This window comes from Paraburkholderia sp. J10-1, assembly GCF_905220165.1.
In the GTDB taxonomy this organism is placed as follows: Bacteria; Pseudomonadota; Gammaproteobacteria; order Burkholderiales; family Burkholderiaceae; genus Paraburkholderia.
This window is the reverse complement of sequence record NZ_CAJMYW010000024.1, coordinates 1-57,671: the sequence shown is the minus strand read 5'-3', so window position 1 is coordinate 57,671 and position 57,671 is coordinate 1. Positions and strand designations below refer to the sequence as shown.

At 60.8% G+C, this 57,671-nt stretch carries 35 protein-coding genes and 5 pseudogenes (1 of these 40 running past the window's edge); 17 read left to right on the top strand and 23 right to left on the bottom strand.

All coding sequences use genetic code 11. From position 1 onward, the window contains the following. The 4 genes and pseudogenes from U5A65_RS36985 to U5A65_RS36970 form a co-directional block, all read left to right on the top strand. A protein-coding gene (locus U5A65_RS36985; protein WP_321949337.1) for a hypothetical protein crosses the window boundary here: on the top strand, window positions 1–505 show its 3' portion. Its footprint begins 197 nt before the window's first position; the window shows 505 of its 702 coding nt (coding positions 198–702); its start codon lies beyond the left edge, outside the window; the stop codon is at window positions 503–505. Window positions 506–1,133: 628 nt separating this feature from the next. Next, a complete protein-coding gene (locus U5A65_RS36980) occupies window positions 1,134–2,876 on the top strand; it encodes a P-loop NTPase fold protein (RefSeq protein WP_321949336.1) in 1,743 nt (580 codons plus the stop codon). 664 nt (window positions 2,877–3,540) lie between these two features. Further along, window positions 3,541–4,701, top strand: coding sequence for a hypothetical protein (locus U5A65_RS36975; protein WP_321949335.1), 1,161 nt, complete (start codon window positions 3,541–3,543; stop codon window positions 4,699–4,701). A gap of 231 nt (window positions 4,702–4,932) precedes the next feature. Next, window positions 4,933–5,187 (top strand): annotated as a pseudogene (locus U5A65_RS36970) (transposase); the annotation flags it as partial. Here the strand turns inward: U5A65_RS36970 and U5A65_RS36965 are convergent. The 8 genes and pseudogenes from U5A65_RS36965 to U5A65_RS36930 all read right to left on the bottom strand — a co-directional run bounded on the left by U5A65_RS36965 (window position 5,153) and on the right by U5A65_RS36930 (window position 9,495). After that, window positions 5,153–5,539 carry a transglycosylase SLT domain-containing protein gene (locus tag U5A65_RS36965; RefSeq protein ID WP_321949334.1) on the bottom strand — a complete coding sequence of 129 codons (387 nt, stop codon included), beginning with the start codon at window positions 5,537–5,539 and terminating at the stop codon, window positions 5,153–5,155. The pseudogene U5A65_RS36970 and the gene U5A65_RS36965 overlap by 35 nt on opposite strands. A 175-nt stretch (window positions 5,540–5,714) precedes the next feature. Then, entirely contained in the window at window positions 5,715–6,086 is a 372-nt protein-coding gene (locus tag U5A65_RS36960; protein ID WP_321949333.1) for a hypothetical protein, read from the bottom strand. 91 nt (window positions 6,087–6,177) lie between these two features. After that, window positions 6,178–6,483 carry a hypothetical protein gene (locus U5A65_RS36955; RefSeq protein ID WP_321949332.1) on the bottom strand — a complete coding sequence of 102 codons (306 nt, stop codon included), beginning with the start codon at window positions 6,481–6,483 and terminating at the stop codon, window positions 6,178–6,180. A 446-nt stretch (window positions 6,484–6,929) separates the two neighbouring features. After that, window positions 6,930–7,346: a GNAT family N-acetyltransferase gene (locus U5A65_RS41050; RefSeq protein ID WP_415766297.1), complete on the bottom strand. Its 417-nt coding sequence runs from the start codon at window positions 7,344–7,346 to the stop codon at window positions 6,930–6,932. A gap of 618 nt (window positions 7,347–7,964) precedes the next feature. Continuing rightward, a pseudogene (locus U5A65_RS36945) lies at window positions 7,965–8,357 on the bottom strand (amino acid transporter); the annotation flags it as partial. Further along, a complete protein-coding gene (locus tag U5A65_RS36940) occupies window positions 8,358–8,699 on the bottom strand; it encodes a hypothetical protein (RefSeq protein ID WP_321949368.1) in 342 nt (113 codons plus the stop codon). Between the two features lie 71 nt (window positions 8,700–8,770). Then, window positions 8,771–9,133, bottom strand: a complete 363-nt coding sequence (locus U5A65_RS36935; protein ID WP_321949330.1) for a hypothetical protein — start codon at window positions 9,131–9,133, stop codon at window positions 8,771–8,773. A 92-nt stretch (window positions 9,134–9,225) separates the two neighbouring features. Next, the gene (locus tag U5A65_RS36930; protein ID WP_321949329.1) at window positions 9,226–9,495 is read right to left on the bottom strand and encodes a tyrosine-type recombinase/integrase; all 270 of its coding nucleotides are present in this window, start codon (window positions 9,493–9,495) and stop codon (window positions 9,226–9,228) included. A 223-nt stretch (window positions 9,496–9,718) separates the two neighbouring features. Here U5A65_RS36930 and U5A65_RS36925 point away from each other — a divergent pair, with 223 nt between their 5' ends. The 3 genes from U5A65_RS36925 to U5A65_RS36915 all read left to right on the top strand — a co-directional run bounded on the left by U5A65_RS36925 (window position 9,719) and on the right by U5A65_RS36915 (window position 24,085). Beyond that, a complete protein-coding gene (locus tag U5A65_RS36925) occupies window positions 9,719–17,077 on the top strand; it encodes a hypothetical protein (protein WP_321949328.1) in 7,359 nt (2,452 codons plus the stop codon). Window positions 17,078–17,147: 70 nt separating this feature from the next. Continuing rightward, entirely contained in the window at window positions 17,148–20,876 is a 3,729-nt protein-coding gene (locus tag U5A65_RS36920; RefSeq protein ID WP_321949327.1) for a hypothetical protein, read from the top strand. Continuing rightward, window positions 20,873–24,085: a hypothetical protein gene (locus U5A65_RS36915; protein ID WP_321949326.1), complete on the top strand. Its 3,213-nt coding sequence runs from the start codon at window positions 20,873–20,875 to the stop codon at window positions 24,083–24,085. The genes U5A65_RS36920 and U5A65_RS36915 overlap by 4 nt, the downstream gene beginning before the upstream one ends. Before the next feature lie 126 nt (window positions 24,086–24,211). On the opposite strand, the pseudogene U5A65_RS41045 reads toward U5A65_RS36915, so the two are convergent. Next, window positions 24,212–24,337 (bottom strand): annotated as a pseudogene (locus tag U5A65_RS41045) (IS30 family transposase); the annotation flags it as partial. A 429-nt stretch (window positions 24,338–24,766) separates the two neighbouring features. Here U5A65_RS41045 and U5A65_RS36910 point away from each other — a divergent pair. Beyond that, window positions 24,767–25,145, top strand: a pseudogene (locus U5A65_RS36910) (transposase); the annotation flags it as partial. A gap of 180 nt (window positions 25,146–25,325) precedes the next feature. Here U5A65_RS36910 and U5A65_RS36905 read toward each other — a convergent pair. From U5A65_RS36905 to U5A65_RS36870, 9 genes are all read right to left on the bottom strand, one after another. After that, entirely contained in the window at window positions 25,326–26,495 is a 1,170-nt protein-coding gene (locus tag U5A65_RS36905) for a hypothetical protein (RefSeq protein WP_321949325.1), read from the bottom strand. A 1,923-nt stretch (window positions 26,496–28,418) separates the two neighbouring features. Continuing rightward, window positions 28,419–28,538 (bottom strand): hypothetical protein, encoded by a 120-nt coding sequence (locus tag U5A65_RS41040; RefSeq protein ID WP_415766293.1) that lies wholly within the window; start codon window positions 28,536–28,538, stop codon window positions 28,419–28,421. Further along, window positions 28,514–28,639, bottom strand: a complete 126-nt coding sequence (locus U5A65_RS36900) for a hypothetical protein (RefSeq protein ID WP_321949324.1) — start codon at window positions 28,637–28,639, stop codon at window positions 28,514–28,516. Before U5A65_RS36900 ends, U5A65_RS41040 begins: the two co-directional genes overlap by 25 nt. Window positions 28,640–29,199: 560 nt before the next feature. Then, the gene (locus U5A65_RS36895) at window positions 29,200–30,186 is read right to left on the bottom strand and encodes a hypothetical protein (protein WP_321949323.1); all 987 of its coding nucleotides are present in this window, start codon (window positions 30,184–30,186) and stop codon (window positions 29,200–29,202) included. A 666-nt stretch (window positions 30,187–30,852) separates the two neighbouring features. After that, the gene (locus U5A65_RS36890) at window positions 30,853–31,701 is read right to left on the bottom strand and encodes a hypothetical protein (RefSeq protein ID WP_321949322.1); all 849 of its coding nucleotides are present in this window, start codon (window positions 31,699–31,701) and stop codon (window positions 30,853–30,855) included. Beyond that, the gene (locus U5A65_RS36885) at window positions 31,702–32,589 is read right to left on the bottom strand and encodes a hypothetical protein (RefSeq protein WP_321949321.1); all 888 of its coding nucleotides are present in this window, start codon (window positions 32,587–32,589) and stop codon (window positions 31,702–31,704) included. It abuts the gene before it with no gap. An 810-nt stretch (window positions 32,590–33,399) separates the two neighbouring features. Next, complete coding sequence (locus U5A65_RS36880; RefSeq protein WP_321949320.1) at window positions 33,400–34,071, bottom strand: hypothetical protein; 672 nt, start codon at window positions 34,069–34,071, stop codon at window positions 33,400–33,402. Between the two features lie 617 nt (window positions 34,072–34,688). Further along, window positions 34,689–35,420, bottom strand: a complete 732-nt coding sequence (locus tag U5A65_RS36875) for a hypothetical protein (RefSeq protein WP_321949319.1) — start codon at window positions 35,418–35,420, stop codon at window positions 34,689–34,691. A 695-nt stretch (window positions 35,421–36,115) separates the two neighbouring features. After that, window positions 36,116–37,498 (bottom strand): replication initiation protein, encoded by a 1,383-nt coding sequence (locus tag U5A65_RS36870; protein ID WP_321949318.1) that lies wholly within the window; start codon window positions 37,496–37,498, stop codon window positions 36,116–36,118. A gap of 802 nt (window positions 37,499–38,300) precedes the next feature. On the opposite strand from U5A65_RS36870, the gene U5A65_RS36865 reads away from it, so the two are divergent. The 3 genes from U5A65_RS36865 to U5A65_RS36855 all read left to right on the top strand — a co-directional run bounded on the left by U5A65_RS36865 (window position 38,301) and on the right by U5A65_RS36855 (window position 43,637). Next, a complete protein-coding gene (locus U5A65_RS36865; protein WP_321949317.1) occupies window positions 38,301–39,509 on the top strand; it encodes a ParA family protein in 1,209 nt (402 codons plus the stop codon). Then, window positions 39,506–40,477: a ParB/RepB/Spo0J family partition protein gene (locus tag U5A65_RS36860; protein WP_321949316.1), complete on the top strand. Its 972-nt coding sequence runs from the start codon at window positions 39,506–39,508 to the stop codon at window positions 40,475–40,477. Before U5A65_RS36865 ends, U5A65_RS36860 begins: the two co-directional genes overlap by 4 nt. Window positions 40,478–43,340: 2,863 nt before the next feature. Then, complete coding sequence (locus U5A65_RS36855) at window positions 43,341–43,637, top strand: hypothetical protein (RefSeq protein WP_321949315.1); 297 nt, start codon at window positions 43,341–43,343, stop codon at window positions 43,635–43,637. A 93-nt stretch (window positions 43,638–43,730) separates the two neighbouring features. On the opposite strand, the gene U5A65_RS36850 is transcribed toward U5A65_RS36855, so the two are convergent. From U5A65_RS36850 to U5A65_RS36840, 3 genes are all read right to left on the bottom strand, one after another. Beyond that, window positions 43,731–44,825, bottom strand: coding sequence for a porin (locus tag U5A65_RS36850; protein WP_321949314.1), 1,095 nt, complete (start codon window positions 44,823–44,825; stop codon window positions 43,731–43,733). Window positions 44,826–44,983: 158 nt separating this feature from the next. After that, window positions 44,984–45,847, bottom strand: a complete 864-nt coding sequence (locus U5A65_RS36845; protein WP_321949313.1) for an amidohydrolase family protein — start codon at window positions 45,845–45,847, stop codon at window positions 44,984–44,986. Window position 45,848: 1 nt separating this feature from the next. Continuing rightward, entirely contained in the window at window positions 45,849–47,861 is a 2,013-nt protein-coding gene (locus tag U5A65_RS36840) for an acetoacetate--CoA ligase (protein WP_321949312.1), read from the bottom strand. 235 nt (window positions 47,862–48,096) lie between these two features. Between U5A65_RS36840 and U5A65_RS36835 the strand changes: the two genes are divergently transcribed. The 5 genes from U5A65_RS36835 (at window position 48,097) to U5A65_RS36815 (ending at window position 53,460) form a co-directional block, all read left to right on the top strand. Continuing rightward, window positions 48,097–49,854, top strand: coding sequence for an FAD-dependent monooxygenase (locus U5A65_RS36835; RefSeq protein ID WP_321949311.1), 1,758 nt, complete (start codon window positions 48,097–48,099; stop codon window positions 49,852–49,854). A gap of 43 nt (window positions 49,855–49,897) precedes the next feature. After that, window positions 49,898–50,767, top strand: coding sequence for a fumarylacetoacetate hydrolase family protein (locus tag U5A65_RS36830; protein ID WP_321949310.1), 870 nt, complete (start codon window positions 49,898–49,900; stop codon window positions 50,765–50,767). 44 nt (window positions 50,768–50,811) lie between these two features. After that, entirely contained in the window at window positions 50,812–51,420 is a 609-nt protein-coding gene (locus U5A65_RS36825; protein WP_321949309.1) for a VOC family protein, read from the top strand. Window positions 51,421–51,514: 94 nt separating this feature from the next. After that, window positions 51,515–52,156 (top strand): TetR/AcrR family transcriptional regulator, encoded by a 642-nt coding sequence (locus U5A65_RS36820; protein ID WP_321949308.1) that lies wholly within the window; start codon window positions 51,515–51,517, stop codon window positions 52,154–52,156. 116 nt (window positions 52,157–52,272) lie between these two features. Further along, the gene (locus U5A65_RS36815; protein WP_321949307.1) at window positions 52,273–53,460 is read left to right on the top strand and encodes an MFS transporter; all 1,188 of its coding nucleotides are present in this window, start codon (window positions 52,273–52,275) and stop codon (window positions 53,458–53,460) included. Window positions 53,461–54,072: 612 nt separating this feature from the next. Here U5A65_RS36815 and U5A65_RS36810 read toward each other — a convergent pair. Then, the gene (locus U5A65_RS36810) at window positions 54,073–55,584 is read right to left on the bottom strand and encodes a CoA-acylating methylmalonate-semialdehyde dehydrogenase (RefSeq protein ID WP_321917244.1); all 1,512 of its coding nucleotides are present in this window, start codon (window positions 55,582–55,584) and stop codon (window positions 54,073–54,075) included. A gap of 661 nt (window positions 55,585–56,245) precedes the next feature. Further along, window positions 56,246–56,674, bottom strand: coding sequence for a DUF305 domain-containing protein (locus U5A65_RS36805; RefSeq protein WP_321917242.1), 429 nt, complete (start codon window positions 56,672–56,674; stop codon window positions 56,246–56,248). A 602-nt stretch (window positions 56,675–57,276) separates the two neighbouring features. On the opposite strand from U5A65_RS36805, the pseudogene U5A65_RS36800 reads away from it, so the two are divergent. After that, window positions 57,277–57,671 (top strand): annotated as a pseudogene (locus U5A65_RS36800) (hypothetical protein); the annotation flags it as partial.

Below are 57,671 nucleotides of genomic sequence, written 5' to 3'. Positions count from 1 at the left end.
ATCATGCGAGATGGGCGCGTATCGCCACCGAGAGGGCAGTCGAAGCGACCATCTTCCGAGACCAGCATGCATGCAAAAAAGCCAAAACGGCCAATGGATAGTCTGGGCTGTATTTCTTTACTATCTGATAACTATTGTGCCTGCCGCCGGTGGACTGCTCATCGTTTGGCACTCGGCGCCCTTTTCTGTGAACGCACGCACAGCCGTCGATTCATTAACAACGCTGGGCTGGACACTCTTCGGGCTGACGATGGCAGCGAAGCTGGGCGGCGCGATCGCATTGTTCAAACTATGGCGTATTGCGTTCCCTCTGTTTGTTGGAGGCATCGGCCTTACCATCCTTCAGTTGGCAATGCACCATCAGGAGAGCACGTATTCGGGACCCGACAACCACATAGTGGCACTTGGGCTGGCAATTCAACTTCTTGTATGTGCGTATGCTCTGACGCTTACGGTCGCGTTCTGTGCTCACTTGAATCTCAAGCTCCGCAAATGCCGAGGGTAAAAGTCCTGACCATCCGGAATCTCCGTTCTGGAGTAAATCAACTGGCTGCTCCGGGTCGGCTATGCCAGTTGCATGCGGGCGTGGGTCGGGGACGAGCGCCGCGTTCGGTCATGGGACGCAGTGCGGCCAGGAGCGGCCGTTCGACATACCGGGGTAAATCGCTGACAATTTGGCGGATTCACACTTTGGAAGCTGACCGATGAAATGCCGGATATGTGGGCGAGCACTCGATCAGCCCGACGACCCCTTGTCGATGAACTGTGGCGGTGACTGCTGGGGTTGCGTCGGCGAGATTGAGGCCGATCTAGGCAATGCGGAATCGATCGAGCAGGTACGAGAAGAACACGTTCGCGGACTTCGCCCGGGATGGATAGACCCGGCGAAGTAGTGACCACCAATCTCCTGTTCGATCACTTTCGGCCATTTGCTGCCGGTCGAGAACGGCAGCTTCGGAGCGGCCCATAAACTCGCGGTGGCCCGGTGCTGACTTAGAATTGCGATATGACGACGCGTTCTCCTCGAATCTCGAACAATCTTCACAGGAGCTGGCTGGTCGAGTGCGCCAGTGATGCAACCCAAACGTCGTACTGGCGGGACCGCCTGCTGGATTCAGCACCGAATAAAGCAAATGACGATCGAACAATCTAAAACGCAGTTGATCTCGCTCATCGACAACGCCGACCTAAAAGTCATCGCGCTGACAGGCGCATGGGGCACCGGCAAAACCCACCTCTGGAACGAGATTCGCAAAGAGTCGCAGGACCCGATTGTCGAAGGCGCGCGCTACGTGTCCCTCTTTGGCTTGAAAGATATCAATCAGCTCAAGCTCAAGGTGGTCCAAAGCGCGCTCCCAGTAGGCGGTGACAGCAGCTCGTTGACCGAAGGTCTGATGAAGACTTGGAAGGTCAGCGTCGACGCCTTGAAGAAGGTCCACGAGGGTTTTTCGGCGCTCGACGAGCTTGCGCTGGTAGCAGTTCCTGTCGCCTTGCGCAACCGATTCGTAGTCGTCGATGACATCGAACGCAAGCACGCCTCGTTGTCAGTTGACGAGGTCCTGGGCTTCGTCGACGAATACTCTCAGAATTTTGGTACGCGATTCCTCTTGATTCTCAACTCGGACCAGTTCTCCGCACCTACCGACAGCGCGCTCTGGGCGGCGTTCCGAGAGAAGGTGGTCGAAGAAGAACTTCGTTTCACGCCGTCACCTGGGGAGGCGTTTGACATCGCGGTTCCGAACTTGGATAGCCCTTACCGCGCGACGGCCAGGACTGCGGTGGACGCGTGCGGGATCACCAATATCCGGGTCATCCGTCAGGCTTACCGTCTTGTGGTTCGGCTCCTCGGTGCGACTGGGGACATGCCTCTCGCGATACAGGCACGAACTGTTCCCTCGATTGTGCTCATTTCTGCTCTTGCAAACAAAGCCATCAAGGACGGGCCGACTCTGGAGTATGTCGCAGGCTACAACCGAGGTTCTAGCGACTTTGTGAGGCGCTACCTCGGGCAGGAAGGCGATGCGTCAAAGGACAAAGCCGAGGACTCAACGCCGGCCGCATGGAAAGTTCTGCTGTCAAGGCTAGGGATCAATTCTTCGGACGAATTTGAAGAACTGGTTGTTGCCTTCGTTTGCGACGGAAAGCACGACGCAAAGGCGATTGAGGCCATCGTCCAAGGCTACCAACGCAATGAGAATCGCACCGAATCTAGAAATCTCGCGCACGCATTCTTTGAACGTTTCAATTGGGACGTCACAGACTGCGACGACGATCTCGTAGCTGATGCGGTCAAGCTCATCGCCAGAGTCGGCGACCTTGACGCCTACACTGTCACGGCGCTCGGAAAACAAATGGCCGATCTACCTGGCGGTGCCAAACTTGAAGAAGCTTTGATTGATGGTTGGTTGGTTCACTTCGCGACCATCGCCGACAAGGCCGAATTCGGGGAATTACCGTTCCGTCAGCCGCTACACCCAAAACTTAAGGCAGCAATCGACGATGCGCGCGATGCTCGAACTCACAGTGCGACCGTCGTCGATGCCATCAAGCACCTTCTTGAGAACGACGGATGGGGCCATCGGGAAGAAGCGGCGATGAGAGCGGCTACGATCGACGATTTCGAGACTGCGATGCGCACGTTGAAAGGTCGTGATTTCAAGCTTTTCGTACTCAAAAGTTTGGACATTCTCGAGCAGCACGAAATGTGCGAGAAACACTTCGGCCAGGCTGGGATGAATTTCTTGGAAGCATGCCGGCGCATCGTCAGAGCCGAGAAAGAGAACCGTTTCGGACGGTTGTTGCGAACGTTGTTCGCAGAGAGCAAAGTTCCAGCGCTTTTGGCCGAGGGCGGAATTGAAGCCTTGCCCCAGGGGTAGACAGCGGTCGACTGCAATGCAGCGGTACCAGGGCGACTGTCCCCGGCGCTCTAAGGGGCAGCAAACCTCCATCGGGAGCACGGGCCTGCGGCGACATCTCCTTCGTTGCTCGACTGTACGAGCGTCAGCTTCTGGGCGCCCAAACCCGTACTGCCGATGTCGGGTATGGGTCGATATGACTCGCTCGTTTCCCGCTGCGTTGCATAGCCCCACGGACTCGATCCATGCTGCCGCGTGCGGCCCGTTAGCTGCTGTGCCTTGTTAACTGCAATCGGATCTGTTGAAGCAGAAGCTCTGCCATGCAACCCGGCGTCTGCGCCGACCTGCATAGAAAGATGACTTCGGCCACTCATCCGAGGAGCCCTTGCCCAATAGATGACGGCGACGACCGTCGATGCAAGCTCTCGGAAAGCTGATCGCCAGACATACGTCCAACTATGTTTCTGTTGGCAACGAATCGCGCACCCAAGACATCATCACATCGACCGCTTGACGTAGATTCTCAAATCCTGTAGGGTCTCGCTCGAGCCTGTCCGGCTGAGTTTCGAGCGACTCGCACCGACAATCACGCTTCCCTTTTTGCAGCAGTGTTTCGCCAGTGCCTCCCTTTGTGTGCGGGGCCACAAAAACGCTCGAGTGGCTTACGCAGACCTACAAAGGACGCATGATGGTTGAACCCACAGTACCCAGTATTGCATTTGCGCTGCGCGCGTACAGTAAGAGAACCCCCACCAGTATTGGTAAAAATCACGGCCAGGAGATGATTGCGGCCGCATTGGGCTATACGTCGTTTTATGCATTCGCGAAGTCCGATTGCGAAGCAAGCAGCCTCGCGAAAGCGCAGCATTTTGTCCCAGACACCGAACTGTTTGCTGTGCGGTGCCGGCAACTGAATTACAACCCAGACGATGTATGGCCGCTCATGAAGGCAGCCTTTGCTGAGCGCCATGCGACTGCGATACTCCATACCTGCGAAGCAGGTCTCGATCACGCTGCGCAGGCTCTGACGCGCCAGCAAATACTGAATGCGCCGCACCTTCAGTGTGAACTGACGAAGCGTGGCGACCTGCAGATCACTGGTGTGGATTTCCCGTTTTCTGCCATACGCTTGGCCGCACTGCCCGCAGTGGGCGAAGTCATGGAAGAGCATGTCAATGGCTTCGTGAGTGCCGCGGGCGCGACGGAGACAGATACAACCGTCTATCGGATCGCCGTAACCGCACGCCGCGTCATAGCCCGTACGGGCAAAACTTGTATCGCCGCGCCCGCTACAGAAGTACTCCATCTGGAATTTGAGGAGCATCCACGTCGGCAACAAAAAACGCAAACTGTCGATAACGCATCGATCGCTAAGCAAAAAAAATCCCCCCGGTCCCCACAGAAAAGCGTTGCGTTTTGCGAAGAGCTTTTCAGTCGCGTGAGCGGGCGCGCACGCGTCCGGTACAACAACCTGATGCCGTGTTTCGATCCCAATGAAAAATCGCTATTTATCAGTGACATCACCGCGGAGAAGGATCCCTGGATGCCCGCGTCGGCGTTTTTGAAGAACCTCACTGATCAGGAAATTGAGGCGCTCGCGAATCTCCCTGCGTGGAATGGCAACAATGAAATCACATTGAGCGTGACGGTGCTAAATGCGCTCCATCGCGCGATCCTCAGGCACCGAAAGCGGAAAATCCAAGTTGATCACCACTGTACGGCAGTCGATAGCCGTAACGAGCATAACTTGTTGCCAAACTGGACCTGCTACCACGATTCCGATGCGCCATTTTTTACAGAATCTGTGGAAAATGGGGTGGCTATCCGCCGTTCGGCGTACGATTAGTCATCGCCAAAAACAAGGCCCTGAGCCTGACTCCCGGAGAAATCCCTTGCAAACGAAACAGGCCAGAAGCGGCTGTTCCGCGAGCAGGTGAACCTACCATTTGAACGGCCGCAGTCCTCAGGAAGCGGCCATCTCGTCCACCTTGGCTCGACCGTCCCTTGTGGGCCGAGGGTGTGTCAAAACCCGTGCGATCGCCTAGACTGAATCAACCTGTTAGCGCGAGAGGCGGAGATGGGGCGACTTGTCGAAGGTACAAACCGCAATCAGGCCACGTTGCTGCCGGAATGTCTCGGAGACTTTATCGCTGAAGACAATCCCGTCCGGATAGTCGACGCATTTGTGGACGAGCTCGATCTGGCTTCCATGGGATTTGAAGGCACCACGCCCGCGATCACGGGCCGACCGTCTTACCATCCGGCCGTTCTGCTCAAACTCTATATCTACGGTTATCTCAATCGCGCGCAGTCAAGCCGACGCCTGGAGCGGCACCCATGACGCTCACCGCAAAACGATTGAAATCAGATTCCACGGCGATAACCGCGAGCAGCAGGAATGGCGAGATCGTATCGCGCCTGGCGGCATTGATCACCGCCTCGCCAATCCTCAAGGCCTCACGCAGCCCGATATGAAAGCGCACGTTCAGCATGGTTGCAATATCTTCGGCTGTCGGGGTGCTCGCGGTTGCGGCTTCAGAGACGGCGTCGGGCGGCACGACGGTCGACTCCTCGGCGCTGCATGTCGTCACGTTGAGAGAACTCGCGACCAGGAGTGTCGCGAAAACAATAGCGCGAAGGCCGCACATACGAACGCCCGGCCGGTCACCGAAACTGTTGTTCATGTTCGTTTGCGTTGTGCCGGTGGAACAAGTGGACACACTACACGCGACGAACGAACAATCTTGAATAAAGATCGTCTCCGGGCAGAAAAATCGCATAAAAATGCAGGGTCCGTCGAGCGCCTGCTAACGGCGGTCGATCACCGCCGCTCATGCTTTGGACGTTGATGGACGCGCACTAGCAACGCTTCATCTTCAGTACGCGAGATACCTGACCGGGTGTGAACGCGGTGTTGCGCGCGTAAGGCGCGCAGTCCAGGCGTGCGGTCAAGGACTCGCTTACTGCAAACAGACCGACAAAGCGAAACGAGTCGACCTCCATCTTGATGAACACCGGAATGGCGTCCCGCTGGCCTGCGAGTGTCCTGCCAGCCGCTCGAGCCGAAGCGCTGCCGTCGCAAATGATGATGTCCGGCGCCTGCGGATTGAGATCCATCCGCAGGCACGCGGCCACGACCTTCCCGTTCCTGGCGGGAAGGAAGGCCTGTTTGCTGCCCCCACATGCCGAATGAATGAATTCGCGAGTGTAGTTCTTGTTAATTTCGAACATGGTAAAACTCCCATCGTTAACAGCATTAAATACAGTACTACTTATCAATTATCTTCAAAAAAGTGTGGGAAATTTCTCACCACCAGAAACGTTACTTTTTCCGTTGATGCACTACCGTCACGCCGGGTGGAGCAGGCCGACCGACGATGCCCTTCCGGGCAGTCCGCATACTCAGGACCCGCAACATCTCGATGCCCTCGCGCGTAATCGAGAACTCCTGTCTGCCCGGTTCGTGGTCAGTGCGTTGCGCGAGGCCGGCGTCGCGAAGGACGGTCATATCAGGATCCTCCACGTCTACCTCGACAGGTGCATAGTCGAGCAGCATCAACGCTGCCATTTCGTGTGCGCTCAGTCGCAGCAAACCGAGCTTTTGACGCTCTGCAATTGGCGTTTCCATATGCCATTCCCTCAACACGGATCATGCGCGGCGGAATTCTCCGCAGCCCCGTGCGCTACGATGACTGCGCCGGAGGCGCAACAATAACCAGACTTCCAGTCCGATTCCGGTTATTTGCAGCGGCATCGCACGGAACGCGGCGAGTCGGCACTGCCATGCCCAATAGCCGCAGTTGAGCTATCCACATAGCGTGACAAGTTGCACAGGAGGAATCGAAACGACGCGCACCGCTCGCCTGCTGGCAAGACGGTGGCTCAAGGAGAGAGACGCAGACGTCTTGCCGGTCAGGCAGCAAAGCGACTTGGGGGACGTGGACTTCGAATGAGGCTCATGGGAACCGTTCTGACTATTTCGGTATTCGAACATTCTATTGTGCCGTTGCCAGCGCGCAAGTAAAAAGATCGTAAAGGGCTACGGTGTCACAATGACCGTTCAGTCCGGCTCGCTCATCCAGACCGATAGCTAACGCGGGACGTCGCAGCGCACGGCCAGCCGGCGAGACTCGGCCGGCTGAGAACGGCGCTGTCATATTCACAGCCCGGAAAACGCACCGTATCGACCAGCCGGAAGCCCAGCGAATGGTAGAACTCGAGCAGGCGCAGCGCATCCACCGGCGTATCAAGAGCGAGCTGCAAATATCCATGCATCGCGGCCCAGCGATTGCCAAACGAAAGCAGCGCGCGGCCGACTCCTCGCCGTTGCCAGGATGGTTCCACGCCATACCGGAGAATCGACGCGACATCCGGTCGTCGAAAGTGCCGACAGACTGAAGCCGGATCCGGGCCCTGCAACGTTAGCGTTCCCGCCGTTCGTCCTTTGCACACAGCGACGAAGCACGCTTCGTCCACTGTGCTGCGATGCATGGCACGCTCCCTTGCCTCGTCGTGGCACCGGGGACCACCCACCACGTCGACGGATGCAGCCGCGCGACGCAGCAGCTTCGTGATGTGGGTTCGGGAATCGTGCTCGGGGTCGAACGGTCTAATTACCATACGTCCAGTGTCCACAGGATCCTGTACGTAGCAGTCGTCGACTTGCATCGAATCGCTTGTATGAGGCATGACTTCCGCGGGCTCACCAGGAAATGATGGACAGCGGCGCGAGCGATACGACGTATATGGACAAGCCTAAAACAGGCCAGCCCGACGCGACCCCGACAACTGCAACGAGCGCCCCGGCAACGCCGATCACACGCATACGCTGTAAATGCACGCGTCTGCTGTCGGCTCTCGCACCGATATCGTCCGGATGCCTAAAATCAGTTCGATGCTTGATGTACGCTAGAGTGGCCATACGATAGTCCTGTTACGGCATTGGCTCACATACTCTCAAGCCTACCTGGATCGGTCTATAAATGGCATAAAAAAGAGATCAGTACTGCATAAGCACTCCGTTTCGACCTGAACAAACCAGGCATGTTCGTGAAGCTTTGTTGGCTTCGTGCGACAACCGTCACGTGACTATAGTGAGACGCCTCTCCCTCACCCCACATTCATCGGAAGCCGCACCATCTGCTTGCCCTGCAAATGCAGGCGCGTCTGGATCTCGGCCGGGGTCTGGTTATGCAGCCAGACCGTTAGAAAGTTCACGCGCCGGAAAATCAGCTTGCTCGCGAAGCAGACACTGTTGGGATACTCGTCCATCGCCTTTTCGGCGAGATTCATGAATTCGAGTACGGGGTGCGTACCGAATGCGATCCGATACTCGGCTGCCTGCCCGTGGCGTTGGCACTGCGCCACGTAGTAGTCGAGAGACGACGTCATGGTCTGCTTCAGGTGCTCGAGATGCTCCGCGCCCTCGTAGCTCTGGGCGTCGACCTCGCCCACCGCGATGAAGATCACGTTCGCGAAATACCCGGGGAATAACCGGTTGACTCAAAGGAGCGCGTACATGCCGATCACTTTCGGGCCAATCACGCGACTCGCAGACAGTGCCACCCGCCTGTATGCGTCGAACAGCGCACTGGTGCGCTTTTCGTTCTTTGCAATCGCGTTCAACAGATCGTCGAGGTTGGCAGACGTTGTTATGACGTCCGCCTCCTTGCGGACCTCGTCGACGAAGGCCGCGAGGAACTGATCCGCACGAAGAGTGCTTAACCGGGCAATTGCCGTATCCTTGAGGCAGTCTCCGACGGCGCCCTTCAATTGATCTTGTGCGAGATCCTTCACGGCACCAGCGGCGCCGAGTGCCAAAGATGTTGTGATCGGCTCAACCATGTCACAGGCACGAGATGGAAGGTTGGCGACCGCTCTACAGGTCCGGTGCTATCCGGCGGACGCGGTGCGGATCAGTTGCAGCCGTACGACGTGCAGTAGTGGTTGTAAGCATTGCCGCGGGAATCGGTGCCGTAGACGGTCCGGTTGCCATTGCCGTAATTCTGAATTGTTTCGTTCCAGTGCTGGCCGTTCGCGGCGGCGCCGTTGATCTGCGTCGTGTTGCCGTAGGTGTTGGTCGTCTCGTTCCATGAGTTGCCGGTCTGAGCGTTGTAGCCATTCACCGTGGTCATGGTGCCCATCCGGTTGACGGTATAAGAGTTGCCGCTCGAGTCATTGCACGTCTGCATGTTCGGACTGCCGAAGCAGTTCGCGTATGCCGCGCTGGAAACAGCGACGGCACCGCACAGTATGGCGATGTTAAGTATCGTTTTCATGATGGTCTCCCTCAAAAGGACGAGCAAACTTAGCAGGATTCATGCGGAAAGCCTATCGGGTACGTCGCCGTGGCCTCCGCTCCGTCCGGGCCCTATCTCGTCACACCCGGGCCTCCCGATCCGTTCCGCGCCGATATCGTGACCGCATCGGCGTGCGGAGCGAGGTGGGCGTAGCGCAACACCATTTCATACTTCGCCATGCCACCCAGTTCCATCCGCCGCGGCAATGGTGTAACGGCCTGCACGCGCCAACTCGCCCAGGTATGCCGCACGGCGTGAAAGCGGAAATGGTCGAGCGCGGCTACCGAGTCGTCCCGCTTGTGTCGCTGTGCAAAAGCGCCCAGCTCTCTTGTCCATTCCAATGGACGCCTTGACTTTCAATCAGCCTACTTATAGAACTGATTTAGCTTAAAGCTGCGCGGCGATTTGTAAGATTCTGATCGCATGGGCAGCATACGAAGTCAGGGTACAAAAGCACGCTGTAAGACGGTCAACCCAACGAAGACAAATCAGTCCTGCAGCGCGCGACACGGGCCTCGCGGTTTCTGGGCCGTTCGTCCGCGCGATGGAAGCGAAGGAGCGATCATGGCCAATCTCGCCCTGCTGGACCTTGTTTGTCCGTACGTGCTGCGCGCCGAGAATTTTGGCCAACAACATGCATGGCTTTCGATGCTGCGCGTCGTCTCGTTCGAAACGGCTTCCGACGACCTCGCGATCGTCATCCGCGGTCGCTGCGAATTCGACGGCTACCTGAGTCTCGATCTCGGTAGCGGCAGCTTTCGCTTCGATGGCGGCGTCGACGAAAGCGCGCCCGCATTCGATCCCACCAGCCTCGCGCCGGTTTTCGATATCCATCAGACGACGGTGGAATTCGAGCTTCTCGTGCCGCGCGCGGGCTCGGCCATCATCGCGCAAGGTGTGGCGGCGATCAGCGCCGCGAGTTTCACGCCGACGCGCGACGTGTTCGATAGCTGGGATACGCTGCCCATCGACACGCCGATGTCCGACTACCCCGGCAGCGGCTTCGTCCTCGATCTGGTGCTCGACCTGCCGACGTTGCGTCCACCGTGGTTCAAGCCGGCGAAGCTGAGTCCGCTGGGCACGCTGGTGCCCGATCCGGCCTTCACCGAAGTCACGTTCACGCTGCCGCGCTTCAAGTTTCGCGTCACGCATGGCAATGCGCTCGGCGCGCAACTCATCGCGAATTTCACCGGCGCAGGCGTGGAAAGCCTCGACGACCCGGGCGACACCGAAGTCTCCGAACTGATTTCGATGCAGCCCCCGTACGCGCTGATCGACGGCACGTCGTTCGGCTTTGCGTTCCGCAGCGCAACGCTCGACCTAAGCAGCGTGTCGACGCCGCCCGCGCTGTTGGAAAAATGCGGCGTCGGCGACGACTGGATCGGACTCTATCTGCCGGAAGCGCGCATCTTCATCGCGCCGGACGGCCTGCGCGATCTCGCCTTCGAAGCGGGCGTCAAGGAACTGCTGATCGGTTTTCGTCCGCAAGACGGCCTATGGGGCGACTTCGAAGCCGCGCTCGTCAACCAGGGTTCGTCGACGATCGAGATCGGTGCGCGCTTCATCGATTCCACCGGCCGGGTGATCGGCATCGAAACCGTCAGCGCGAACGTCGCGAACGCGTGGCTACCCGCGGCCACGACACTGATCGTCGATGCCTCCGGCGGGCGCGCGCCGTATAACCGTCAGGTAAGCATCGACGGCGGCGCGACGCAAACCGGCCCCGCGTTCGCGATCGATCTGTCCACGAAGCCCGAATTCGATGTCATCGTCACGGTAACCGACGCCGGTGTCACGCCGGTCACCGCGACGCTCACGATTCACGCGCACCGGCGCGACCCACAACCGGCGTTGCCTGCGCCGCCGAGCACCACATCCCCGGCACCGTTGCCGGCGCTCGTCGCGACCTTGGAGAACGCCTCCGGATCGCCGCCAATCGTCATCGTGTCGCAGAACGCCGACGCGGTGCTGCTCGGCACCGTCCCGCAGGATACCGGACTCTGCTGGCAACTCGACAACGGCGACGAGTCGGCTCCGCAGCCCTTTCTCACGGTAACCGTCGGCGCCGGCGAAACGCACCAAGTGCGCGCGCGCAAACCCGGCTCGACGGCGCCGTCGGGGATCGACGTCTACTTCTTTTTCGACCGCCCGAACGATGCGGACGGCAACACCTCGACCACGCTGGAACGCTACGTCCACTGCGGCCAGAATGTATCGACGCAGCGTGCGCTCAGCGAGACTTCGAACTTGCGCGAAGGCGTGCATCAGGCGCCGGAGGATGCGTACGCCCCCTATCTCTCGCGCATCCAAGACTTCAGCAAGGTACGGATCACCGGACACGCAAGTTACGAAGGCAAGAACGACACGTCGTTTCGCCAGCACAATTACCTGCTGGCCCGGCGCCGCGCGCTCGGCGCCCGCACCTATTTCAGCCGGAAGTTTCCGGGCGTCGTCAACTCCGCGCCGCTCGTCCCATCCGATACTGCGCCGATGTCCGACGCGCTGATCGACAGCTGGATCGCCGCCACGGACTGGTTTTCGCACGGCGACCCGAATCGCCGCGACTGGTGGACCGCGCATATCGACTTCGGGCAAAACCTGTCGATCCCGGACACCAGTTCGGAAGCCACGGTGAAACGCCCGGCGGCCGCACCGCCACCGCCCGCGCAAGTCATCGTCGATCCGCCACTGGAAGCCTCGAAAACGCCCGACTGGTTCCGCTCGGCGGCGCTCAAGTTCCGCATCGTCCGCTCGAAGCTGATCGCGCTTGAGATCGATGCTGAGATCGACTTCAATACGGCGGCCGAACAGAAGCTCGCGGCCACCGGCAAGCTCGGCGGCCAGACCCTGCCCGCCGGCCGAACCTTGCAGCAAGGCCAGCCGACTGCCGCCGACAATCCGGCTGACGGCATCACGAAGTTCCAGGTGTTGCAGCAATCCGATCCGGCCACCGGTGTGCTGATCACCAAAATCGCGATCGGCGCGGACCCCGCGGACAAGGACGGCCTGATGTGTTGGGGCTGGGTGCCGGGCGAGCCCCAGCCGGCCGACAAGGACGTCGCGCTGACCTTCATGGGCGCGTGCCTGTCGTTCTGGCCGATGCTGGTGGCGGGCGCCACGGGCCTCGACAAGGACGCGGACGGTCCGAGCCGCGTCGTCGACGGCGCGCTCACGGCCGCCGCGCTGGGTCTGCCGCTGATCATCGCCGGCGCCGGCATGGACTGGATCCGTACCGAGCGGGTCATGCTTTATGGCGTCGAATTTCTCCAGCGCGCGTACGGCGACGCGGTCGAGAACATCCTGCTTTTCGATCTCGGCGTCGAGTGGTCGATGGACATCGCCGGCATCGTCACGATTGCCCCGGAGAAGCCGCTGCGGGTTCGGTACAAGGCGATTGGGCTGCGCCTGGGCAACCGCAACGACGACGGCACGCCGGCCTTCTCGCTGCACCCGGTGTTCGACGCGTCGCGCGGCTACTCGATCGATCTGCAGGACGGCAGCACGCTCAAGCTCGCGAAACCGCTCGATCAGATCCTGCGCGTGCTCGCGGCGCGCCTGTCGCGCACCAATCCGCTCACGCTCGAAGTCGACATCGGCATGGACGTCGACCTCGGTGTGATCAGGATCGACCGCGCGGGAGTGCGCGCCTATCTCGACACCCTGCGCCCGCCCGAGCTGACCGCACTCGGCGCATCGGTCGACATTCCCGGTGCGCTGGTCGGCTCCGGCTACCTGAAAATCTCGAACGGCACGGGCGCCGACGGCTCGACCATTTCGGGGATCGCCGGTCAGATCGACCTGACGCTGCGCCCGATCAGCCTGCGCGTGAGCGCGGCGCTCGCCGTCACCGCCATCGACGACGGCGCGGGCCACAAGGCCACCGGCGTCTACGTCGGTATGAACGTCGTGCTGCCGGTCGCGCTGCCGCTCGCGAGTTCGGGCCTCGGCATCATGGGCTTTCGTGGCATCTTCGGCATGCATTACGAGCGCAACCCGGACGCGGGCGCGGCCGCTCACAGCGTGAGCAGCATCCCGGCGCTGGCCTGGCTCGAAGCGGCCGAGGGTCATCCGGAGCTGCTGTACAACGCGCACAAGCAGATCGATCTATGGCGCCCGCATCTCGATCAGTGGTCGTTCGGCCTCGGCATGCTGATCGGGACGATGGACGGCGGCGTGATCATGAATCTCGACGGCACGCTGCTGATTGAGCTGCCGGGGCCGCGCGTGCTGATTCTGATGAACGCGCGCATCATCACGCCGCCCAAGGGGCTGGATTCGGTCGGCCGTACCCAGGGTGTGCTGGCGGTTATCGAAATCACGCCGGACCATCTGATGATCGGCATCCTGATCCAGTGGGAGATCGAGCATCTGATCAAGATCGTGATCCCGGTCGAGGCGCTGTTTCCGTTTCCGCCGAACATGCAGCAGTGGCATATCTACCTGGGGCGGCGCCCGGACCTCGGCGGCCAGCCGGTCGAAGTCGACGTGCTTGGGATCGTCAGGGGTACGGGCTATCTCGTCTTCAAGGGCGATGGTCTGCCGAAGTACGGCGAATTGCCGCCGATCGAAAGCTTCGGTATCGGTGTCGGTGTCGCCGCGTCGTTTACGTGGGGGAGCACCGATATCGGCTTGTACCTGCGCATCGGTGGAGGCATGGACGCCGTGCTGGGCCTCGATCCATTCGTGCTCGCCGGCACGATCTTCGTCTCGGGCGAATTGCGTCTGTTCATCGTGTCGGTCGGGGCCGATGCGCGGCTTACCGTCATCGTCGACGAACAGCCGGGCGGTTCGCTCGGCCTCTATATTCACGGTTCCGTGTGTGGCCATGTGAGCCTGTTCTTCATCGATCTGGAGGGCTGCGTCGATATCACGATCAGCGCGCCGAAACCGCCGCCCGCCCCGCTGCCGCCGCTCGTCGGCAGCGTATCGATCAAGAGCCGATCACCGGCGCTCGCGATCGGCTCGGCCGTCGATCGCGGCATCGATACCAGCCTTGGCGATGCGCTGGCGCGTGACAACCGTCCCGGCTTCATGGATCAGAACCTCGTCGTCGTGCCCGTCGACGCAATCCCCGTCGTGTCGATGAACGTGCTGCCCGTCGTCACCGCGCCGCCGAAGTTCGGTGACCTGCCGGTGCCGATCGGCCCCGCGCCGGGATTGCCGCAGAACGGCGACGTTGAACGCAGCGGCGTGAACTATCACTACGAATTGTCGGCGCTGACGCTCGATCGCATCGACCCGGCGACAGGCGATGCGTTGACGCCCGCGGTATTGGGCACGACCGCGCTCGCGGCGTGGTGGGTCGCTAAAGATCCCACCGGCAAGAACCCGCTGGCGCAGCTCGGCCTGCTGACAGCCGAGCCCACGCCGGCGACGAAGGCGGCCGAACTGACCGATCGTCTCGTCGACGGCGTGCGCGAGCGCTGGGGCACGGTGTGCGAGAACGCGGCGCCCGCCGCCGAAGTGCTCTGGACGTTTCGCTGGGAGTCACTGGGCGCGTCGTCGACCGGCTGGCGGCTCGAAGGCGTGGCGTGGCCGGACCCGCCCCACACGCGCCGCTCGGTGGCGCCCGATACCACGCTCCCCGTCGCCGAACGTTGGCGCAGCGGCAATATGCAACTGGACGGCGCGCGCGGCATCCTGCCCGCGATCGTCATCGGTGCGGCGGTGCCGTGTTCGCGCGCGGTGGGCAGCGTGACCGGCGATCCGCGCGCGTTGCCGCGCGTCGCGGTGGGCGGACGGGGTCCCGTCAGCGACGCTCCCGGCAACGATGCCATGCTGCCGCTCGACGATCCAGTCGCGCAAATTCTCGTTCGTAGCCCCGACCAGCAATCGATTCGAATCTCCACCGTGCTCTACGACAAGATCGGCGCAAAGGTCGGCGCGAACACGACTACGGGCGCGTATCTAGCCGTGCCGGTCGGCGAAATTCTGCGGCGTTTGCAGAATGGCGAGCCGATCGCCGCCGCCGCGCTGGACGCCACATTCGGCGACGCGGCACTCGGCCCCTACACCCCACCGCCGCTGCGCCCGACGCAACGTTACGGATGCGAGGCGCGCTTGCTGCAGGCGCCGCTGTTCGACGATGGCCGCGCGGTCGTCTTCGGCAACCCGACTACCAGCGCCGCCATCGACGCGCAATTGCGCGCGCTCGGCATCCCGGTCGCGGCGGACGCGGGCGGCGCGGCTGCGCTACCATCGCTGGATAATGTCGTGGTCGTCCATACAGGCGCGTTCGCTCAACTCGACCTGCTGCTGTTCGTCACTGGCGACGCGCTGGAGCGCAAGCGTGTCGTCATCCGCGCGCTCGATGGGCACGGCAACGAGGTGCAGATATACACCGTCAGCATCGACGACCGGATCGCCACGCGCCCGTTGCCGGCGCGCTGGATCGACGCGACAGGCCCATGGGCCGACGGCATCGCGGAACTGCTTGCGTGGCCGCAAAGCGGCGTCAGCATGCCGGTGCACGTGGCGCTCGAGAAGTCTCCCGATGCCGTCAAAGTCGAGATCGGCACGCTGCACGAAACCATCGCGGCCGGCACGCCCGGAGATCCGAGGCCGCTGGCGCCGGCGTACTGCGTCGCCGCCATCGGCACGCTCGGCTACGTGGAAATCGAGCGCTACGACTGGGACCAGAAGCAGATCCAGCACGATCGCGACACGATCACCCAGGTCCTCGGCGATCCAGCCACCGACGCCGCGCTGCTGTACGCGAACTCGCTCTATCGCATCAGCGCGACGTGGACCGGCAAGCGCCTCACCGGCGACAACACGACCGACGGCAAGACGCAGACGTTCTGGTTCAAGACCGAGCAGATCGACGATACCGGCGACCTCACCGTCGATCCTCACGGGCCGCTCTTCACAGGCTCGCAGCCGATGCCAGTGCGACTCGACGGCTGGGTGCTAACGACCGCGCCGGCCGACGGCGAGACCCAGGTGTTCGGCGGCGAACCGCTACGCATCGTCTTCAACACGGCGGACATTGATCGACTGTTCGGCGCCTACGGCAAGGAGCTGCGCATCCGGCTGCAAGCGTCGTCCGGCGATCATCCTAAGGGCACGGCCGAGGTGCCGCATCCGTTCCCGGTGAATGCCGCGACGCTGGTGCCGGCCGGTGCCGCGCTGCTGTCGCCATGGGAGGACGCGGCGAGCCAGCTGCTCTCCGGCAGCTGTATTCCGGTCGACGCGACGCGCACGCGGCAAACTCAGGTCGATATTCCGCTGCCGCTCGATCCGGGCACCGGCTACCTGCTCGACGTCGAACTGGTGCCGGCCGGCGCGCCGGCGGATGCGCGCGGCCCGTCAATCTATCGCCGTCACTTTGCGACCGGCGCCTTCGCGACACTTGCGAATTTCGCGGCTTCGCTGCAAGGCGAGCGGGTCGGCGCGCGCGCCTGCGATCCGGGGGCGATGGCGGCAATTGGCGCGTTTTTCGCGGGACGCGCGCCGCTCGGCGCGGAACTCGACGACCAGTTCCGCGCGCACGGCCTCGAACCACTCGACGTGCCGCGTTCGGCTCGTATCGTCGTGTTCTGGTCGCAAACGGGCAATCAGCTACCGCAGCCCGAAGCGGTGCTGATCGACGCAACCGAGCCGCTGTGGCGCTCGCGCCCCTACCCGGCCAAGGTCGAAGACACGACCGGCCCGGTCGACGCGACGCGCTGGGCGCTCGTGGACACCGACTGGCTCGTGCTGGAAGACCGCAGCGCGGCCGGTGTGGTCGCGCCAAACGGGCTGCTGCGCGCGCCGGGCGGCCAGCGCGCGCTCGTCGTACTCGCGCCCAACTCGCGTGGCAAAACGGTGCAGATTGATCTGGTCGAAGTGACCTTCCCGTCGTTGCCGTTCCTGAATCAAACGGAAACACGTGCGACGCTGATCGGCCTGACGCTCGATCGCGCGCCGTGGGAAGAGACGTAACACCAGCCGGCCCCCTGATAACCCGTACGACGACATTTCCTATCGATCTAGAGCGCTCACCGACGACATTATGGCCACGCCCCGCATCGTCGATCCAAACAAACTGCTGTTGCTCGGCGCCGTCACCGACTGGCTCGCGACGTATCGCCGTCATATCCAACGCGCGCCGGATCCGCGCGACATCGCCGCGCGCCGGCAGCTAGGCAATACGCGCATCGTACAGTTGCGCTGGCTGATCGCCGGCACACTAGGCTACCCGAGCGCGCCGTTCGAGGTGTGGCGCCGTCCGGCGATGCCGTTCCCCAACGAATCGCCGATCGAGTGCGGCGCGTACACGAGCGCGGGACGCACGTTGTTGCATCTGTCGCAGCCGCGGGTGTTCGTCCGCCTGACAGTGCAGGCGCCGAGCGGCGGCAGCGTGATCGCGTACGGCGGGGCACCATACGCGTCGGCGGTCGTCGCGATGCAGGCACTCGCGAACGGCGCGCAGTCGGTCGCGCTTTGCGGACCGGCAATCCAGTCGATCGTGCTGCTCGGCACCGGCCTGACCGTGCAGTCGATCACCGGTGTCGACGGATCGGTCGCCAACGACGCGGATTGGAAAAGAGTCGAAATCGTCGGCCTGCCGAGCGACGCAAGCTGGGCCGGCGTCGCCGGACTCGACGCGAAGCAGGGACTGGTCGCCGCGCTGACCTCGCCCGGCGACGCCGCGCTCGATCGCTTCCGGCGCGGCGCGCCGTTCTACGGCTGGGATGAAACGATCACCGCCGGCATGCCCGCGCCGCCTTGGGTGCTGGCCGATCCGCGCGCAATGCTCGACACGTTCCAAGCGAACTTCCTCGACCCGCTGCGCACGATGATCACCACGCTGGCGCCGAGGGACCACGCGAGCTACGAGGTCGATCACACGCTGCCGCCACTCGATCCGATCAATCCGGCAGCCGGAGCAAACGCCGCGGTCGCGCGGTTCCGGCCATTGTCCACGCTCGTGTTCGGCGCGTCGACCGATCCGCTCGCCTCGCTGATCACCGGCTTCGGCACCGCGCTGGAGGATGAAGACCTGCCCCCCATGACGCTGCGCGACCGCCAGTATTTCAACGACTCCACCCATAGCGACTGGGACTTCATGGTGATCGCGCGATACGGTCAGGGACTCGACGGGCAAACCGACCCGGTCGAGTACGCCGCGATGGTATTCTCGCCTGGCGTCGGCCTGCCGCCGCCCGTGCCGGCCGGTCTGCAAGCCAGGCTCGACGGTTTGAGCGCGCCGCGCGTGGTCGACGGCGACTGGCGCGGCGTCGCGCGCGTGTCGTGGGACAAGATCGACGACGGCCTGCCGTTCCGGGCCGGCAGCTATGGTTTTGCGCGCGCGGCCACGGCACCCGCCGGGCCGGTCGGCGCGCTGATGACCCCGCGCCCGAAGGATCCGCAGGCGCTGCAGCCGATCGGCGCCACGGCGAGCGCGGAGCAGACCGCGTCAGGCCGCTTGCAGGCGCTCGACGAACGCTACGCGCTCGCGAGCACGCCCAACCCGAATGTGCTGCGCTACGGGGTCGCCCATCAGGACCTGTTCGGCCTCTGGAGCGCATGGTCGACGACATCGCTGTCGCTTGGCGAGCCGCCGGTACGAAAGGTCGACTTGTTACGCGGCGCACTCGATACCCAGAACGCCGCGGGCTTGTGTCCCGCGACGTTGACCATCGAGTTCGCGTGGGACTGGGCCACGCGCAGTCCGGCGCGCATTGAGTTCGTCGCGAGGCTGTATGCGCAGGCGCGCTATGGCGACGGACCCGCGGATATCACCGTGCCACCGGGGTTGCAGACGCGGCTCGGCGTGCCGGCCGGCGTTCCGTTCGCGGTGGTATTCGACGGCAACCCGGCGCCCTCGCTGGGCAGCGGCGCCGCGGGCGTGGCAGGCGCGATCGAGCCGCTTTCGCAGGATGGCAACACGGCCCAGAACGGCCCCGCCACGAATGCGGGACCGCGCCGCTACCGGTTGACGATCACCGGCTTGTCGCTCGACTTCAACGCGACCGGCCGTATCGGCATCGCGGTCTGGGCGCGGGCGACTGAATTCCGGCTGCCGCGGCGCGTCGGCGCATGGAGCGACGCGCCGCTCGTCGCATCGGCCGCCGATCCGCGCCCGCCGGTCGTGACGATCGAACATGAAGACGTGTTGATGGCTAGCATGGCCGACGCGTCCGGCGAACATCATGCTCATCTGGAATGGCCACCGGCACCTGGCGCGATCGGCTACTTCGTCTACACGACGACGGAGACCAAGCTGCGCAGCGCGCGCGGTTTGGCACCGGTGCCGCGCTCGATCACGCTGTCGGAGCGGCTCGTCGCATTGCGTGACGCGTTCGCCGCCGATCCGTCGCGCGGCGCGTTCACGCGCATCGACGCGCAGCCGTTTGCCGACACCCGCAAGGCCGTCACGCTGCCGCGCGGCAGCCGGGAAATCCATCTGTTCGTCGTGCTGGCGGTCAGCGCCGGACAAGTAGAGTCCGCATGGCCGGCGTTGGGCGACGCCGGGCTGCGCAAGCGGCCGATCGCCTACGCGGCGCCGCAGACCGTGGCGCCCTCGCCGCCCGATCTCGAAGTGAGCTGCGTGCGCGACGACAGTGTGGTGCCGGCCGCCTATCGGGCGCAGATCCGCATGCGCAACCCGTCGGGCGCGCGCGTGGTGCGCGTGGATCTGCATCGCGTGCGGGTCGCGCAAGCGGCCGCGCAACTGGACACGATGGGGCCGGCGGTCGCCCGCATCGACGGCTCGAATGCGAGCTATCAGGCCACGCCGGTGAAATCGGCGACGCCGGGCGAGTCGCAGCCGCTCGCCATGATCATCGGACGGGACGATGTGAGCGGCAGCTGGAAGCGCGTGTACTACCGGGCCGTCGCATGGGCCGGCCATGACCCGGCGCGCGGACTCTACGGCACGCGCTCCGCGCCGTCCTCATTGCGCGAGGTGATCGTGCCGCCCGCCACGCCGCCTGATCTGTCGACGCCGGTATGGCACTGGCCCGGCGATGCGCTCGAGGATGTCGTGATCGACGCGCTGACCCGCGCGCCTGTCGAACCGACCCCACTCGGGCCGCATCGGGTACGGGTCGAACTTTACGAAATCGCATCGGACGGCCGGCTCGCGCCGATGGTGTCGTTTCCCGAACAGCCCGGCGCCGACGCGCTGGACGCGGTGCCCGAAGCGCCGCCCGTCGGCGCGAACCATGGCGTGTGGCGCGCACCCGGCGCTGCGGCCGGGCAAACCGAGCTGCACGTGCGCGTGCGGCGCACCGGCACGGAGCGCGCGCTGTGCGGGCGCATCCTGCTCACCGATCCGATCGGACGCGCGACCGAGCAAGCGATCGACGTGCCGGCCGGCTCGCCGCTGCCGGCGCCCGATCTGTTGAATCCGGATGTCGTGAAGATCGTCGGACGTGGCTACGCCGTCAGCTTCGAAACCACCGCGCCCATCACGATGACCGCGGCCGGCCCGTACATGCTGACGGTGCGTTTCACTCCGATTCCGCTGCTGCCGATTTCGCTTCCGGGCGGGCCGCGCCCGGTGCTCGGTGCGAGCGTCACGCGCGCGCTGCCCGATATCTCGCCCACGCGGCCGAACGACAACCTGCAAACGGATCCGGACACCATTCCGCTGCGGCGCTCGCCGGGTTCGCCCGGCACGCCCGCGCACACGCGCGTCAGCGCATCGATCCGCTCGCAGCAGGGCGGCACGGTACTCGTTACCCTCGCCGCCCCCGATGGCCGCGTCACTTCGTTCAGCCGGACCTTGTCATGAGTACACCCCTGATCCCACCGCTCACGGCGCTCACGCCCAACGACGCCCGCAGCCAGCTCCAGCAGAACAATCTCGACGCACTCGGGCTCGTCGCGCCGAATCTCAGCACCGCGTGGAGCACCACGCGCCCGGTCGCGGCCGACTACGATCCCAACGCCTTGCGGCTCACGCTGAACGCGCCGCTCGCGCCGTTTCGCGCTGCGCTGCGTTTTGACGCCAGGCCGGTGCGATACAGCGACGTTCAGGGTGCCGCCCTCACCGATACGGTCGCGGTGCTCGAACTGCATCCCGAAGCCGCACACCGCCTCGCGCAGATGGTGCAGGTGCGCTACGGCGCCCCCGCACGGCCGATCCCGGTCGCGATGCTCGTGCATGGCGTGGCGGTACCCGCGAAACCGCAGCCGATCAACTGGTTCTACGCCGGCGCATCGCTGGGGCTACCCGGCGCGCTGGCCGTCACGTTCCACGATACACGCGGGCTTCCGATCGATCCGCTCGCCGTCGCGGCGATGTTTTCCGATCTGCTCACCTGGTGGCCTGCCCTCGTCGTCACCGATACGACCCCGCCCGCGCCACCGGTCCCGGCCCCCGGCGCGGACGGCAGTCTGACGCAGCTGCTCGCCGATCTGGCAGCGGGCCCGGCGCGCGTGCGCATCCACGTGATCGATCCGCACGGCAATGCATATCGCGCGACGCGCCGTGCAGGTCAGCTCGCCGTGATCAACAGCACCAACGTTCAGCAGGGCGCACTGCCCGCCAATGGCCTCGTCGACCTGCCCGTCAACCAGTCGATCGGCCGCGACGCCAGCGACGAAGCTGCCGAGGCTGCGGCGATCCAGAACTCGCAGGTGCAGCCGTCGCTCTATTGGGGATGGGCGTACAACGCGACACTCGCGCGGGCGCCGCTTGCCGCGCCCGCGTTGCCGGCCGGCGTGTCGCTTGCGGTGCAGTTCCTGCGCGCGGTCGCCGTCGATCTGCGCTGGCATCTGCTCGGCAACCGCACCAACGCCGCCGTTGGGGGCATTGCCGGCGACGATGGCACAACGCCATTGTTCGCCCAACCCGTCGTGCGTCCGGCGGTGCCCAACTTCGATTACCTGATCGACGGCATGGATGCACTCGGTGCATTGAGTCTGATCGGCAACGGCTTCCCGCAAACAGGCGCCGATGTACTAGGCCTGCTCGCGTCGCCCATGATCGACGAGAGCGTCGCGTTGCCGCCGGCAGCCGGGGCGGCCGGCCATTGGCCGACATTTCCAACGCCGAACCCGGGGGACGCAGGGTTTCCCCAGAACGCCGATGCCACACGCGGCGTCACGGCGGCGTTCCGCGCGCCCGGCGACGGCGCGAACGCCAATCTCGACGTGATCGTCACGATCGCGCCGGACTGCGTGCCCGCCGGTACCCACGTGCGCGTTTTCGTGCGGCAGTTCCAGCAAATCGACGCGATCGGCGAGCGTCCTTCGTTCGTGCGCGACAATGGCGGCGCGACGATCGCCGTGGCCGGCCAGCCGAACCCGATCCTGCTCATCAATCCGTTTGGTCTCAAGCCGGCCGATCCGTTGCCGGCGCCGGCGCGCCTGACGATCGACGTCGTCGCCACCAGCCGCGGCGGCGCGCGTCGACTGCACTCGGCGATCGACGTGGCGGTATCTATCGCCACCATCGCGTGGCAGACGAACGCGGCACGCTTTGATGGACTCGCGTGGCTTCAGCAGCCGGCGATCAAAGCCATGATGTCGGTGTTCGGCTGTACCGCCATCGCCCCGGTGTCGCTGTTCGGCCTTTCCGCGCCGCCTCCGCCGCCGGGACCGGCGCCAGCCACCCTGCTCGATCTCGTGCGGCGCTTCGCGAACGAAACGACCGCGCCACGGCAAGGACCGCATCTGCCGACCCAGGCTCGCTTCGAGACCGTGCTCGCGCTAGGGACCGGCGCGGCGGGCGCCAGACTGAACTGGCGCGCGGTGACCACCGGCGCGCGCTGGACCCAGGAAAGCCGCTGCGCACAACCCGAACTGGGCAATCCCGGCAATCCGGGCGGCCCCGACGTGCATGCGGCCGGTGTCCGCGCGGACGGCCAGCTTGCCTACGATCTCGCGTTCCACACACTCAAGCGCACGCAGCCGATCATTCCGTTCAGCGATACGACGTTCGGCTGGCTCGCCGCTACGGACGGCAGCAACTGGGACTTCCCGACTCCGGATACGGCCGGCTCCGTCTCGGCGGCCATGCTGGAGACGATCGCGCCGTTTTGCGACAGCCCGGAACTCGGGCTGTCCGCGATTCCCATCCCGCAGCCGACCGATACGATCCAGGCCGCCGTCGACGCGCTCGCGCAAAAGCTGGGATTCCCGAAGGGCCCGGCGATCAGCGTCGCCAACGAGGACCGGATGCGCCGCGAATTGCAGCGCGAGATGTACTCTGCGCGATTCGGCCAGCGCGACGCGCTGTGGGCACTGAATCGCGCGTTGGGAGAGGCGCGCGAATTCATCTACATCGAGAGTCCGCAGTTCGCGCGTACCGCGCGACCTGAAGGCGCGCCGCTCGCGCATGAGATCGATCTCGTGGGCGCGATCATCAAGCGCATGGGTGCGAATCCGCGTCTCAAGGTCATGGTCTGCGTGCCGCGTTATCCGGATTTCGCCGCCGTCAAAGCCAACTGGGTGCGCACGGCGCTCAATCAGCGCACGGAAGCGCTGTCGGCGCTGATCGCGCAGGATCCGCTGCGCGTGGCCGCGTTCCAGCCGATCGGTTATCCGGGGCGCAGCGCGGTGCTCCGCAGCACAGTGGTCATCGTCGACGACGTCTGGGCGATGGTCGGCACCAGCCACTTCCGCAGGCGCGGCATGACCTTCGACGGCGGCCTCGATGTCGTGTCCATCGACCGTTCGTTGAACGGACGCGGCACGTCGAGCGGCATCGCGCGCTTCCGTCAGGAACTGATGGCCAACAAGCTCGGCATTGCGATTCCCGCCGGCGCCGGCGACACGTCCGCGCTCTGGACCCGGCTCGCCGAACCCGAAGCCAGCTTTGACGTGCTCGCCGATCTGCTGTCGGCCGGTGGACTCGGGCACTGCTCGCCGGTATGGAGCGGCCCGACCGACAATAGCGTGATCGCGCAGGAAGACCGCATCGCCGATCCGGACGGCGTCGATCCCGACGGCAGCGACCTGCTGGCTCTGTTCGGCGCGCTGATCATCGAGAACTGATTTCGTAAACGCGTTGCCAGCGAGCATGTTTTGGTCAGCACTGCCAAGTCTAGCGCTGATCCCCTAACCGCTGTTCGTGTGGGCAAAAGCGGAACTCGTGAAATTCTTCGCGACGCGGCGATTATCCTGGATCGACGAGTGAATGCGGTTAAAAAGCTGCGCGATCTGTCGGAGCGTATCGCCTTTGCGCCAGCGCTCCCACATCACTGCCTTCTAGCGTTCGCTGTAATGGATCCGGGGTCTCTGCTTCATGTGCAACACTCCCGCTACTCACGCAGTTGCTATTGTGTTGCATCGACTAGTTGAATCCACAAGTAGATCCTGTCTGATAGCATCGTGAGTCGCTCAGCCGGTGGGCATCAATATTCTATTTGCGTACGCAATGAAATATTTACCATGCACCGTTCGACTGCTGTGAGTGGTTTGGACAACAGTGAAAATCGTACAATGCCTTGGACGTACAACCAGCACAATGGCCGCATCTAGCACGGCGGCAGTCTTGTCGGAATCGGTTACGCAGGTAACCCAGGGTCAAACAATACCGTTCATTCCACCCGCCTACGCCGATAGCAAACTGTCGCTCGGGATGCTCTCGCCGATCGATACTGACCGCCGCCCTGCTTATCGCGTGATCGGAGGTTGCAGATGGGATCTGATGAACGAGCTATTCGTGAGGTGCACCCGATCGCGACAATCCTGACCGGCGCCAAACGTCACGATGCCACCCAACTGATCCCGTTGATCGAGACCATCGTGCCGATTGGCGGCGCGCGGTCGGCCGCTGAGCCGTCCCGGCTGTGTCTACGCGGACCGCGGTTACGATCATGACAAGTACCAACGCCTTCTCCACGCGCGCAACATCCCCACCAGCGCCGCGCGGCATGGTCACCCGCACGGTAGTGGCCTTGGAAGAGTCCGTTGGGTCGTCGAACGTACACATGCCTGGTTGCACAACTTCCGCCGTCTACGCATTCGCTTTGAAGGTCGTGCGGACATTCACGAAGCGCTCCTCAAGCTCGGCTGCTGCTTGATCTGCTGGAACACTCTTCAGCGAACTTAACGGCCTTTATGAAACCGTCTCTAAGGCAGCAATTCCAATACACTTGAAATCCTGACGCCATTCTGGTGCGTCCAGAAAGCCCCCTTGTTTGCCCCGGCGTTCATCGTTGAGCCTACGACTCAACATGGGCAATCTGCAATGATGTAGAGGCGCCTGGACGCGTCTGGGTCAGCGCGCCCGCTACTGTGATCGGGTCTCCCCGGATGCCAATTCTGCGCCGTCAGACATGGCACGTGGTCCAACCGATTCCGGTGCGTATTCGGCTTCGGACTCACGGTACTGATTCCCACGCGCGGCTGCGCCGACATACTCGACTTTGCCCGTGACATCGCGCACAAAGGCTCGGAAGTAACTGGCCGTGACTTGACGCCATTTCTTCTCAGGCAACTCATCCGTTTTCACAATAGGAGCAGTCGATTCTACCCACGACAGGATCTGGCCATGGTAATAGCCGGTCTTGGGATCGAATCCGTTGACAGCCGACATGTTGAGCGCAAACTCGGCACGAAGGCCATCTCCAACGACACCGGCGCTCTTTTTCGAAATGCCGATTACTTCCATACACGCATAGTACTCCTGCTTATTCGATTTCAGGGTTGAGAGCTTTCCACGGCGAGTCTTCTCCCACCCGAGTGTTTGAGTCTTCTTCATGTAGTGCTTGATCAAGTTCATGACAGCTTTCTGCTCCGGGATCACGTAGGGAATGTGCCGCATGCGCCGGTGCCTCGGTCCGTCAGCGGAAAAGATAGATAGCCCTGTACCGTTATCGGCCCGCCAGGGCTGCAGGCTGAGCGCCTCGTTCACGCTCAACCCGAACGCCACCTGAGCAAGCAGAATCAGGCCGAAGCGCTCATCAAAGGCAAACGCTTGCCCGATTTTTTCCTCAACGTTAATGCCGGCACTGCTCCACGCCCTTGAGGTTCCACCAGGCGAGGGCACCATCAGCAGTTCGGCATCCACCTCGGGGAGATACACAGCGAGGGGTTTGACCAAATGTGGCTTACCGATCCACCGCGCGAGCTTGCGCAGGATCGAAAGATCCGTTCCGATGGTGGTGACCTGCTTTTTCTGGATAAAGTACCAGTGCCGCACGAGGCGCCGCACATGCTCCTCCTTAAGGTTGTGTGGAAGCGGCGTCATGCCCAACTCTTTGTACAGCGTCGAAAATGATTTCCTGAGCGATTCCTTGGCGATTTCGCGCGTGCGTTGTTCGGCGTCGCGACCGTCGACACGCTTTGCTACATGTCGGTCGAGCAGAACGTCCAGTTCCGTTTTCCAGCCCGTCTTTTGGTCCCCGCCACTGCGGCGGCGCTCTCCTGCGTCTTGCTCGAGTTCGATGTACATTGCCATGCTTATAGTCTCCACAGATAAACGCCGGCCCACCCCGAAGGAACCGGGGTGCGCGACGCACAACGATTCGGCAACACCATGCATACATGGCTTAAGCCGCCTCGCCGCCTGTGCCCTGTCTCGCCAGGAGCAGCTTTAACCCCCTCTCAGTTGGGTTCCGGGCGCAGCATGCCCGCACTACGCGTGGACCTCGACCGTGAGAGCGCGGTCGTTTTTGGCTCAACTGTGCTTCCGAGGGCATGAAACCGGTCCAACGTCGTCTGCCGCACGGCCCGGTCCTTGCGGTTACCGGGTTACCTCGCCGAAGCGAGGCGCCGACTCCTTTTCGTGGGAGGAGACAAGCCCACGCGCATCCGACTGCCGACAGGCATCGGAAGGGTAGCGCGCGTACCAGGTTCATGTGCCCTTCTCCACAAGACTCGGGAGCAGGGGGACCCTCCGCGTGTCAGTCGCTTGGCGACGAGTCAGCGGCCCGTCAAGGTGACGGCAAAAGTCTCTTCGTGCGGGGGAGCGAGAGGAGAAACCTGATGTACCTGGCGCCGCGGACGTGACGATATCGTCATGGAGACCGCAGCATGGCAGGGCTTTCGCCCAGACCCAGGCTCAAAAACAGGAATCCGTTGCTTTCAGGAGACGCCAGGCGGCGCCTACACTACTGAAATTCATTGAGGTCACGTGCTTCATTGACCTCCATCGGGGGGTGCCCTCTCGCGAGAGTTCGGGCTGCCGCAGTGGCGGCTCGCGGTATTTTAAGCATAGCTCACGAATATACGCAAGCCCGATCGAATATCCGACGACGAGGCAGTCTGGTCACCAGGTGACGGCAATTCCTGCGTCGCTTTCGGGCAAAGACGCCAGATTTACTGCCCTCCCGATGCCACCAACCAGCCGATCTACGACATCGTTCAGGGCACTACGGAAACCGAAACAGTCTGTGGTCACAATGCATTGGACCTTGCTTTGGGACGACGTCATCAAGCTCCCTCGCACATTGCAAACGTGATCGCCGCGGTTCATCTTGCAAGGGCGGCGGACTCAGACTCACGCAAGCGCCCCTCAGCTTGCGAAAGAAGACTGGCCACCAGAACGGTTCGGGGCGCATCCGGTCACAGACGAGGAACGGCTCGTCAGCTTAATCAGACAGCGACGAACTTGTACCGCGCCCGACTACGAGTGCTCGCCGCCGATGGTCGATCGCGAGGCGACGCAACGGCAGTTCGTTGATTCTTCGTGTCAAAAAAAACCGCTGTGTCAGGAATATGCCTGGTCGCTGCAAGTCTTTACCAGCAAGGGATGCAGGGCGATCCATTGCTCCCGCCACACGCCTTATACGCAAATTCGAGCCGTTCTTCTCTCCCGGTTTTTTCAAGTGCCATTTCCCGATGCACATGCCGGAAGATGGACTGCACAGCACATTGCGACGTCTGCCTGCTCGGCGCCTTAATGTAGTGTGCTGGAGCAAGTAGAGGGCCTGCACTGAGTTCCAGTTCAGGACGCGCCACAGGCCGCTAGCCCACATGGGCAGTGCTGGGAGATGTATAGGAGATGTGTGGTAGCAATCCACTGATACCTACTACAGCAACGGTCATGTGGGAGAGATCTGGTAGATGTCGCCACGATTTCTCACCTTGCGCTATTTACCCGGTTTGAAGTGGAAGGTGTTGTCTAAACTTCAAGCAGGAAATGGACAATCCACACGCACATTGGCACGTCGGGAAGAGAAGTGGCCGACAGGCAGTGAGATCGTGCGGCGCCACGCGCATATTTGCGCGGAACGGTAGGAACGGCTACAGGATAAGGTAATCAGGAAAGAATATCGGCGGGATCGCGGCATACACGCGACGGTACAACTACAGCGATGCCAGGTCGGGGGCTAGCCCGGACCTGGCGGGAGGCCCTGGTTCTCCTACAGGGCGGACAACGTTACCCAATAGCCATGGCAGGTGTCTGGTCATTCAGTCCGGGAGCTACTGGAACCCGCCTTGCCAGCCAGTCGTCAAGGTCACGTTCACGCCATTCTACTGCACGGACACCACGCCACACAGGTCGCGGAAAATCGCCACGTTTACCCAGCCGTAAATCGTCGTCCTCATGACCCCGACCATGGCAATCGCGCGAGGAAGTCGCAGCATTCGTTCAGACATTTCGGGTTCCTCTCCTCTCGTCGTCTACATCTTCTTGTTAGCCGGACAGGTATGCTCGAAGCGCACTCGCTTCAACCGAATCCAGAGAAGAGGTCCTTCGGAATGGCGTCCGGACCGAGAGCAAGTGCGCTTATCGACCCTCCTTCTGCCGCTCCCCGGTCAGTGCTGTCTGGCACGGCAGACCGCCGTGTTATTTGTGGCAACACCGCTGCGCGCTGTTGGCGCGCTCCTTCAAAGGCTAGTTGCCGAAACCGCGCGGCTCGGGCGCGCGGTTTTGCACATTGAAGCAACTCGCCGTGGAGCCGTGGGAACTCCTCCCTCCGGATAACGAGCCTGATGTCAAAGCCGCCCGCATGCGAATCAGGCTCCGCCGGCAACCCTGCGCGCCCCGTCGTCATGGGCGCAGCTATGTCATCGAAGCGCGTGCCGTCTTCGGCCAGCCGCTTGAGCAAACCCGCACGGTCCCGAGAATCAGCGACGGCCGATAGCAGCGATATCAGCTCGCGGTATGCCGGTCCTCGAATGATCACCGTGAAATTGAGGCAATCATCCATAGGACCTCACGAAGCGGTATTTTCGCCAAAGAGTAGAAAACCTACGACGTTCCGGTACCGGGCGTCGACGAGATCGACAACACGGTTGCGCGGGAACACTTCGGCCAGGGCACCGCGGTAGAGGTGCCCACCACCGCCTGCGAGTACGAAGGTCAGATCATGTGCCGCGCCCAGTTTCGCCTGGATGGCGCGCACAGTCTGGAGCGCGACCCGGTTAGCCCGTTCGAGGTAAGGTTCGAGTTTCATCGGCGCTCCGTAAACCAGCAGCGGCTCGCCAGTGCGCAGGGACCGCTCGATCTGGTCGAGTTGGTCAAAGCCCTCACCAAGCTCCGCGGTAACACCTTCCGCGATGGCTCGGTAAACGTGACTCGCGCCACCTGGCCTGCCACCGCTGCGCTCGAAGTCGATCGCCAGATTCTGGCTCACAATCCAGTCAGTCGTGAATTGGCCGACGTCAACCAGCGCGGTCCGGAGCGCTGAAAGCCTCCCCTCCTCCTCGGCACGGAGCGTCAGCATGGCGCCGACCCCTTGCGGCACGACGCGGACCTCACCGATTGAAATCTGGCCACCATTCCAGGAAACGCGGCGTCCGACTTGTTCTGCAAGCTCGGTCCGGAAACGTGGATACGTATGAACCGGGAGACCGACGACGAGCCGATCGATGTGAGAGAACCCTGTCGACGCCAACGCAGCATGAATCAGCGCACGGTACTCTGCGCGTTGGGGAAAATCGCTGCTCTCATTCCAGTCCGACCTCCGCTGGACGATCATTGCGTCTTCAGACACGTCGACATCGAACTTCGTCCCATCTACCTCGACCGTCTTTATTGAAGACTGCAGACTGTTATCGCGGGACGCCTCCGCGAGCGCACGTTCATCATGATGAAGTGCAAAGGACGGGAACGCGCTCATGACGAGTTTGCCGCTATCCGTTCGATGGCACTTTTTCGTGTAACCACTACCCACATCAAGTCCCACAACGCGCATGGCCATTCTTCACTCCTCCAGTTTTTGTACAACGATCAAGGCGGCCGTCCGCAGCAAAGAACCCGGACGGCCCGACCAGTCCCTTCTCCCCCGAAGGGGAACCCAAAACATCAACAACGGCACATCAAAGGCAGAGAGATTCCGCATAGCGCGGGCGGTCGCCCGCAGACGACCTGGTGTGCGTCATGCGCACACAGAGGTAAATCGGAAGATCATTGCGGGAACCACGGAGCGTGGTCGGGACGCGGGCCGGACAAGAAACGTCTGCCGCTTGCGGGGACACTGTTCGCAGACAGTGGGATTGCCGGCCGGCACAGCATGTCGCGGTCGGATTACGACTTACGAAGTGAATGAAGGCAGCCTATGATCGCGCATGCGATCTAGGCATAAAAGGCATGCGAGCGCATGCCATGGCAGAGACAACTCGCGTATGAGCCAACCGGCTCAACTCGCGATCGTCATTTCATGAACTGTCTGTGTTGCCACTGGGTGGCTGGGAAAAGCTGGTGCCGAGCAAACGGCCTGACCGTATGATAGCCGATAAGACGCTTGAGCGACCATCACTTTCTAGAAGTGCTTGCTTCGAGATCGATGCCGTCTGCGTTCGGGTCATCACACTGAACGTCGATGAACCTGCCCGAACGCTGACGAACTGCAATCCACCCTTCTGTCTCAGTCCCTGGCTTCCGCTTTTACAGCATCTTTTGCGCAACGTCGCTTCAGTTCGGCCACGCGCTCAATCCGCCCACTCGCCATCGTTTGCATCGCGTTCGACAACAGCAGCGATCCGTCGATCGAGGTGTTGAGCATCCAACTCAGCTTGCAGCGTGAGAGCCAGTCCACCAGATCCGGCCGACCGTCTCGCCTCGCCTGATCGCTCGCCAGCCTTGCGGCCCGCCTGACTGCTCGCGAAAGTCCCCTGATCTGCTCCTCCGCAATCGGGCCGACTGCCTTCCGGGCAGAGAGAACTCTAGTCAGCGCGTCGTCCGGGAGATAGCTTGCTACAACCCCGACCAGCTCCCGCTTGATGGCGGTATCACGCTGCTCAGCTGAAAACGGACACTCATGCTGGAGCCATCCCTGTTCGCACCCCCAGATCCAGGCCTGGCGAATCCTCCGTATGAGCGTTTCTGTCGCAACCGGGCCGAGGCGGGGGACAGCAGCGCAAGCGTTACGGAACGCTACGCAGTCCACGTCCCGCAACCCTGCCGCATGCGGGTCACCCAGTTTTTTCAGAACAACAGAAATTGAATGCATTTCCGTCTCGTGCGCTGCGCGCAAACGTTCATCGGCCATTCGCCGGCATTCTGAAAACTCCTTAACCAGCCAGAGGAGCGGCATTGGGTTCGGCACGGGCACACGTGCGCGCCTGATTTTGAGCCAGTGATTATAGGCGGCCTGCCAGTCACCTCCATGGCTGACTTCCCGGCGATCGACGGGATCGACGACCGTGAATCGGCTTCGCCCATTTGGTTGCTCACGGGCAATCAGGCCAGCTGGATGATATGGATAGCTAATCATTTATCTCGGTTGATAATATGCGAGTACCGGGCGGAAATGCCCAAGCTCGACCGACACCATCTGGACTGCAGTCATGAAGGTGTATCCAAGTGCCGTCAGTTCGCCTACGCGCCTTTGCGCAAATCCATGTCTGAGCCCGTGATGGCCGAGGGAAAAACCCAAGGCTTTCAGGCTTGCGTATGAGAAGCTCTGACTCAATGTCTGACCACCGCCGATGCTGTAAACCGGCTCACGATGAACTCCCCGATCGGTCTTCTGCGTCGCCTCTGCCAGGCGATACATTTCAAGCGCATCGGCCAGTGGGCGCGCCAGAGCTACGGGGCGGCGCAAGCCCCCCTTTCCTGTTACGACCATCCTTACCCAGTTTTTTCGACCCTCGAACATTGTTGCGCGCCAGTTCCGGTGCGACGATGGCTCCTGCTCATCGTCGCGTCGTAGCGTGTCAAGTTCTGACGCGCGGAGACCCGCATTAAATGACACCAGTGTGGATAGCGCGTTCCAATGGCGCTGATGTTCAATGACTCGCTGCACTTGATCCCATGTGACGGCACGACCTTCGCTCACTGTATCGATCAAGCTCGGGACATGAGGTAACCGAATGCCCAGCACGCGACTGAGACTGAGACGGGTCGAATCAGTAGCGGATTGCCTGTGGGTCTCTGCATACTCGTAGAGGAACTCCTCCGCTTCCGCCTTCAGGAAAGGACCATCCAGACATAGGCCGTTAGTGCGCCGCCACTCCATGAAGCGCCTTTCTGCCTGCTCAGTGATGCGTCCGCTGCCTACGGAAGTGATCAACGCAGATCGGTCTGTCCCGAGCTCCGAGCGAGCTACACCATGCAGCGTGATCGACTTGCGAATCCTTGAAAACATGCGGTCGCGGCTCATTTTTCATACCTCCTCATTCCATCGCCCAGCCCCCAACGTTCCATGCGTCGATGGATTGCACTGACGCTGTAGAGGCGCCCGGATTTCCGTGCGATAAGATTCTGGAGACGCGAGTACGTGAAGCACGCTGGCCGCGCGGAGCGCGCACGGCGAATCACGAACGCCTCGGCCACCGACTTGTACTCATCCAGCGAAGATTTTCGTTTCCTGCGTCTGGCACGCGGAGCTGGACTCGCGGCGAAATCATCGCCGCGTGGAACACTGCTGGTTCCAATTAGAGATTGTCCAGAACTCCTTCCGTAAAAGAGTCGATCAAGTTCATCAATCAGGTCGTGTATTGGCTGTCGTTTCATTTCTACTTCTCCTCTTCAAAAAAAAGCGAAATCAAACTAGCGGACACGACTAAAGGCACGGAACGCACGCACCGCGTCGCAAGGCGGGTGACACGGTGCGCGCTCCTCATTGCTTGAATTGCCAGGTGATCGGCATTGCGTTTCAAAAGGGCCACCCCACGTGAAACAGCGGACTCCCGACATGTACGCGCAACGCGGCTATATCCCTCAGCCACTCGGGTTGTCGGGAAGAGATCTCAACGCGCCACGACCTGCCCACTCCGGTGCGCAAAAGCAGCGATCAGATCTCGGGATTCGCCCAACCAAAGTTTTAGGTGTGTTACCGTGAACCTCCGCGTTCGTGTCGATGGCATCCACGCCGAGCGCCGTTCCCCATTCCCATCTCTCCGTGCCCGGTTTAGTTGTCGTGCTGGTTGCCTTTGCGCGCAATGGTTCGCGCTCGCGCGCAGGCCACAGGCTATCGTCGGATAAGTTCGTTGCGACGCGCCGCAGCGCGTCGGACCACGCGCAGAAACCGGCGATCAAACTCCGGCGAGTCGCAAACATCAACGAGATCCTTCGCGAGTTCCGTGTAGTTCACCGGGCTCCCTGCTTCTACGCTAATTCGCACGGTGAGAGCCTCGTGAATCTCATTGCCTTCCAGAACACAAAGATCGGCCGAGCCTCGGTATCGCTGCTCGATAAGGGACCGGAATTCTGCTACGGCTTCGGTGTGCACCGCGCAAAACTTCTGCGTTGCCGGATCAAATACAGGATCCCTCAGCGTTGGATTGCGCGCGAGTGACCGCGGACAGAAGGCGAACGTAAATGCCAAACTGCCTTCCTGGTCACACGTTTCCTCAAATGTAATGCGCCCGAATTCGGTATTGCGGCCGAACTCTGGAACGGCGAATTCTTCCAAGAATTCACGATATCGCGGCATGTCGCGAATGAATTTTTCGTCGAAATAGGTCAGACTCAGAAGCGCGCGAGGCCCGATTGTCGGGTAGTACCAAGGAACCGTAGCGTTGCGCGCCTTCGCCTGCACGAACCAGTGCGGCGCGACGCCGTACGTCATTCCAAGTTCCTCTGCAAATTGCGCGAAAGGGACTTGAGTGTTCGAGATGCCGCTCTGGGTGTTCGTAGTCATGTTTCTTCCTCCTGGGTTAAAGGCCGGGATGTGTTTCTCAACACGGACTCGCACAAAAAACACGAGGGAAATTCGCGGGCGGCTCATCGCCGCTCACCGCTTCCCCGGTATTTTTTCAGGAGTGAGGATTCATGGGGCATTCGCGTTGAACAACGCACAGCGGTCGCTTGTGTGCTCGAATCGTATCGCGAGCAGTGGACTTGCCGGATAAAACCCGTTCGACCCGGCTAACGTGCTTTGCAAGGGAAAAGATAACCTGCGAACGCAAATGCGATCCTGGCTTTCGACAGATGCGGTTGCGCACCTTGAGAAAGAGCGACGCTATCCGTGAGCATGAGTCACTCACACGTATGCGTCATTTCATGAGTTTTTGGCGGAGCTTGGGACGGCTCCGAAATTGCTGCCGAGCGAACGGCGTGTGCACATATTACCATCGTCTACTCATTGACGAGTTGCGATTTATAATTTGCATTCCGAATCAACTAGATCTGCGCCCGGGTCGGGAACGCAAAGCCGAACCCGGGCGCACTTTTCCGATCGGAAATGAACGATAAATCGAGGCGATTCATCGGTTCACTGCACTCTCGCTCCTTCATAAGCCGCGGTCGGTTAAATCCTCATTCCCCATGGAGGCGCGAAGAGTACAAGAGTTGAACGGTCCGATCGACGATTTCACCGAATAGCATGTGGAAGTCGTCGTTCAGAACTTCGAGGAGACCATCGGCCACGAGCGTCGAGTTAAGGACTTCCCTCTCATTACCTACGACGTACGATCGCATTGCCGCCGAGTAGAACCCCTTCCTTCCCTCGACGCTAGGGGTTCCCGGCCCGACGTATCGACCGAATTCCGGAGAAAGTTCGCGCCGCAACACTACGTGCAGAGTCGCATCACCTTGCGGCAGGAAGAGATCGGCTGCAATCTCCGGACATTCTGCAATTGCCCATGGCAAATAGAGCAACTCCGTGGCCCAGAAAGGGACGCCATAGATCCTGTGGCTTGCATCCGCTGCGATCACGACGCCCCACTTCGTCTCGAGGTGATAGACGGGGACCGAGAAAGCACGTTCGAAGTCCGCAAAACTCTTACTTAGTTGTACTTTCGGAGATCTTTCCGTCCACAACTGCAGATGCTTCGCTAGATCGGTGTCCCTCCGCTCGACGAGAAGAGCTTGTCCGAACGCGATTGCTTCGATGAGTTCTTTGTCGAGCGGTTTGTATTCGCATCCGAGCCTATCGGCGAAAGCAGCTAGGTCGGGACGCCCTTCAATTGCGATTGATTTGGCTACGGGCCAAAATGGCTGCGGAACGTGATGCTTTAGACGGGACGGTGGTCGAAGGAGTGAATTCACCCGAAGCTCCTTTTTCTTTGGTGCGGTCGAACGGCTCAATTGCACCTGAGACGGATGGGCCGTTCTCGCGTCGGGAAAACGCGAGCCCGAACGTCGAAACACCTACAAGGTGGCCGTCGCTTGGGCTAACGTTCGCGCCTTAGTTCTTTCGAGGGCAGGAGCTGGGTTGGCGTTTGCAAGGGATGCGAAGCGCCGTATGAGCCCCGAGAGCTTGCGGAGTTGGAATTGAGGTCGCGACTAGCGAGCGAATGAGGCCGGCAGCAGCCGTTTCGTCGCCATAGAGATCGCTGAGGTGGATTCGCGAGAGGGAATAAGTGCGGCTTGCCCAAATGGCAATATTTCGGCCGAATCAAATCGGTGCCGCAAAATACCCACCGTCGTCTCGCGTGCCCTGTCGCGTCGGCAAACCGACGAAGGGCTCGTTAGAACTTTGCACGATGCAAAGCAATTAATTCGGGCACAGCCGCCTACGTCAGGCGCCTAGCTCGTGGGGTAAATCATTCCGAGCAAACGGATGCGCTAGTCTACACCAGAACCGCGCCGTTGCGCAAGAAGGGACAGAGTTAGTCCTGAACGTGTCATCCGGGCTAGCGGGGATTTACATCGGCGCTAACAGCAAACGCGCGTCGTGCTTTCGCAGGATGCAAAAATACCTCGCGCGCACTGGTCGCGAGCGACCCGTCGCCGTCGGAGGGCTAGCGAGCCCTGCCCCTGCCGGTTCGCATTTTGTTGAACACGAAGCCGGCAAATGCGCCTCTAAGGTCTGGATACTTCGCGAACATGTCCTCGGTCAGTCCGGACGCTAGTTCCATCCCAAGGCGTCGTTGAGTAAGTTTGCCCGCAGCGCTGGCGCTATAGGCTCGTCGCCAGTCTTCCCGTTGTTTTGGCGTCGCCTCCTGGTACAGTTCCCAGCCGCGACGTACCTCGTCCACGATACGGTTTTGAGCATGCACATCTTGCGCCGCAAGTTGCAACGCAAGCCGCGTCTCAACTTGCTCCTTCGCTTCGATTTCCCGCTTCTCAGTCAACGCAAGACTGTTTCGAACCTGGACCATCTGGCGCTCAGCATCGGAAACGATCCATCCTTCTTTCAGGGCCTTCATGAAGAAGCCTGCAGGGCTCTTTGAAACCTTGCCAAGCTTAAGACTGAATCGGGTCCTTTCTACTGCCTGTTCCAAGCGCTCGTCGTTGTATGTGTCTCGGTCCGATGCAATCTGGCCGAACTGGGCACTCGATAATCCAAACTCTTGCTTCAAGGTCTGATAGAGCACCTGAGCTTGTTCGTGCGAATGCAACAGACGTTCAGCCATTTCTTTGCGCTCTATGCGAAAGCGCAGGCGACCTATCTTCCTCGATCCAGGTTCATTACGTGTCTCGTACGACAATGCAATGTCAGAGACCTCATTTATCTGATCCACGGCCGGAGTGAGCCAATCGCGCTTGAAATATTTGAACTCGCTTGCCTTAGCTCCCATCGAGCCCTGCCAGGACCTTAATTCTTCGAGCGTGAACCAGTCAGTCAGGCCCTCAGCGGCGTACGGCAGCAGGCGGTCGTACATCACTCGGGCGTAGCTCAGACTGAAAAGCGAGGTAATGCGAAGACTAAGCCAATGAGAATTCCCCGGGCCGCGAATTATCCCAATGAGATCGGGCGGCACGCGAAACTGGAACCGTCCTCCGGTATAGGAAATGCGACCAATCAGCTGAACCGATCCGAATGGCTTCGTCCCGTCAGCCTCCGCGTCCGCGGTAGCTTGGATCAGCGCCCGTTGCGCTTCCGTAATAACTTGCTCCAGATGTGCGTTATTACGGCTGGAGTAGCGCATGAGCCACTTGAAGTAGTCGAGTTCCACGTCGTAGAGATCGTGGACATCCTTCTCTTGTGCGACGATGAAGTACGCCGCATCGATCAATCGACGCGCGGCAACACCCAAGTCAACGATGCGTATAAGAACGTTCTTTCGTGCAAAGCCGATATCGGACCGCGCAGCTTCGACTGGCAAATCTTCCGCATTCGCGTCGTCGAACAGAGCCAAGGCCAATTGCCTGGATGTGGCCACTTGCCCCGCTGTCGTCATTCGGCTTCCCTCGCGTCCTCTTACCGTTCGAGCGGTACGGTACCGACCGCAAGGTGCGCTGTCAACACAGATCACCTCACCTTACGCTGCGCTTCTTCACAAAACGCCTCACCTTAGGCGCCGCCGGATCACAATTCGCCTCACCTTATCGGCCCAAATACTTCACCTTGCCGTCCAATCTGCCTCACTTTGTCGTGGTAAACGCCTCACCTTAGCGCTCAATTAACAGCACCACAAACACAGAACACATCACCTTGCGGATCTAAGTCTTTGATTTTATTTGTTTCGCTTGAATCCGTTTGTGGTTGGTCGGTTCTTTGTTTACAAGAAATACAAACAACCGTGCGCGCCCCAAGCCCGAGCGAGGATCTCAGAACACTATCTAGCCGGAGATGAGCGGACGCGTTCCAGAAGCGGCGAGGAAATAGGCGTGGGGCGTTTTAAAAGGTGAGGTGGATTGTGTTTTGAACAAACCCGGCGGCTAACTCAGCGGCTTTTCGTCCCCGAAGGTGAGGTGTTTTGTGTTGGAAGACTCGCTTGAGTGGCCCGATTCGCGTGCACCTCGCGGGTTGATCGTTTAGGTGTGGCTTTCACGCGGATATCGAAAACACTCTAAGTATTTGAAAAATATGGATATTTGTTAATTGAGGATCAACAACGGATGCGACCGGGTGCGAATGTGATGGCAATTCTGCGGTACGGCTAGTATTCTACGCTTCGACTAACGGAAGAAGCCGAACCGTGGAAATGCTCGGTGAACGTTTAGAAATCACCTCACCGTGGACAAAAAGGAATTTACCGTATGAATTTAAGCGAGCTTCCGGGCATTGATCGACGTGTCAAGCTCTCGGACTTCAGCGAGTTTGCAGAGCGGCTACGGGTCATGACCGACGAACTGCGTGATCAAATACTGGCTCCCCGGCCGCGGAAGACTGCTCCGGTGTTCACAATCGGTGAACTTTCGGAACTCTGCGGAGTGGACCGCCAAAAGATCAACTATCTCGCAACGAAGGAAGGCAGCGACCTTCCGGCAGGCGAAACTCACGGAACGGGGCGAGCGAGAATCTTTTCGCTGAGAGATGCGCGTAGTTGGGTGCAAAAGGTTTCGGCAATCTATCAGACGCCACTGGTCACAGGAACACGTGAACAGCGCGGTCGTGTACTGACGACGGCCAACTTCAAGGGCGGATCGTGCAAGACCACGACCTCTATGTGTATTGGTCAGGGGCTCAGTCTGCGCGGACGAAAGGTTCTCATGATCGACCTGGATCCTCAGGCGTCCCTTTCCGAACTCTGCGGACTGTACGCCGAGAAGGATATTACATGGGAGGACACTGTCCTGCCCTACATCTATGAACCGAATATTGAGGGCGGTCTGGGATCGAAAGTGCAAAGCACATATTGGGATGGACTCGACGTCATCCCTGCACACAACTATTTGCACGATGCCGAGTTTCATCTGCCCGCCGCGCAGAAGACCAGCCCAGGGTTTGAGTTCTGGTCGGTGCTGCGCAAAGGTATCGAGCCACTGCGCGCCCAGTATGACTACATCATTCTGGATACGGCACCTTCCCTGTCATACATGACACTGAATGGTTTGATGGCGGCGGATTCTATGGTCATGCCACTAGTCCCAGAAAGCTTAGATTTCATATCCTCGGCGTCCTTCTGGTCGCTGTTTGCGGAAGTCGCCAATGGCTTTGCTGCGCACGAGGTGGATAAGACCTATGACTTCGTCTCGGTCCTGCTCTCAAAGGTCGATTACGGCACGACGTCCTCGGCGCCAGTGGTGCGGTCATGGTCGCAACGAGCGTATGGGGACTGGCTTCACACGACAGAAATTCCCGCGAGTTCAGTCATGAGTAACGGCGCACTCGCTTTTTCGACGGTGTTCGATTTGTCGCGCGCGGACACAGTTGCGAAAACCGTTGCCCGGATTAAGCAGCCGCTGATGGATTATTGCAAATGGATAGATGACCAGTACGTCGCATTGTGGAGGGCTGGACAATGAGCAGCTTGCGTGATCGGATGATGGCTAAGACGGCTGATGTTCGAGCAGCAAAGGACATTCAACTCGATCCACAGCAGGAGAAGAATAAGGTTCCGCTCACCGCTCCGGGAATGGCGGGTGCCCTTGCTCAAGCTCAAAAGCGGATAACCGAATTGGAAAAGGCGGGTCCTGCTTCTGAGGTTAAAGTTGCCGATATTGTCCCGAATCCATGGCAGCCGAGGCAGGTTTTTGCGGAGGGTAAGCTCACGCAACTCGCGGAATCGATTCGGGAGGCTGGGCTTGTTCAGCCGATCGTTGTTCGGCGGAGTGGCTCGGGCTATCAAATCGTTGCCGGCGAGCGACGCTGGCGGGCTCACAAGATGATCGAAAGGGAGACTATCAAGGTCTTGGTTGTCGATCTGTCTGACGAAGAGATGGCCATGCTTGCGCTCGTTGAGAATGTTGCGCGAGAGGATTTGTCGGACTATGAGATTTCTCGCTCGATCCGTCGAACGGAGAAAGAGTTTCCCAACCGCAAGCGGATGGCCGAAGCGCTGGGGATTTCCCGTTCCGAGCTTTATCGTTATCTAGCGTTTGGTGAACTGCCGGACTTCATAATTAGGGACCTCGATGTTCAACCTCGCTTGCTCGGCGCGCATGCGGCACAGAATGCAGTGTCTGCGCTACGAGAGCAAGATCCGAGAGCGTTTGAGCTTGCCAGTGAAGTTTGGGCTAAAGTCGTTGCGGGGGACTTAGATCAGACGAAGTTGGCGAAGGCAATCAAGCAGGCTATCGACGACGACGGGAAGAACGCGGCGAACGTGAGCGATCGCAGCATCGACAAGATATTCGCGGGGGGGAATCAGGCTGGCTCGATCACCAAAGATTCGGTTGGTCTTACAGTGAAGATCAGAGCCGGCATGCTCACTGACGAAAAGGAAAAGCAGATTCGAGAGTTGATTGCCCAATTGTTTGCCAACGCCCCGTAGACCGATTACTGCTCAACAAGAAGGCCCGATTCGTCGGGCTTTTTTTATGGGTTTCTCTTTCTCGGGCGGTTCACCTCACTTTCTGAGAGGGGCTGCGATGCGCTGAGCGGCTTGAGAGAGGGGCTCCGCCCACCGTCTGCATAGCATTACGGTCGCCCTATGTGCACCGAGCGAATGAAGCCGGCTGCACGCGAGCGCTTGTGTCTCCATTGGAGACTCACCGATTCCCGGGCGAGCTTCGGTGATGAAGCGGCATGCTCGTTTACTTTCGTTTCCTAAGGGGCAAAGGCACTAGTGGAAAGGCTAAGTTGTATGCCGGTGTGTCTCCATTGGAGACACACCGGCCATGGATAACTCTCGGGGCGCGGACAGCGGGTCAAACGCAGACTTCCATGAATGAACGAAACGGCGGGTGCGGAGTTCACCACTTAGCCGCTTGAAAGCTGCTTCATCGACTTCTCAGAGCACTCACCGGACTTGATAGATGTTTGCGATTCGAATCACCTTCGCTGCGCCATTTGTGAAGGCACCGCGCGCGTCACAAATGGCGGAGTGTGAACGAAGCTGCCGTCTGTGTTGCCACTCTTGGGGTGTTCAACGAGCACCGTTGAACGACAAGTGGAGTGTCTCCAATGGAGACACTGTCGCTGTGCCATGCGTAAGGGCACAGCGTGCCCTTCAAGCGGATGTGTGAGTTGCTTGACTAGAAAAATGCACCCCGAAATGAGCCGGCTGCGCCCGAGACGCCGCCGTGTGGACCTTTATCCGGCGCCCCTTGAGCGGCGACGCTGAGTGGCTCCAGTGGCAACTCGCCGTCGCGCACCTCGTGATTGCGATAACGAGTTCATACGGGCAAACGTGCGAGAGCAAGCCGCATGCATTTATCGAGCTCCGGCTGTTCGGCAGATGGGTGATTTCATGAAACAGTCCTCCGCTCGGCGGAAGGGGCCCGCTAATCGGCCACGTTGGGGTAGTGCGAGTCAATGTCTTGCGTGAAGGCGTCGACGGAGGCGTTTGCGTACGGACGAACGCTCAAGCCCGGCCCGCCTCTAAGTTACCCTGGACGTCGGTCATTCGGCGGGTGTTTCAAGTTCGGTGCGGCAATCCCGGGCGTAATCCCGGGGTTCTCTGCCGAACTGGCGGCAAACTCCGGGTTTTAGAACAGTCAAGTTTCGCGTTTAGTCCAGTGCACCGCCGTAGGTCACTAGGCCGCTCCGAGTACAGGTGCAGCCCGGCCAAATGCAGGTCGCCGCAACAGCGAGGTCGGCGTCAAAGGCGCCGTGGGTTAGCGCGAAGCCGGCGGTGCTCATGCGTTTCGGCGAGCCTTGGCGCGAGGCGGATCGCCAGTAGGGCTACGAGCAACTGGATTAAGGCTCACCATGTAGCCTCGTGAGGTGCCGGATGCAAGCGGGAATAGTTCGCGGGCGGCGAGTTCAGACGTGGACGTTTGCGTCCAGTTGACAACGTGAGCCGTTGCTCATACGTGAATAGACACGTTGTCACAGACTCAATAGCCTAATCCGACTATGCGCTCGCCCAGAGGACGCTGCGGTGCTGCGCACGTCGAGGGCCGATGCGAAAGAACGCAAACTAAGTAACCGCGTCGCGCCCGTACGGATCGAAGCGTGACCAACATAACGATGACATTTTCGTGTGACGTGCGATTGGAACGCATTGCTTCATACGGGAAGGCGCTCTGCTGAGTGGCGGGCCGAGCATCGGATACTGCCGTGATAGAGAAGTATCTGACCGATCGCCGAGACGCGGATCGCGAGACGTGCTGGATGGCGAGATTGGTTGCCTTGGCTATACCGATGGACAGGTTTCCATAGGCATCCATGACGTCCCTCCTGAACGGGAACTCGTCGATACTTCACGCACGCAATACATTATGCAACTAACAATATTTGAGGCTCGCACATAGACCCAAACCTAACAACAGTTCACAGAAGTGTGTGGCAGTGGGCCGAGGCACGGCATATTCGATAGTCCCGGGAAGAGCGCGACCCAATCAGCACGCCGATGGGAAGGCTCGTGGAACACTCTCGAAAAATAATCAGGTGGCATGAAACCATTGTCAGGCGGGCTCTGTAGCCGAAAATGTTAGTAATGTTTCACGGGCATAGATCACTCTAGCAACGAAAGGCGCTTCCGAAGGAGAAAATAGATGACATGCGTCGGTCTGGTGAATCGCTTGTATAGAAAATAACGTAATATGTATGAATTCGTATCATCGCGACTCGGGCGCTCGCTCCCTTTGCGCTCCGCAGCCACATCCGAGTAGGCGATACCGAACGGAAGGCGACGCGAGGTATGAAAGCCTTGGCCAACGGGCCTGCTACGTGGTAAGCGTGTTCCCTAGCAGAATGTGACCTTGACCCCGCTCCCCGATGTCCCCGACTCCCCTTGGGGAACTGCTCGCGAGACTTCTACGCACGATGGCGGCCAAAGTAGTGTGGGCGCACTGGCCCCTCCCGCCATTCTCCACGGACGAGTTCCAGAGCCACCGTTTTCCGACCGCGCGCAGCAGGTGCGGGCGGCGAGGTATTGTTGCCACGCGTCACAGCGGTCGAGTCGCTCGGCGACACTGTCGCTTCGGATGCGCTGGCGGAGCCACTGGTGGTGAACGTGCCACCGCTCGAACGATTAGAAAATGGAGTTGCGATGCACGATAGGCGCGCTCGCGGATCTATCTCTTCGACTTTCGAAGCGAAGCATTTAGAAGAAGCGAAAGCTACGACAAAGGGCGTCACTGCGTTGACCGTAACGAGCCCGAATTTCCTTCCAGCCTGAACGCCGGCGCACGCCTCGCGCGGGGGGCGGACCCGATACACGCTTCAAGATTGGCAGCGACAGCGGATCGATGCTGACCTACGAGGCGAACGAAGCCTTCTTCCTGAGGCCCGCGACGACGCTGATGGGCGGTGCGTGGTACAGCAAGCTCGGCTCGCGGAAATGGGTGGACGTCACTGCACTTTGCGACTACTGGCTTTCGAAGAGCGTCGACGTCTACACGAGCGCGACATGGCTTCGCGCAAGTGGCGGAGCCGCGCCGGTTTTTCTTGGTGGCGGGTCGGCGCCGGTCTTCGAGAATGGCGTGTACGTAGGCTCGGGCGATACCTCGGTTGCGGTACGGGTGGGCTTGCGTAAGTTGTTCTGAAAAGGCGGCGTAAAATGAGATCACGCCGCCCGGATCCGTTCGATATCCTGAATGTAACCGAATGGATCCCTCCTCTCATACCGACGAGGGTGATTAGAACATCGTCTTGAGACCGACGCGGGCGAGCACCTGGTTGGGTCCACTCGACATTCCATCCGGGCCCACGATGCCATTGATCTGAGCCTGTGCGTCTGCGTTCGCCCGTTGCCAGACGGCCGAGACATAAGTGAGCGTACGCTTGGAGAGTGCGTACGTGAGAGCGGCCGAGAACTGGTTCGCGTGGTTGTTGTCGACCGTGGCGTTGCCGTTCATGTAAAGCCACGAACCACACAGGAACAGGAACGGGCTGATGTGCCATACCTCTGCGAGTTGCGCGCCCCAGACACTGCCGTTGTTGATGCTGTTGCGCACCGTGGTGAACAGCACAGTGGTCGTGAACGGGCCGGCATCGTAGTGCGCGCCGACACCCCAGTTGCGCACGCTGGTGCTGATGCCGCCAACGATGTACTTCTGGTTTGTATAGGCAGCATTGGCGCCGAAAGCCCCTTGTGCGTAGTTCAGCCCAACGCTGACCGCATTGTTCGTGCCGATCGAACCGGGCACGCCGCCGAAGGCGTAGAGCACGCCGCCCGAGAAGCCGTCGTACACAGGTGAGTTGTACTTGATCGCATTGGAAATCGCCATGTCACCGCTCATGCGGTCCCAGTCCATCGCACCCGTGGGGTTCTCGGGTATGGCGAGTTTATTGAACGGGCCGGCGCGGAAATCGTAGAGCCCCGCGCCGAACATCGACGCACCGTCATTCATTCCCGAAAAGAGCGAATCGACCATGAAGTCGTATTGCCGCCCGAGGGTCAAACGGCCCAGTGTGTTCGAGTCGAAACCGACAAACGCTTCGCGCGTGAACAGGCTCTGCTGCGGGATGAAGGAGCCTGTGCCCAGCATGAACTGGTTTTCGAGCTTGAAGATCGCGGCGGCACCGCCACCGAGGTCTTCGCGTCCACTGAGACTGAACAGGTTCGGAAAGCCGATCCCGTCGTCGAAGCGAAAATTCGAATGTCCCCCCTGATTGCTGACGTAGGTGACCCCGGCGTCGATCATGCCGCTCAGCGTCACGCTGCTCTGGGCATGCACGCTTGCTGCAAACAGCAGGGCTGCGGCCGCCGGTATGGAACGGGTAGTGCGCATTGTTGTCTCCTCAATCGACTTCTTCGTTCTGGTGCCTGATTATTTTTCCGGCCACGGCCGGTACTGCACTGAGCCCGATGGCTGCCCAAGCGGCTGAATAAGCGGCTGCCTAAGCGGTCGCTGGGCGTCTCCTCATAGACCGGTCCTGAGTGTTGTCGTTATTCGAGTTTCAGGAGCCTCATGGCGTTTTGTTTCAGGATCAAAGGCTTCACTTCATCCTTGAAGCCTGCGACTTCGAAATCCCGCATCCACCGTTCTGGCGTAATGAGCGGATAGTCGCTGCCGAACAGCATGCGATCCTTCAGCAACGTGTTCGCGTATTGCACGAGCTGCGCCGGAAAATACTTCGGACTCCATCCTGAAAGATCGATCCAGACGTTGGGTCTGTGCAGGGCAAGGCTGAGCGCTTCGTCCTGCCAGGGCCAGCTAGGGTGGGCGATCACGATATCGATATCCGGAAAGTCGATCGCCACGTCCTCCAGCAGCATCGGATTCGAGTTCTGCAGACGCAATCCGCCGCCGCAACGCATGCCACTGCCGATACCCGAGTGGCCGCTGTGGAAGATCGCAGGCAGTTTGTGTTCCGCAATGACATCGTAGAGTGGCCAGGCCATGCGGTCGTACGGCAGGAAACCCTGGACGGTCGGATGAAATTTGAAGCCCTTCACACCGCATTCCTCAATCAGGCGGCGTGCCTCGCGAGCCCCCATCTTGCCTTTGTGAGGATCGATACTCGCGAATGCGATCATCATGTCGCTGTTCTTCTGCGCCGCTTCGCAGATCTCCTCGTTGGGAATGCGACGGCGGCCGATCTGGCTTTCGCTGTCCACCGTAAACATGACCAGACCGAGTTTGCGCTCCCGGTAGTAAGCGACGGTTTCGTCGATCGTCGGACGCCGGTTCGAGCCGAAGTACTTGTCGGCAGCGTGATCGTATTCTTCGGCGTAGTTGTCGAAGGGGTTCCGGCACGACACTTCAGCATGCGTATGGATGTCGATGGCGATGAGTTCGGAAGTATTCATGTCAGATTGAGTTGGTGGTGCCTGCCGTGGACAGTCGTCCGGCGGCGTAACCGATGAAGAAGTCGAGGCTGCCCGGATTGCTCATGGTTCCGGCCTTGACGGCCTTTTCCGGATCGGCGCCGAGCAGCAGCTTGCGCACTGGCAGTTCCATTTTTTTACCGGTGAGCGTGTAGGGAATTGCGTTGACCTGCACGATCGCGTCCGGCACATGGCGCGGCGAAGCGCGTGCGCGTATTGCCGCGGCAATGCGCGTGCGCAATGGATCGTCGAGCGAGACGCCCGGCGTGAGAACGACGAACAACGGCATGAACGAAGGACGGCCCAGATACTCGAGATCGACGACGAGACTGTTTTGAATCTCAGGCAGCTCTTCGACCACGGCATAGATTTCCGCGGTGCCCATGCGGATTCCATGGCGGTTGATGGTGGTGTCCGAACGACCGTAAATGACGCAGCCGCCCTCGGGTGTGAAGCGGATCCAGTCGCCATGGCGCCAGACGCCTTCAAACAGGTCGAAGTAACTGTCGCGGTAGCGCATGCCGTCGGGGTCGTTCCAGAAGAAGACGGGCATGGAAGGCATGGGTTTGGTCACGACGAGCTCACCCACTTCGCCGACTAGCGGCCGCGCGTGTTCGTCGTATGCGTAAGCCGCTACGCCGAGTTCGGCGCACTGGATTTCCCCGGCCCGCACCGGCAGGAGCGGGCAGCACGCGACGAGGCCCGCTGCGATGTCGGTGCCGCCACTGATGGAGCCCAGCCAGAGATCCTTCTTGACGGACCCGTAGACCCAGCGGAATGCGTCGAGCGGGAGTGGGGAGCCGGTCGAGTTAATCAGGCGCAACGCGTCGAACCGGCCGAGTTTCGCGGGCTCGACGGCCGCCTTCATGCAGCCGGTCAGATAGGCCGCGCCACAACCGAAATGGGTGACGCCCAGCGCGTCGATGGTTTGCCATAGCTCGTTGGCGGACGGCCAGTTCGGATTGCCGTCGTACAGCACGACGGCGGCGCCTGCCAGCAGCGCGCCGATCTGCGTGTTCCAGACGATCCATCCGGTGCTGCCGAGAAACAGCATGCGGTCACCCACGCGGACGTCGTGCTGGAGGCCGAGCGACTTGTAGTGGGTGAGCAGGATGCCGCCGTGGCCATGCACGATCGGCTTTGGCAGGCCCGTCGTGCCGGACGAATAGACGATCCAGAGCGGATGCGAAAAGGGCACGCGTTCGAAGCGCGGCGTGGCCGCGGGTGCGGGATCGACGGGCCATGGCAGGCGATCGCGCCAGCCAACCGTGCGTTGCGTGGCAAGCGGCCCCTCGACGTGGACCACGCGGCGCACGCTCGGCAGGTTGCCAAGGATCTGCTCGACCATTTCGGCGCGGTCGTGGACCTTGCCGTTGTAGCTGTAACTGTCCACGGCAAACAGGACCGTGGGCTCGATCTGGCGAAAGCGGTCGAGCACGACGGACAGACCCATGTCCGGCGAACATCCTGACCAGATCGCGCCGATGCTTGCGCAGGCGAGAAATGCGATCACGGTTTGCTCGCGGTTCGGCATGTAGGAGGCAACGCGGTCGCCCACTGTCACGCCGGATGCCGACAAGAGATCCGCCATGCGGGCCGTCTCGGCTGCGAGTGTTGCCCACGAAATCGTGCGCATCGGCCGGTTTTCCGTACGGACGATGAGCGCCGTGTCCACCGGATTGCGGCCGCGGAACATGTGTTCCGCGTAGTTGACCCGCGTGTTGGGGAACCATTGCGCGCCAGGCATCGAGGCGTTGCCGAGTACGGGCTCGACGTATCCATCTGCGACCACATCGAAATAGTCCCAGATGGAACGCCAGAACGACTCGATGTCGCTGACCGACCAGTTCCACAGCGACGCGTAATCGTCGAACCCGTCACGTCCGGACCGAATGAGCCATTGCATGTAGGCAGCAAGCCGCGTTGCGGATCGCTGCTGCGCCGAAGGCGACCAGATCAGGTCGCCTTCGGCTAGGGATGAGAGGTTTGCGTCCATACAGGAGTACCAAAGTAAAAAATGCGCTGTGCGGACCGGTTCGCATGACGCCGGTCCACGCGTTCCTGAAGCATACGGACGCACCCTTCTGCATAGAAATGAGTGTAAATACCAATTTGGACACAAAGTACAATTCGCGTTAAATTCGCTCCATCGATGCGAACGCTCCGCTTGGGTCTCTTCAGGCGAGACCGAGGCGGCTTGCATCACAAACGAACGAGACAGCGAGAACGCGATGATTGAGGCAGTACTTGAAGTGCCCGTGTTGATCGTGGGCGCGGGGCCAGCCGGCCTGGCCGCGACCCTGCTGCTGAAGCAATACGGAATTGAGGCGTTGACGGTCAATCGCTATGGCTGGACGGCCAATACGCCACGGGCCCACTACCAGAACCAGCGAGCGATCGAGATCCTGCGCGAACTCAAACTCGAGGACGAGGTGATGGCGGCTGGCATGCCTCCCGACCTGGCCCGCAACGTGGTCTGGACCGAAACACTGGCTGGCGTCGAGTTCGCGCGTATTCAGACCTATATTGCGGACAGGCAGGACGACTATCGCCGCGCGAGTCCGTGCGAGTCTTCGAACATAGCCCAGTGTCTGCTCGAGCCGATCATGGCGCGCGCGGCGCTCGAGCGCGGCGCGTCGATTCGCTGGCAGCACGAGTTCGTGGATCTGGTGCAGGATGAGAACGGTGTAACCGCAACGATCGAAGATCGCGTCGACGGGCGCCGTTATCAAGTTCGCGCCAAATACGTGATTGGAGCCGACGGTGCGCGCAGCCGGGTGGCGGAGACGCTCGGCGTGAGACATGAGGGCCAGGAGGGCTGGGCCGCGGCCGTCAACGTCTGGTTCAAGGCCGATCTCACGAAATATTGCGCCTACCGCCCCGGCATTCTCTATTGGACCAACCGCCCGGGACTCGACTTCTGGGTGGGTAGCGGCGGTTTCATCAACGTTCGCCCGTGGAACGAGTGGGTGATGTCGTTCATGTACGACCCCGCCGAGGGGATGCCGGATCTTTCTCCTGAGGCGCTCGTCGAACGCGTGCGCACGCTGGTGGGTGATCCGGAACTCGAGGTCGAGGTGCTCGCTGCGAGCCCCTGGCAGATGAACGCGCTAGTGGCCGATCGCATGCGCGTCGGCCGGGTCTTTCTCGCGGGCGACGCGGTGCATCGTCATCCGCCCTCGGGCGGGCTGGGTTCGAACACGTCGATGCAGGATGCCTACAACCTTGCGTGGAAGCTAGCCGCCGTGCTGAAGGGCGAGGCCGGCGTTGCACTGCTCGACAGTTATGAAGCAGAGCGCTTGCCGGTTGCGCGCAAGGTCGTCGCACGTTCGATGCAGAACATCGAGTACTTCGTCGAGGTGGCCAAGGCGCTCGGCTTCCGGCCGGGCCAGACGGCGGATGAAGGCTGGCGCGCGTGGGAGGGGCTCGCGGCCCAAACGGGCGAGGGAGCGCAGCGGCGGGAGGCGCTATCTGCCGCGCTGGCTCTGCAGCGCTACCACTTCGCCGCGCATGGGACCGAACTCGGTACACGTTATCTGGCAGGCGCGCTGGTTGCCGCAGAGGCGGACGAGGACAGCGAGGGCGACACCGCGATCGACCGCGAACTCCACTACGTACCACGCGCTTGCGCCGGTTCGTACCTGCCGCATGCATGGCTCGAACGCAAGGTCGATCGCACGCAGGTGTCCACGCTCGATGCGTGCCGCGCGGGCCGTTTCACGTTACTGGTCGGACACGCCGGCGCGGCCTGGCGTGCCGCTGCCGCGTCGGCCTCGGCGGCAGCGGGCTTGCCACTCGATGTGATCGAGATCGGCACCGGGCTCGAGTACCGCGATGTCGAAAACACCTGGCAGGCGCTGCGTGAGTCGGGCGACGACGGCTGCCTGCTCGTGCGTCCCGACAAGGTGGTGGCATGGCATAGCGCCGGGCTCGCAAGCGATCCGGCTCACGAACTCGAGCGGGTCGTGCGTGCCGTGCTCGCCCGCTAGACATCGCTCCGGAATCACCTGAACACCGGTAAGACACTCAGATATGAAACTGCTCAACTACATCCAGAACGGCGATCAACGCACCGGCGCGATGACCGATGCGGGCATCGTGGATTTGACCGCCATGTTGCCGGGCGCGCCCACCGAAATCGTCGAGATCCTGCATGGTGGACCCGAAGCCGTCGCGCAGGCGCGCGAATGTGTGGCCGCCGCGCGTTCGTTCGCCGATCCGGCCTCGGTTCGCATCCTCGCGCCGGTGCTCAAGCCGAACAAGTTTCTCGGCGTTGGCGGGAACTTCATGTCGCATATCGACGAGGTGCGTCACCTCGGCTTCCATGAGCCGAAGTACCCGATCTGGTTCAACAAGCAGGTGACCTGCGTGAACGGTCCATTCGATCCGATCTATGCACCGTTCGATTCGCAGGAACTCGACTACGAAGGCGAGATGGGCATCGTCATCGGCAAGCGCTGCCGGCGCGTATCTGTCGATGAGGCGGCTGGCGTGATCGCAGGGTATGTGGTCTGCAACGACGTGAGCATTCGCGAGTGGCAGATGCGCGCACCCACGGCGACGATCGGCAAGTCGTTTGACACGCATGGCCCGTTCGGCCCGTACCTCGTGACGCCGGACGAAGTGGGGGATGCGGGCGCATTGATGATCCGCACCTGGGTGAATGGCGAGTTGCGCCAGGAAGGCTCGACCGCCGAAATGATCTTCAAGGTAGCCGAACTGGTCAGCGATCTCTCGCAGCGATGCACGCTCGAGGCCGGCGATGTCCTCTCGCTCGGCTCGCCCGCCGGCGTGGGCGGCTTGCGTAATCCGCCGGCGTTCCTGAAGGCGGGCGATGTGGTGCGCGTCGAAGTGGAGAAGGTCGGCGCGATCGAGAACGTCGTCTGCGCAGAACCACGCTGACTGCAGCGCACTATTCGCGCGCTATTTCTATTGACAGGGAAAAAATGGACACGAAAGTCACCGAAGCCCAGCAAGCATTCGAGGCTAATGCCGCTCGGCTATCGCCATACAAGCTTGCGCACGTAATCTGCCTGACCGACCGGATCGACGTGATGCGCGACTGGTATGCGAAAGTGCTCAATGCAACGGTTGCGTTCGAAAACGCCAATCTCTGCTTCATGCGCTATGACGACGAGCACCATCGGATCGGCTTCATCCGCGCCGACGGGCTGCAACCCGAACCGGATGGGCTGACCCGTTCGATTCATCACTATTCGTTCACGTATCGGGATCTGGGCGAGCTGTTTGGCACTTACCTGCGTTTGCGCAGCGCGGGAATCGAGCCGTTCTGGTGCGTGAATCATGGACCGACGACGTCGATGTACTACCGCGATCCGGACGGCCACCGGGTCGAACTCCAGGTCGACAACATGACGAACGAGGAAGTCGACGCGTTTTTCGCAGCGGGTAGCTACGAGGAGAATCCGATCGGCGTGATCTTCGACCCGGACCGATGGATCGCGCGACTGCTCGAAGGGGAGCCCGCAAGTCAGCTCGCGGTGCGTGAAAAGCTTCCTGCGGGCACGACGCCGTGGGACATGATTCGCAACTGACGGGCCAGATGAGAGGTCCCAGCGCACTATGAGGGTCAGCTTGCCCGTGCCTGCTGCGTTACACTTGTGCAACGTCAGCATGCGAGAGGCAGGAATGGTGAGGGCCACACTGGATCAGGAAAGGCGGCTGGAAATTGGCCGTCAGCGGCGCGAGAAAACGCGCAACGGCATTATCGAAACGGCGTTCCAGGTCGTTCGTGAACGAGGCGCCGATGAGCCGATGCTCGAAGATTTCATCGCGGCGGCGGGCGTGGCGAAGGGGACGTTCTACAACCACTTTCCGACCAAGAGTGAGTTGTTCCATGCCTTGGGCAGTTATGTTGCGGACGCAATCGACGAACGGATCAATCTGGTCGTCGAGGGCGTGACCGATCCGGCGCACCGGATCGCGGTCGCGTGCCGGCAATTCGTCCGGCTGTGCCGGGAGAGGCCGGAGTGGGGCTGGATCCTCGTGCGGGCGATGCCGGGTGCTCATGCCGGATGGAGCAAGGATATGCAGCGCGGCGTCCTGGCCGACGTCAGAGCCGGCGTGAAGCAGGGCATGTTCGCGGTGCCGTCGGTGCAGGTTGCCGTCGTGATGGGGATGGGGGCGCTTGCCATGGCAATTCAGACCGTGTTGCTGGAGAAGACAACGGCGCGGTTTGGGGAGGACGTGGCAGAGATGACGCTGCGGGCCATGGGTATGGATCTGGACGAGGCAAAGCGGATTGCTCATCTTCCGATCGATTTGAAGTAGTTTCATCGGGACAGGATTCGAACGCTGTTCCGTAAGCTGGCTATGTAGCATTACTAATTAATTGCCATAAAAAACCAGGTGAACGTTATTTTGAAAAGAACGATACGGAGACAACGATGACAGATGCAACCGGAGAAAACGTCCGGCTCTCAAGAAGCAGCATTGCCGCACTGCTGGTCGCCCACTGTGCGGGCATGATTGATCTGGTGGCGTTGCCGCTCTGGATCGGTGTGCTGATTGCGCAATACCGTTTCGATCCGCAACAGGCTGGGGGCGTCGTCACGTTGTTCCTGGCGGGCGTTGTCGTCGCGAGTGCAGTGACGGCACCGTTGTTCGCGCGTGCCAAGGTCCGGCTCATGGTTCCGGCCGGATTTGCGGCTGCGGGTGTGCTTTTCGGTGTCTGTGCATCGGTCTTCGTGTTTCCGGCCATCGCCGGGCTGCATTTCCTGGCTGGTCTCTGCGTGGGCGTCAGTTTGAGTCTCACGCACGGAACAATGGGCCGAACCGGCAACCCGCACCGCCTGTTCGGTAGCGCCATGGCGGCGATGGGTGCCTTCGGGCTCGTCTTCCTGTTCGTCGCCGGAGCGATCCTGAAGCTCGGCGGTCCCGGCGCTTTGTTCTACCTGTTCCTGGCTGTCATGCTCGTGGCCACGCTCGTCACCGTGCGCGCGTTTCCTGTGCGCTCGGGGGCGTCGAATGCAACGCCTGAGGCGACGGGCAAGATGCCCCGCATCGTGTGGTTCGGCGTTCTGGGTATCGTCTGCATGAATCTTGTGCAGTCGATGGTGTTCAGTTTTCTCGAGCGCATTGGTGTTGCGCGTGGTATTGCCCAGGAGCACATCGTGCTGCTGCTGATGCTCGTTGGCGTCGCGAACGTCATCACTTCGGTGATCGCCGCGCTCTCCGAGCGCCGCTTCAACCCCAGGACCGTGCTATTTCTTGGTCCCGTGTGTCAGGGTGGCTTCGCGGCAATCGTCACGCTAGGTGCGTCCATCCCGGCGTATTTCGGTGCAGCCGTGTTGTTCGTCTCGTGCCTCGTGATGGCCCACACGTTCGTGTTCGGAATCATCGCGAAACTCGATTGCTCGGGGCGTGCAGTTGCCGCTACTCCGGCGATGATGATGATCGGCTCGGCGCTTGGCCCGATTCTGGCCGGTACGCTTGTGAAGGTCGTGGGCTTCAGTGGACTTGGGTTTGCCGCTATTGCAGTCGACGGTGTGGCAATGCTGGTACTCGCTGCACTCGCGTTGTCTGTTGCTCACCGCAGTTCAGGAACGGCACCAGCCATGAGCGGGTCGGGTTGATACATTTCCTGACTCTATTGAAACTTATCCGCCGAAACTATTGGCACGCTCTTCGCCCCTTTGCGCGATGCTCAGGGAGTCGCGTTTCCGTATACGTTCGCGAACGTTATATGAAAATTCGATAATTTCTTATACGTCAACTTTGCATCGTAAGATACATCATGGCGTATCTCGCAACTAACCGTCCGACCGGCAGCTTGCAGCAGACATTCAGCTGAACCGCCGCGGACCGCGCGGCAATCAGTACGTCTCGAATCTTGAAGTTAGCGTCACAACTACTTCGATTCGAATACCTAAGCAATTGCGAGGGTATGGCGACTGCCAGAGGATGGAAAGACTCACGGGCACGATTTACATCACTGACCTACTACGGGCGAGATAAGATAAGAAGGCAATTATCTCAATGGCAGAGTTTCACGTCGATTTCCGAAGAAAACTCTATCCGCACGCACAAAAGCAGCGAATGTGTTGCTGGCTCGTCGAGCGCGGGCGAGGCGAACGTCGCCGCATCGAGCGGTGGCTATGGTCAAGGTCGAGGGACGCGCGCAGGCCGCTCTCAAGGAGGATAGGCGCATCGCTTCCCCCAGTGTTGGAGGAAGCGAAGGCTTGAGATCACTCCGCTACGGGCATCGAGAACTCGGCACCCTTTTCGGTGCTTTCCGGCCAGCGCTGCATGATCGACTTCTGCTTCGTATAGAAGCGCACGCCTTCTTCGCCATAAGCGTGCATGTCGCCAAAGAGGCTGCGCTTCCAGCCGCCAAAGCCGTGCCATGCCATTGGCACCGGAATCGGCACGTTGATGCCCACCATCCCCACTTCGATCTGGCGGCCGAATTCACGTGCCACGTGGCCGTCTCGCGTGTAACAGGCCACGCCGTTGCCGAACTCGTGGTCGTTGATCAACTGCACAGCCTCGGCGAAGTCCTTCACGCGGACGCAGGCGAGCACCGGCCCGAAGATCTCTTCCTTGTAGATCCGCATCTCGGGCGTGACATTGTCGAACAGCGTGCCGCCCGTAAAGAAGCCATTCTCATGGCCGGGCACCTTCAGGCCGCGCCCGTCGGCCACGAGCTTCGCGCCTTCCTCCACGCCGGTCGCGATATAGCCTTCGATGCGCTCGAGCGCCTGCTTCGTTACGATCGGGCCCATTTCCGCGTCGGCTTCCATGCCGTTCTTGATGACTAGGCTCTTCGCGCGTTCAGCCAGGCGCGGCACAATCTTGTCAGCCACGTCGCCCACCAGCACAGCCACCGAGATCGCCATGCAGCGCTCGCCCGCTGAGCCGTAGCCTGCTCCGATGAGCGCATCAACGGTCTTGTCGAGGTCCGCATCGGGCATCACGACCATGTGGTTCTTCGCGCCGCCGAGCGCTTGCACGCGCTTGCCGTGCTTTGCACCAGTCCCGTAGATGTAGTTCGCGATCGGCGTGGAGCCCACGAAGCTGACTGCCTTCACGTCGCGGTGTGCGAGGAGGGCGTCAACCACCACCTTGTCGCCCTGTACGACGTTGAACACGCCGTCGGGCAGGCCGGCTTCCTTGAGCAAGCGCGCCATGAAGAGCGAAGCCGAAGGATCGCGTTCGCTAGGCTTGAGGATGAACGTGCAGCCCGCGGCGAGCGCCACCGGGAACATCCAGCAGGGCACCATGCAGGGGAAGTTGAACGGCGTGATGCCGGCCACCACGCCCAGCGGCTGGCGCACGGTCCAGTTATCCATGCCCGTGGAAACCTGTTCGGTGTAGTCGCCCTTGAGTAGTTGCGGAATGCCGCAGGCATATTCGATCACATCGATACCACGCGCCACTTCGCCCCGCGCGTCGGACAACACCTTGCCATGCTCGGCCGTGATGATCGCCGCAAGTTCGTCAGCGTGACGATTCATCAGCCCGAGAAAACGCAGCATGACGCGCGCGCGGCGAATCGGCGGCGTGTCGCGCCACTTCGGGAACGCGGCTTTCGCGCTCGCCACGGCCGCGTCGACATCGGCACCTTCGCCCAGCACGAGGCGGCGTGCGGCGGCGCCGGTCGCGGGGTTGAAGACCGCTTGCGTGCGCTCGCCGGCGCCACGGGCGGTCTTGCCGCCAATGAAGTGAGCCACGTCTGCGGTATCAATAAAAGGTTGCATTTCGTCTCCTCGGCAATGGTTGATGATCACCAGTGTACGAAGCCTGGAAATACATGAAAAGAGACCGCGACTGAAATGATTGTTTACGTATACGAACAATCATCGGTCGAGCACGTAAAAAATAGAAAGGGCAACGAACGTGCCATGATCGGCGATTAACTCGCGTAAGCAGGTCTCAGGCGTATCCGCGCGACGACTGAACGGATGGGATGGACGAGTGGTAGGTGCCGTCGAGCACGTCTTCGGTACGCTCAAGCACTGGATGGGTCCTGCACACTTCCTGACCCGAACGCTCGCACGATGGGCGCGGTAAGAACCCTGAAGGCCGTGAAGTTGGCTGGGAGCTAAAGCCCCGAGGGGTGTTGTTGTGCTCGTGACATTCGACTCTTCAAACTCACCGTAAAAAAGTTTGACCGGTCCGGTCATGAATTGTTCACGCGGTAGAAAAATACGTTTCGACACGCCCTGGACCCACTTCGGCCGTTGAAACTAGCTGGACATGAACGCTGGTTTCAGAGGTCCAGCGTTCATCCACGCGTGCGTGCTGTCCGTCAAGTCATCGGCCCAAACTGCCGCCGCTCGTCGCAGCAAGACGAGATCGTTCGGCGGAGCCTTCGAAAGCCTTCGCGACCCAGCGAGGCGCCCCATGCTGCCTCGCGCGTCACGTCTTTTTGTTGTGCTTGGACTGCCACTGCGTCATAAAGGCAATCTCCTCCTTTTGTGCCTTGATGATTTTTTTCGCCAGCGCCTTCATTTGGGGATCTTTGCCGTACTTGAGCTCGACTTCGGCTTGATCCACCGCTCCCTGATGATGCGGGATCATGTGCGCCACAAAGTCCGCGTCTGTATCTCCGGTGTATCCGGGTGCGCTCATGTTTTTCATCATCTTTGCCGCGTTGTTCTCAAAGGCCGACGTCGGCGCAGACAGCGGCCCACCGGTTTCCGCAGGCGTATCCATTTTTCCAGCAGACATGTTCATCTGCCCATTTGCCATGGCAGTGGCTTGCTGCGCGCTCGCGTTGAGTGCGATGCCACACAACACGATTCCGACGTTGATCGAGAGGACGGTGAGTAAATGGTTGACTTTCATCTGAATGTGCCCAATAGGTGGATAACTGGATCGTTAGCGGGCGACTGCGCTCCTAATCAGGCCCCGCGTATTGATCATCACCCTTCCTATCGTTGGAAGGTCAAGCGTCCAGGGACCAGCGCACACTTTTGCAGAAACCGAGACTTGTAATTGCGCGAAGGGCTGCTTTGCCTGACAACTTATCGGATCGAATCCGTACCTGAATGGCCGGTATTTAGGCGCTCGAGACGTTCGAATGGCAAAGTCGACGCGCCGGCCAGCGTCCGAAAGTGGCCGACCAGCGCCCCGCGACCGGGCTCGGTGATCGCCTAGGGCGCGGCTCTCATGCAAAAGCATGAGCGGAAGTCTGTATTCGAGACTCAGTGCCGCAGAGCGGTCTGTCGAGTTACCACGTGACGTGGAGGCTTCGTTCCTGTGTGCGTGCCCCGACTCACTGCGACTAGGTGCAAGAGGCTTCAGTCTCAACCTCTCGTGACGAACCCGGCCATCGGCGAGCCCGCATCGAGGATGAAGCCTTCGCAAACGGGCCAGTTAACGAACGATGTCGGCCGCATAGAACTAACGAACTCAACCAGCAGCTAGAGGAGGGAGCAAGGTTGCGCGTGAGTGAGCCGAAACATCACTTCCCATTGGAAGACAGTATGGAGCACTCGATACTCGTCGCCGGCGGAATTGGCATCAGGCCAATTATCAGTATGGCTGATAAGCTCGCTGATTCCGGTCGTTCCTTCGAACTCCATTACTGCGTAAGAACTTGCAATAAAGCTGCCTTCCTGGAAGAACTCACAAGGGAGAGATTCTGTTCGGCAGTGAGATTGCACGTTGACGACGAACCGGATCAAAAGTTCGATGCAGAGTCGATTTCCAAACATGCTCCGGGGCGTAACAGACGTGCGCCGCCCATCTGCCAGATGCCGACTTTGTGGTTGACCGCCCCGGCGGGCCGCCAAACGCGTGGCTTTAATTGTTCGTACGGTCTGGTGCGCATCGTGGGGGC

What these genes read in the sequence shown, in the direction of transcription:
- U5A65_RS36980 (WP_321949336.1), top strand. Translation starts at nt 1,134, where the DNA reads ATGACGATCGAACAATCTAAAACGCAGTTGATCTCGCTCATCGACAAC.
- U5A65_RS36975 (WP_321949335.1), top strand. Translation starts at nt 3,541, where the DNA reads ATGATGGTTGAACCCACAGTACCCAGTATTGCATTTGCGCTGCGCGCG.
- U5A65_RS36965 (WP_321949334.1), bottom strand. Translation starts at nt 5,539, where the DNA reads ATGAACAACAGTTTCGGTGACCGGCCGGGCGTTCGTATGTGCGGCCTT.
- U5A65_RS36960 (WP_321949333.1), bottom strand. Translation starts at nt 6,086, where the DNA reads ATGTTCGAAATTAACAAGAACTACACTCGCGAATTCATTCATTCGGCA.
- U5A65_RS36955 (WP_321949332.1), bottom strand. Translation starts at nt 6,483, where the DNA reads ATGGAAACGCCAATTGCAGAGCGTCAAAAGCTCGGTTTGCTGCGACTG.
- U5A65_RS41050 (WP_415766297.1), bottom strand. Translation starts at nt 7,346, where the DNA reads ATGCATCGCAGCACAGTGGACGAAGCGTGCTTCGTCGCTGTGTGCAAA.
- U5A65_RS36940 (WP_321949368.1), bottom strand. Translation starts at nt 8,699, where the DNA reads ATGGTTGAGCCGATCACAACATCTTTGGCACTCGGCGCCGCTGGTGCC.
- U5A65_RS36935 (WP_321949330.1), bottom strand. Translation starts at nt 9,133, where the DNA reads ATGAAAACGATACTTAACATCGCCATACTGTGCGGTGCCGTCGCTGTT.
- U5A65_RS36925 (WP_321949328.1), top strand. Translation starts at nt 9,719, where the DNA reads ATGGCCAATCTCGCCCTGCTGGACCTTGTTTGTCCGTACGTGCTGCGC.
- U5A65_RS36920 (WP_321949327.1), top strand. Translation starts at nt 17,148, where the DNA reads ATGGCCACGCCCCGCATCGTCGATCCAAACAAACTGCTGTTGCTCGGC.
- U5A65_RS36915 (WP_321949326.1), top strand. Translation starts at nt 20,873, where the DNA reads ATGAGTACACCCCTGATCCCACCGCTCACGGCGCTCACGCCCAACGAC.
- U5A65_RS36905 (WP_321949325.1), bottom strand. Translation starts at nt 26,495, where the DNA reads ATGGCAATGTACATCGAACTCGAGCAAGACGCAGGAGAGCGCCGCCGC.
- U5A65_RS36900 (WP_321949324.1), bottom strand. Translation starts at nt 28,639, where the DNA reads ATGTCTGAACGAATGCTGCGACTTCCTCGCGCGATTGCCATGGTCGGG.
- U5A65_RS36895 (WP_321949323.1), bottom strand. Translation starts at nt 30,186, where the DNA reads ATGGCCATGCGCGTTGTGGGACTTGATGTGGGTAGTGGTTACACGAAA.
- U5A65_RS36890 (WP_321949322.1), bottom strand. Translation starts at nt 31,701, where the DNA reads ATGATTAGCTATCCATATCATCCAGCTGGCCTGATTGCCCGTGAGCAA.
- U5A65_RS36885 (WP_321949321.1), bottom strand. Translation starts at nt 32,589, where the DNA reads ATGAGCCGCGACCGCATGTTTTCAAGGATTCGCAAGTCGATCACGCTG.
- U5A65_RS36880 (WP_321949320.1), bottom strand. Translation starts at nt 34,071, where the DNA reads ATGACTACGAACACCCAGAGCGGCATCTCGAACACTCAAGTCCCTTTC.
- U5A65_RS36870 (WP_321949318.1), bottom strand. Translation starts at nt 37,498, where the DNA reads ATGACGACAGCGGGGCAAGTGGCCACATCCAGGCAATTGGCCTTGGCT.
- U5A65_RS36865 (WP_321949317.1), top strand. Translation starts at nt 38,301, where the DNA reads ATGAATTTAAGCGAGCTTCCGGGCATTGATCGACGTGTCAAGCTCTCG.
- U5A65_RS36860 (WP_321949316.1), top strand. Translation starts at nt 39,506, where the DNA reads ATGAGCAGCTTGCGTGATCGGATGATGGCTAAGACGGCTGATGTTCGA.
- U5A65_RS36855 (WP_321949315.1), top strand. Translation starts at nt 43,341, where the DNA reads ATGCTGACCTACGAGGCGAACGAAGCCTTCTTCCTGAGGCCCGCGACG.
- U5A65_RS36850 (WP_321949314.1), bottom strand. Translation starts at nt 44,825, where the DNA reads ATGCGCACTACCCGTTCCATACCGGCGGCCGCAGCCCTGCTGTTTGCA.
- U5A65_RS36845 (WP_321949313.1), bottom strand. Translation starts at nt 45,847, where the DNA reads ATGAATACTTCCGAACTCATCGCCATCGACATCCATACGCATGCTGAA.
- U5A65_RS36840 (WP_321949312.1), bottom strand. Translation starts at nt 47,861, where the DNA reads ATGGACGCAAACCTCTCATCCCTAGCCGAAGGCGACCTGATCTGGTCG.
- U5A65_RS36835 (WP_321949311.1), top strand. Translation starts at nt 48,097, where the DNA reads ATGATTGAGGCAGTACTTGAAGTGCCCGTGTTGATCGTGGGCGCGGGG.
- U5A65_RS36830 (WP_321949310.1), top strand. Translation starts at nt 49,898, where the DNA reads ATGAAACTGCTCAACTACATCCAGAACGGCGATCAACGCACCGGCGCG.
- U5A65_RS36825 (WP_321949309.1), top strand. Translation starts at nt 50,812, where the DNA reads ATGGACACGAAAGTCACCGAAGCCCAGCAAGCATTCGAGGCTAATGCC.
- U5A65_RS36820 (WP_321949308.1), top strand. Translation starts at nt 51,515, where the DNA reads ATGGTGAGGGCCACACTGGATCAGGAAAGGCGGCTGGAAATTGGCCGT.
- U5A65_RS36815 (WP_321949307.1), top strand. Translation starts at nt 52,273, where the DNA reads ATGACAGATGCAACCGGAGAAAACGTCCGGCTCTCAAGAAGCAGCATT.
- U5A65_RS36810 (WP_321917244.1), bottom strand. Translation starts at nt 55,584, where the DNA reads ATGCAACCTTTTATTGATACCGCAGACGTGGCTCACTTCATTGGCGGC.
- U5A65_RS36805 (WP_321917242.1), bottom strand. Translation starts at nt 56,674, where the DNA reads ATGAAAGTCAACCATTTACTCACCGTCCTCTCGATCAACGTCGGAATC.